Here is a 56,186-nt window from a genome sequence, read left to right on the forward strand (position 1 = left end):
AGGGGCTGCACGCCCACGTGGCGGGCCGGCCCAAGCATATCTACAGCATCGTCAAGAAGATGCGGGGCAAGTCGCTGGACTTCGACCGCGTGTTCGACGTGCGCGCCCTGCGCGTGATCGTGCGCGACACGCGCGAGTGCTACGCCGCGCTGTCCTGGGTGCACCAGCGCTTCGAGGCGATCCAGAGCGAGTTCGACGACTACATCGCCCGGCCCAAGCCGAACGGCTACCAGTCGCTGCACACCGTGGTGCGCGATGGCACGGGCAAGCCGATCGAGATCCAGATCCGCACCCAGGCCATGCACGACCACGCCGAGCACGGCGTGGCGGCGCACTGGGCCTACAAGGAGGCGGGGACCAAAGGCTACTCGGGCGTGTCGGCCAGCGGCGAGTACGACGCCAAGATCGCGGTGCTGCGCCAGCTGCTCGCGTGGGAGCGCGACCTGGCCGGAGCCGGCGCGGGCCTGTTCGAGGACCGCATCTACGTCCTGACGCCCCAGGCCAACGTGGTCGAATTGACCGCCGGCTCCACGCCGGTGGACTTCGCCTACACCGTCCACACCAGCCTGGGCCACCGCTGCCGCGGCGCGCGCATCGACGGCGTGATGGTGCCGCTGAACACGCCCCTGAAGAACGGCCAGACGGTGGAGATCGTCACGGTCAAGGACGGCGGGCCGTCGCGTGACTGGCTCAACCCCGAGCTGGGCTTCCTCGCCAGCAACCGGGCGCGGGCCAAGGCGCGTGCCTGGTTCAACGAGCAGCACAAGCACGAGACCATCGCGCGCGGGCGCGAGCTGGTGGAAAAGCTGCTGCAGCGCGAGGGCCGCACCGCGGTCAAGCTGGAGGACCTGGCCTCGCAGCTGGGGTTCAAGTCGGCGGACGACCTGTTTGCGGTGGTGGGCAAGGACGAATTCTCCCTGCGCACCATCGAGACCCTGCTGAACCCGCCGGAGGCGCCGGTGCCGCAGGACGAGTTCCTGCTGAAGAAGCAGCGCGTCGCCACGCCGTCCCCCAAGGGCGGGGTGCTGGTGGTGGGCATCGACTCGCTCATGACCCAGATGGCGCGCTGCTGCAAGCCCGCGCCGCCGGACGAGATCCGCGGCTTCGTCACGCGCGGCAAGGGCGTGAGCATCCACCGCGAGGACTGCAGCAACTTCCGCGAGATGGCCTCGCGCAGCCCCGAGCGGGTGATCGAGGTGGCGTGGGGCCGGCCGAAGGCGGACGGCGCCGCGGTCTACCCGGTGGATGTCTCGGTCGAGGCCGGCGACCGGCAGGGCCTGCTGCGCGACATCTCCGAAGTCTTCGCCAAGGAGAAGATGAACGTGATCGGCGTGCAGACGCAGTCGGTCAAGGGCTCGGCCTTCATGACCTTCACGGTGGAGGTTTCCGACTCGAACCGGCTCGGGAAAGTGCTGGGCCTGGTGCGCGAAGTCGGCGGTGTTCGCTCGGCCCGCAGAAGGTGAGGAAAACCCTGCTACAATAGATGCTTCGAACAAACGAAGGCGCGTAGCTCAGTTGGTTAGAGCACCACCTTGACATGGTGGGGGTCGTTGGTTCGAATCCAATCGCGCCTACCAGATACTCTGGAACATTCAAGGGCTTGGCAGATCTGCCAAGCCCTTTTTGTTTTGCGCGTCCCTCATCAGGCCAGGCCCGCTCCGCCGCGCGCCTGGCAGACCCAGACCGTGGCCGGCTCGCCGCCGGGCGCCCGGTACCCCGCGGCGATGGCCGCGCGCACCGCATCCACCCGCTCGTGGGGCAGCAGGGCCACCACGCAGCCGCCGAAGCCGCCCCCGGTCATGCGCGCGCCGCCCGGGTCGCCGATCGCCGCCTGTGCGAGGTCGACCAGGCGGTCGATCGCCGGCACGGTGATCTCGAAGTCGTCGCGCATCGAGGCATGGGACTCGGCCATCAGCCGGCCGAGCGCCGGCAGGTCGCCGGCGGCCAGGGCCGCCGCGGCCTCCTGCGTGCGGCGGTTCTCCGTGACCACGTGGCGGGCCCGGCGCAGGGCCACCGCGTCGAGGCCGGCGGCGCCGCGGGCGAGGGCGGCCTCGTCGAGGTCGCGCAGGGCGCGTACGCCGTAGTGGCGAGCCGCCGCCTCGCACTGGATGCGGCGCTCGTTGTAGGCGCTGTCGACCAGGCCGCGGGCCACCCGGGAGTGCACGATCATGACCGCCAGGCCGGCGGGCAGCGGCACGGCCTGCGCGTCCAGTGAGCGGCAGTCGATCAGCAGGGCGTGGCCGTTCTCGCCGCGGGCCGAGATCAGTTGGTCCATGATCCCGCAGTTGCAGCCCACGAACCCGTTCTCGGCGCGCTGCGCCAGCAGGGCCACCTCGGTGGGCGAGAGGCCCAGGCCGTGCAGGCGGTTGAGGGCCTCGATCACCGCCACTTCCAGCGAGGCCGAGGACGACAGGCCCGCGCCCTGCGGCACGTTGCCGGCGATGGCCAGGTCCGAGCCGGGCAGGGCGCAGCCGCGCGCCAGCAGCACGTCGACGCAGCCGCGCACGTACTCGGTCCACGGCAGCCCGGGCCGGTGCGGCACCGGCGCCTCGGCTCGGAAATCGTCCTGCGCACCGGCGTAGTCCGCGGCGACCACGCGCACGCGGCCGTCGTCGCGGGCCGTGGCGGCGACCACGGTCTGGTAGTCGATCGCGCAGGGCAGGACGAAGCCGTCGTTGTAGTCGGTGTGCTCGCCGATCAGGTTGACGCGGCCCGGCGCGCGCACCCGCAGCGTCGGTCCGTCGCCGAAGGCCTGGGTGAAGGCCTCGATGGCACGCTGCACGGTTTCGCTCATCGCGCGCCTCCGGCCCCGGCTCGGTAATGGACCTCCGGCAATTCACGCAGCCGCCGGGCCGCCTGCTCCGGCGTCAGGTCCCGCTGCGCCTCGGCCAGCATCTCGAAGCCGACCATGAACTTGCGCACCGTCGCCGACCGCAGCAGCGGCGGGTAGAAGTGCGCGTGCAACTGCCAGGGTGTGGGGTCGCGGGCATCGAAGGGCGCGCCGTGCCAGCCCATGGAGTAGGGGAAGGAGGTGTTGAACAGGTTGTCGTAGCGGGTGGTGAGGCGCTGGACCGCCAGGGCCAGGTCGGCGCGCTGCGCCGGCGTGAGCTGGGGCAGGCGCTGCACCGGGAACCGCGGCAGCAGCAGCACCTCGAAGGGCCAGGTCGCCCAGAAGGGCACGATCGCCAGCCAGTGCGCGGTCTGCAAGACCAGGCGCTCACCGGCCCCGGCCTCGCGGCGGGCCGCGTCCAGCAGCATCGGCGTGCCGTGGGCGGCGTGGTACGCGCGCTGCTCGCGGTCCTCGGCGGCGGCCTCGTTGGGCATGAAGTCGCAGGCCCAGACCTGGCCATGCGGGTGGGGCTGGGAGCAGCCCATGATCTCGCCCTTGTTCTCGAAGACCTGCACCCAGCGGTAGTCACGGCCCAGGTCGGCCGACTGCCCGCACCAGGTGTCCACCACCTGGCCGATCGCGGGCAGCGACAGTTCGGGCAGGGTGCGGCCGTGGTCCGGCGAGAAGCAGATGACGCGGCTGGTGCCGCGGGCGGGCTGCAGGGTGAACAGGGCGTCGCCGGCCGCGGCGGCGGGTGCGGGCACCTGCGGCATCAACGCCGCATGGTCGTTGGTGAACACGAAGGTGCCGGTGTAGCCGGGGTTGCGCTCGCCGTTCACCCGCACATTGCCGGCGCACAGGTGGCAGGCGGGGTCGTAGGCGGGCAGGCGCTCGTGCGCAGCCTCCTCCTGCCGGCCCTGCCACGGCCGCTTCGCGCGGTGCGGGGAGACCAGCACCCACTGGCCGGTCAGCGGGTTGCGGCGGCGGTGCGAATGCTCGGCGGCATCGAAGGCGGCGGTCATGCGTCGTATCCGTGGGGGCTCATCGAACGCCCTCATGCCACCACCTTTGCCAGGCGCGCGATGTAGGCCGTTTCCGCAGGGGCGTCGGCGGCGCCCCCGGGTTCCGCCATCACAGGGTCAGTAGGCCCAGGGCCGGCGTGCCTGGTCCTGCAGGCGGTAGGCCGCGATCTGAGCTCCCCGGTCCAGCGTCAGCTGGATCTCGTCCACGCCCGCCAGCAGCATGTTCCGCAGTTGCCCCGGTGACTTGAACGTGAAGGACGAGCCATCGGGCGCCACGACCTGCTGCGCCTCGAGGTCCACCGTCACCGGGGCATCGCCCTGCGCCGCTTCGACCAGCCGGGCGATGTGGCGCACCTGCTCGATCGGCAGTTCGACCGGCACGATGCCGTTGCGCCAGCAGTTGTTGAAGAAGATGCCGCCGAAGGAGGGCGCGACGATGGCGCGGAAGCCGAACTCGCGCAGCGCCTTGGGCGCGCGCTCGCGCGAGGAGCCGCAGCCGAAGTTGCGGTCCGCGAGCAGCACCTGCGCCTGGTCGTAGGGCCGGCGATTGAGGATGAAGCCGGGATCGGGCGATCCATCCGGCCGGTAGCGCAGGTGGTGGAACAGGTGCTCGCCGTAGCCTTTCGCATCGGTCCCGCCCAGGAACAGCGTGGGGATGATCTGGTCGGTGTCGATGTTGATGCGCATCAGCGGCGCGGCGATGCCCGTGACGCTTTGCAGGGCTTCCATCAGGCGATCTCCCCGGGGGCGGCGATGCAGCCGGCGATGGCGGAGGCGGCCACCGTCGCCGGGCTGGCGAGGTGGGTGCGCGTCTTCGGCCCCTGCCGGCCCTCGAAATTGCGGTTGGTGGTGCTGATCACCCGAAGCCCGGCGAAGCGGCCCTCGCCGATGTCACTGCAGAAGCCGCAGCCCGACTCGTGCCACTCGAACCCCGCGTCCTTGAAGATGCGGTCCAGGCCCTCGGCCTCGGCCGCGTGCTTCACCGGGGTGGAGCCCGGCACGCAGATGGCCTGCACGCCGGCCTTCACCTTGCGGCCCCGGAGCACCGCGGCGGCGGCGCGCAGGTCGGACAGGCGCGCGTTGGTGCACGAGCCGATGTAGGCGACCTCGATGGCGATGCCCTGCACCGGCATGCCCGGGGTGAGCTGCATGTAGTCCAGGGCCTTGCGTGCGAGCTGCTGCGCCTCCTCGTCGCCGGTGTCCTGCGGCCGGGGGATGAGGCCGTCGATGGCCACCACCTGCTGCGGGCTCGTGCCCCAGGTGACCTGCGGGCGCAGCTGGCTGCAGTCGACGTCGACCTCCCAGTCGAAGACGGCGCCGGGGTCGCTGGGCAGGGTGCGCCAGTAGGCCGCGGCGCGGTCCCAGTCGGCGCCCCGGGGCGCGTACTCACGCCCCTTGAGGTAGTCGAGCGTCGCCTCGTCCGGCGGCACGAATGCGTACTTGGCGGAGAACTCGATCGCCATGTTGCACAGGGTCATGCGGCCTTCGACCGGCAGGTTGCGCACGGCCTCGCCCGCGTATTCCACCGCGTAGCCGATGCCGGCCTGGGCGCCGACCTGGCCGATCAGCGCCAGGACCATGTCCTTGGCTGTCACGCCCTCGGGCAGCCGGCCGTTGAAGTTGACCCGCATCGCCTTCGGCTTGGCCTGGGCCAGCGCCTGCGTGGCGAGCACATGCTCGGCTTCGCTGGCGCCGATGCCCCAGGCCAGCGCCCCCACGCCGCCTACCGTGCTGGTGTGGCTGTCGCAGCACACCAGGGTGGCGCCCGGGAAGGCGATGGCGCGCTCGGGGGCGACCACGTGGGCGATGCCCTGGCGCGCGTCATCGAAGTCGATGAAGTGGAAGCCCCAGTCACGCGACGCCTTGCGCGTGGCCTCGATCATCACCGCGCCGCTCTTCGACGGCGAGTCGGTGGGCCCGCGGCCGGGGTAGGTGGAGATCAGGTGCTCGATGATCGTGTAGACCTGATGCCGGTTCGCCGGTTCGCGGCCCGACTTCGCCAGTGCCGTCACCACCTGGCTGCCGGACAGCTCGTGCAGCACGAGCCGGTCCACCTGCAGCAGCTCCATGCCATCGTCCAGGGCGCAGATCATGTGGTCGGCCCACACCTTGTCGAGGAAGGTGCGTGCGGTGCGCATCGCAGCGGCCCCCGTGGGGGCGTGCGCCGGCTCGGGACGGCCCGGCGCGGCGCTCATACCACGTACCGCTGTTCCAGCGCCTTGAACGTCGCCGCATCCAGCACCTTCTGCCGGTCGGCGAACATCATCAGCCGGTCCTCCACGCCCTCGATCGAGCCCTTGGCGTTGAGGCTGCCCAGCACGTCCTGCATCGCCAGCATCGAGGCCTGCAGCGCCGCGTTGGCGTAGCAGATCGCGGCGTAGCCGGCCTGGGCCAGCTCCTCGCGCGGCACGAGCGGTGTCTTGCCCCCGATCACCATGTTGCACAGGTGGATGCCGGGCACCGCCTGCGGGATGGCGAGCAGTTCCTCGCGATTGAGCGGTGCCTCGATGAACAGGAAGTCGGCGCCCGCCTCCTGGTAGGCGCGGGCGCGGTCGAGCGCTGCCTCGAAGCCCTCCACGCCACGCGCGTCGGTGCGCGCGAGGATCATCAGGTCGCCATCGACCCGCGCGTCGACCGCCGCCTTCAGCTTGGCGACCATCTCGGCCTTCGGGATCACGTCCTTGCCGTCGAAGTGGCCGCAGCGCTTGGGGTAGGTCTGGTCCTCGATCATGATAGCGTTGGCGCCCGCGCGCTCCAGCAGCTGGACGGTGCGGCGCGCGTTCAGCGCGTTGCCGAAGCCGGTGTCCGCGTCAGCGAGGATCGGGATGCTCGTCACCTCGCGGATCGCGGCCACATGCGCGGCCAGCTCGGTCACCGACACCAGGCCGATGTCGGGAATGCCCAGGAAAGTGTTCGCCACCGCGGCGCCGCTCACCATCATCGTGGGGAAGCCGGCCGCCTCGATGAAGCGGGCGGTGAGCGCGTTGCCTGCGCCCGCCATCATCAGGCCCGCGCCCGGCTGGAGGATCTCGCGCAGGCGCTTGTTCAGTGCATTGGCCATGGGTTCAACCTTCGATCTTGATGTTGGCCTTGGCCACCAGGGCCCGCCAACGCTCCAGGTCCGACTGGACGACCTGCATCATCTGCTCCGGCGTGCCGCCCACGCCGGTCGTGCCTTCGGCGGCGAACTTGTCGCTGACGGCCTTGAGCTTCAGGACTTCGTTCAGCTCGCGATTGAGCAGGGCGATGACATCGGGCGGCAGGCCCTTCGGTCCGGCCACGGCCTTCCAGTCCACGACCAGGTGCTGCCACCCCTGCTCGGAGAAGGTCGGGATGTCCGGCATCTGGGGCAGGCGCTGCGGGGAGGAGAAGCCGAGCGCGCGCACCTTGCCCGAGCGGATGAACGGGATGGCGAAGGTGGAACTGGTGAACATCAGGTCGCAGGTGCCTGCCAGCACGTCGCTGAACGCCTGCGATGAGCCCTTGTACGGCACGTGCTGGAACTTCACGCCCATCATGAAGGCCAGTTCCTCCATGCCCAGGTGGGCGATGGAGCCGATGCCGGCCGACCCATAGGTGAGCGCGCCGGGGTTCGCCCGGGCTGCGGCGAACAGGTCCGCGGCGCTGCGCAGCGGCGACTTTTCGCTGACCACCACCACGCCCGGATCGCGCGAGACCATCATGATCGGCTGCATGTCGGCGATCGGGTCGTAAGGCACCTTGGAGACCGCCGCCTGGATGGCGTAGGAGCTCGACATGTTCAGGAGGGTGTAGCCATCCGGCCTCGACTTGAGCACGTAGGCCGAGCCGACATTGCCCCCGGCGCCGACCCGGTTCTCCACCACCACCGGCCCCTTCAGCCGCGGCGCGAGCTCCCTGGCCAGCAGGCGGGCGACCACGTCACCGCCGCCCCCGGCCGCGAAGGGCACGACGAAGGTGATCGGCCGGCCGCCGGGATAGCCGGCCTGGGCCCGGGCCGGGAGGGCTGGCAGGCCGCCGCAGGCCGCGAGGCCGGCCTGCAGGAGGTGGCGTCTGAGCATGGTTGTCTCCTCTTTTTCAGCGGATTCTGTCGCCCGGTGATGGTCCTTACAATGGAACCACTGGTCTTATTGAAAAGACCAGAATCCCTTGTGCGTCCATGGCCCAGGTCAACCCCGTCGCCCGCTACCACGTGATCGAGATGGCGCTCGCCGCGCGTATCCGCGACGGTGTCTACGACGCCAGCGGCCTGCCAGGTGAGCGCGCCCTGGCCGAGGAGTTCGGCGCGGCCCGGGTCACGATCCGTTCGGCGCTGGCGCGGCTGCAGGCGCAGGGGCTGGTGGTGCGCAGCGAGCGGCGTGGAACGCTCGCCGCCTCGGGCCGGGGCGTGGCGCAGCGGCGCCTCCTGGGTGACCATGTCGCCGGCTTCCTCGACCGCGGCCGGCCCGACCGGCGCAAGGTCCTGGCCTTCGGCTGGACCGGCGCGAGCCCGGTGATCGCGCAGCAGCTGCGGGTCGCCGAAGGCGACCGGGTCTTGCGGGTGTTGCGCCTGCGTCTGGATGCGATCGGCCCGCTCACGCTCACCGAAGTTTTCGTGACCCGCGACGTGGCGCCCGCGGTGAGCCGCGCCAGCCTGGCACGCAAGGCGTTCGTGGAGCTGATGGAGGCGCACGGCGTTCGCATCCGGGCGGCGGACCAGTCGGTGTCGGCCGAGCCCGCCGACTACCACGTGGCGCAGGCGCTCGGTGTGGCGCACGGTGCGCCGGTCCTCAGGTTGTCTCGTGTGCTGTACGACGCCAAGGGCGTGCCGGTCCAGGTGCTTCAGGGCTGGTACCGGGCCGACCGCTTCGATATCCGCATGCGCATGTCGCACGCCGAGGATGCGACGCGGGTGTGGATCGAGGCGCGCGAGGGCCAGGCTTCCATCCGTGAGGCCTAGGCGCCGAGCGACTCCATCAGCGCCTCGACGCTGCCGAAGCGTCCGATCGCCTCCAGCATGTCCCGCGTCACCGTCATCAGCTTGCGGGTCTCGCCGGATGCCAGTGCCTCGGCCGGGCGCAGCCAGTCGTGTCCCACGATCTCGCGGCCATCGGTCTCGGCCTGCTGGCCCGGGGGCAGGGGAGCCACGTAGAAGTGGGTGTCGAAGCGCTTGGGGCGCGCCAGCGGGGTGATGCGGTGCGCGAAGTGCCGCAGCCGGTCCGGCGCGAGGCGCAGGCCGTGGCGTCCGCACAGGTCGGCCAGGGTGAGGCGGCCCTCGGCCAGCGCCAGGCGTTGCGCTGCGAGGGCGGCGAAGTCCGGGTGAGCGCCGTCGACCAGTTGCCCGAGCCGGTCGTACGCGAACAGGATGCCCGCCTCCTCGAAGCACTCGCGGATCGCCGCTACCGGGTGCGCCTGGCCCGGGTGCTGGGCCTCGTCGAGGGCTTCCACCCGCCCGCCGGGAAAGACCCAGGCGCCGCCGTACTGGTCGGGCGCAGCGGCTCGTTCGACCATCAGCACCTCCAGGCCCTGCGGCCCCTCGCGCACGACGATCACCGTCGCTGCCGGGCGTGCCGGTGGCGGCATGGGGGTCACGGCGGGCTCACTCATGCGTCCACTCCGGCGGTGCGGTACATCCCGTCGCGCGCCTCGCGAACGCGCAGGACACGGCTCGGTTCACCGCGTTGTGCCGCTCGGGGCGGTTGATGGTCACGGTGACCAGACCGTCATCGTGCGACACCAGGACTTCATCGTTCATCGGGTCTCCGGGGGATAACGCCGGCCTGAGCCGGACCAGCCGTACCACGGCATCGTGGGTCATCTTCCTGCATGCGCGCCATCAGATCGCGCACCGATGTCTCCTCGGTGACCGGGCTCGCTGCCTGACCTGCGAACTGGGGCAGGCAGCGGCGTTCCTCCGGTCCAACGAGGCGGGGGCGGTCACCGGGGTGAACCTCCCGGTGGATGGTGGGGGGATGGTGGCGACGCCGTGTGGGGACGTTTGAGGGGACGCGGACGGCTCTTACGTGACCACCACCTCAAGGGGTCTGGGTGCAAGCGGGGTCGCTGGTACTCGAATCGATGTTGACGCCCGAGATCGAGCTGCAGCCCACATTGGTTCGGGTGACGGTGCAGGTTTGCGTGGCCTGCGAGCCAGAAACCTTGCCAGTGATGATGGCCTTGATGGTCACATTGGTCGAGGCGCCTCCCGTGAGCGAGCAGGTGTAGTTGGCGGAATTGCCTTGACCCTGGCAAATCCCGGAGCCCCCTGTGCTCGTGGTGTACGAGATCGTCGTCGTTGCCTGGCTCGCGTTCTTGGGCGGGTTGAAAGAGCCGGAGATCTGGATCGAGCAGGCGCCGGCGCTGGCATTGGGCCAGATGTCGGGACACTCGTCGCTGCTTGTGGACCAGTTGTCCGGGCTGATGCAGAGGTTCTTTCCCGCGTTGTAGGTGAAGGTCCCCGCAATGAGGGTCATCCGCTGCGCACAGGTCTGTGAACCGGAGATCCGCGATATGAGGAAGTCCTGCTTGAAGTAGTCTTGCCCCGTGGGAATCGACGTGTAGAAATCGGTCAGCTTCGACGGCCAGGGATAGCCGCCACGCGTCGTTCCGGTGCCCCCATTTCCGTAGGCGTACTTCAGGGGGGACACCGACTCGGCCATGCCGGTGCTGATGAACACGGGCACGTCGTTGATGGTGTCCTTGCGGAATCCCCGATAGGTTCGGATCGTCGACTCCGTCCATGCCGGGTTGGTCGTCTTGCTGGCATCCGCCACTGATGGATCGCCGACGCAGACGGTGGGGGGAGATCCAGAGTCCGGCAACTGGACGCCGACATTGCCATACCAGCCGGGACCGACGAAACAGGTGTAGTCGAAGTACCGGTACTTTGCACTGCCGCTCGTGGGCAGGGAGTTGGTGGCGGGATCGATGTCGTTGATGTAAACGCACTGCCCCTCGCTCGAGAGGCGCAGATTGACATCCTTCGGTGCTGGCAGGTTGGTGGCCTGAGCGTCGAAGTACACCTTGCCATGGATGGTCGTGAAACTCAAAGCCTGGCCCGCTGCGTTTGGCCTCAGGTAAAGGATGGTCTCCTTGGCGCCGGAGGCGAGCCGAAGGCGCGTGATGTTTTCACTGTCCGTGAATACCTCATAGGCCATGCCCGGCTTGTAGTTCGCCGTGCCCCGGATCGCGTTGCCTGTGGGCCGGATCACGTTTCCTCCCGTCCCGGCTGCCGCCATCACGCCGCGCACGGGGTCATTCCAGGCGATGGCCGAATCCAGCCGAACCGTTTGCTCTTGCCCTGACCGGCCCGTCCACTTCACGTCGACTTCGACCTTGCTGACGAGCAACGGGCTGGACGCCGGCACCGGGTTGTAGGGGTTGAAGTTGACCCGCCACTCACGCTTGAACTGCATGCCATCCGCGTTCGTGGGGGAGTCGGAGCCCGACGCCAGCCGTCCCGTGAACTCCGCCTGGATGCCGTTGTTGCGAAGGTCATCAAGCTTCTCACGCGCCAATGCCAGGGCTTCCGATCGCGCCTTGGACTCCCCAGTTCCTCCGGTCACTTGACCCATCAGCGTCGTCATGCCAAGGACCCCCAGCGAGAGGACCAACAGGGCAACGAGGGTCTCGATGATGAGGAACCCGCGAACGCGTAAGGACGTCGAGATGGTCTGCATGGCGCTAGTCTGGCTCACCAGTCCCTGAAGCTTCCGGGAACGGTGCCCGCCCGCCCCAGCCGTTGGGTCAGGCCCAGGCCGGTGGGGTCGAACACCACCTTGAAGTTGCCGTTGATGGTCACCTGGTTGGCGATCAGCGCGCCATAGATGGTGGGCGATCCGTTGCCACTGACGTTGCCGGTGACCACCACCAGGCCGTTGATGACCGGTGATCCCGTCACATCCCAGTTCCCGTTGATGATGACGATCACCGGCGCGGTGGCGGTTCCCAGGTCCGGGATCTGCGAGCTAACGTTTCCTTCGATCCAGATGACCTGGTTGTAAAGCTTGTCAGTGGGAATGGACCCGACAGAGGTCGCGTTGGTGGCCGAGGCGGCCTTGCTGCCATCCACGGTGTATGTGACTTTGGATGCGCGATAGTCGGCGGGTGCCGATCCCATGAACGTGGCGAAGAACTGCGACGCAGTGAGCGTCGAAAGCGCGGTGTCGTTCGCGATCACGTCGGGACCCACGTTGGTGCCGCTGGAACTGCAAACGTAGTGGTTGGGCGGATTGTTGCAGGACGGGCTGGTGCCCGCGTTGCGGTAGTCGGCCGTTGCCAGCGGGACGGGATCCGAGACGATGTTGCGCACGAAGGTCTTGCCAGTGGCGCTCTGCGTGGGCACGGCGCCACCCGACCAGACCGTCAGGTCGTTGAAGTAGTTCAGAACCGAGCCGCCACCCGTGAGCATGTTGTTGGACCCGAACGTAACGATCGGCGTCGTGATCGAGCCTGAAAGCACAGGGGCGCCAGCCACCAGCTGCACCATGCGCACGACGGTCGTCGAGTCATTGCTCCAGCCGCATGCCACGACCATCGGTGACCGAAGTTCAGCCGAGGCAGGCGGAGTGCAGGCCAGCGCGGGGGTGACCGTCGCCGCACAGGTCGGGGGCGTGGCGGCCGGACTGCAGAACTGGACCCTGTAGTTCGCTCCCCTGAGCAACGACGTCTGGGGTGCGGTCGCACCGGTGCCCGGCGCGAACTCCTCGACCTTCTGGCCGGCGTCGAAATAGCCCATGGCATGGTCCAGGCCGGCCAGCGCCGCCTGGTAGGCCGCTTGAGAACGTACCTCGTTGGCGGAGATCCGCTGCTCGGTGATGCCGCCGCGGGCCGCGTAGAACACGCCCAGGCTGGCGAGCAGGACCAGGATCAGCGTCACATGAAGCACTGCCACGCCGAGCTGGGCAGGTCTGGGATTCAGGTGGGGCATGGCGACTCCCGTCATTGCATCCGGTCGTTGCGCAGTCGTACGGCTGTTTCGAGCGTTCGCGTCGAGCCGGAGTCCTTGGCATGGGCCGCCCTCAGGGTCACGATGACGACACGGACTTCAGCCCGCCCGGTCTGGCCTGCGGGAACCGTGGGGGAGCCGGGTACCAGGGCCGAGGCAGGCAGCTTGGGCGTGCCGGCCGGAGCACCGGCGTTCAAGTCGCACGCGGCGTGGTGGTTGGTGGGTGTCGTCGGCGGCTTGAGCGACAAGTCTTCGGGGGTGAGGTACCAGCGCGTGTAGGTGACACCTGGCGTGCCTGCAGGGTCGAAGGTGTCCGGTGCAAATGCGATGCATTGGGAGCCCCCGGTCTGGAAGGTCACGTCCTGCAAATTGACGGTGCCGGGATAGTTCATCGGCAGCCAGGAGTAGTCCTCGCACTTGGTGATGGCTGCAGTGTTGGAGACCTTGCTGGTGCCCGCCTGGTTCAGGACCATCAAGCGCCTGTTGGTGCTGTCGAACCAGAACCCGAAGAACTCCTGCTCGTCGACGACGCCATCGACATCGAGATCGAAGGTGTAGAGGACACAGCGGTAATCTGCGCTGATGTGGAGGTCCGTGTTGTTGACGCCAGCGGCACTGCTACGCACCATGAACGGGTTGTTCGTCATGCCAGCGGCGGCTCTCCCCCAAAACCCTGCGCGGTGAAGGTCGTTCTCGATCACGCTCATGATCGCCCGCAGGTCCTGGTTGACCCGCGACATCGCGTTGGACGTCGTGGTCGCCCTCAGCGAGTTGACGTAGACCAGGCTGGCGCCCGCGATCAACACGAGCGCGATGGCCACGCCCACCAGGAGCTCCACGAGGCTGAGACCGCGCTGCTGCGTACGCCTCAGCATACCGGGTACCCTCCGAACGCATCGCCAACGGCGCAAACGGTGACCTGACCCACGGCGTTGATGCCAACCCGCAGCTTGTACTTCCCGCCGGAGGATTCCAGCTGCATGCAGGAGTCGCCATCCTTGCAGCCTTGGGTGCTGACGAAGCCTGTGAAGATCCCGCGGAAGTTCGCCACCAGACTTGTCGCCGTCGTCGGGATCGTGGCACCGACGACCTTCGGGTTGGCCATCCTGACCTGGCTGGAGTTGACGGTCGAGCGCAGCTCCTTGGAGTTGTCCGGCTGCGTCCATTCGGTATCGACTTTCCAGGCGGAACCGGTGTCGGATGAATAGATCGTGGTCGTCACGGAGTTCCGCTTCAGCGCCTCGGAGCGCGTCAGCTCCAGCATGTTGACGACGTCGGACGCTTGGGACTTGAGCCGAGTGCGCGCGAGACTGTCGTTGAAGCTCGGCGCGACCAGTGCGACCACGATCCCGAGGATGGACAGTGTGACCATCAACTCGATCATCGTGAATCCGCCACTGCGATCGGCGAGGCGCATCTCACTTGCTCCAGCAGCCGGGAGGCGTGAGGGTCAACTGCGAGGCACTGAGTGCGACCTCGATCGGTTTGCAGCCTGAGTCGTTCTCCTGCGCACCGAGAGGAGTTGCTCTGAGGGTGTAGGCACTCGCGGACGCTCCGCTGGCTTCGAGCTTGTAGTAGCCGTTCGGGCTCATGCACGGCGCGGGCTTGTTGTCCTTGCACACGCCGGCGAAAGCCTCTTTGGCGTCATTGTCCTTGTCGAAGTCGGCCGTGTTGGCGTAGGAGTCCTTCCGGAGCCGGTACTTTTCCTGCGCCAGCTGCGCCGCCTGCAGCATCGTCACCGCCTCCGCACGCCGGCTCTTGCGCACATGCGACTGGTACGACGGGTACGCCACCGCGGCGATGATGCCGATCACGGCCACCACCACCATCAGCTCGATCAGCGTCATCCCTTGCGTCGTCTTCTTCATCGGTTTCCCCATGGACGGACCGCCTTTTCACCGGCGACCGGCCGCGCGGGTTAATAGCTCTTCAGTAATCCCATCATAAGTATTTTGAAAAGAGATGTCACCGTTGGATCAGTCTGTTGTATTACCCGGACCACGCGCGAGTGGCCGTGCCGAGGGAAAACAGGCTCCGGCGGGCCCGCGGGTTTGTTACAAATAGACGGATTCCTTGGATGAACCCGCCGCCATGCCCCTGATCCGCCCGACACCCGCCGCCGTCCTGGCCGCCCTTGCCCTGGTCACCGCCGGATGCGGCGGGGGCGCCGGGGGTGGGGCAGGCCCTTCCGGCGGCGTCGCCACCCCGGCCTCCCACGCACTCGGCGGCACCGTCGCCGGCCTCGCCGGGACCGGCCTGGTCCTGCAGAACAACGCCGGCGACGACCTGCCCGTCGCGGCCGACGGCACCTTCACCTTCGCCACGCTGCTGAACGAAGGCGGGGCCTACGCGGTCACCGTCAAGGCCCAGCCCCGCTTGCCCGTCCAGACCTGCAGCGTTACCGGCGGTTCCGGCACGGTGGCCCAGGCCGCCGTGACCTCCGTCCGCGTGGCCTGCGCGTCGCCCGCGGCCCGGGCGCTGTACGTGGCCAATGCCGGGTCCCAGTCGGTCGCCGCCTTCACCATCGACGCCGCCACCGGCGCGCTGACTCCGCTGGGCGCCGCCCCGGTGGCGGCCGGCCGCGATCCCGCCGGGGTCGCCCTCGACCCGGCGGGGCGCTTCGCCTATGTGGCCAACGCCGGCGACGGCACGGTGTCCGGCTACGCGGTCCAGGCCGGTTCCCTCGCGCTGTCGCCCCTGGCACCCGCGGCCGCCGCCACCACGCCCGCGCCGCAGGGCCTGGTCGTCACGCCCGACGGCCGCCGCGCCTATGTCGGCGACGCCTTCGCCGGCAGCCTCGCCGGCCATGCGCTCGACGCCAGCACGGGCGCGTTCACGCCCCTGGCCGGCTCCCCGTTCAACGCCGGCTCGCGCCCCGCGGCCCTGGCCGTCTCCCCCTCGGGCGCCTGGCTCCTGGCGGCCAACGCCGGCAGCGGCAACGTGAGCGTGTTCGCGGTCGACCCCGCCAGCGGGCGCCTGTCCGCCGCCGCCGGCTCGCCCTTCGCGGCCGGTGCCGCGCCGTCCGCGGTGGTGGTCGAGCCGGGCGAGCGCTTCGCCTACGTGGCCAATCGCCAGTCCGCCACCGTCTCGGCCTTCCGGTTCGATGGCGCCACGGGCGGGCTGGTGCCGGTGACCGGCGCCCCTTCGGTGCCGACGGGGCAGGGCCCGGCCGGCATCGCCGCCGAGCCCCGCGGGCGCTTCCTCTACGTGGCCAATGCCGGCACGCACAACGTTTCGGCTTACCGCCTCGATGCCGTCACCGGCGCGCTCACCGAAATCACCGGCTCGCCCTTCGGCGCCGGCCTGTCGCCGCACTCGGTGCGCATCGACCCGGCGGGACGTTTCGCCTTCGTCACCAACGCCGCCTCCAACACCGTCTCGGTGTTCGCGCTCGATGCCACCACCGGCGCGCTCAGCCCGGTGCCCGGCTCGCCCTTTGGCGCAGGCAATTCGCCCGCCGGGCTGGCCGTGCTGGCGCGCTGAGCCTCCGGGATGACCCGCAGGCTGGGCCGCGACGCCTTTCCTACAATGCCTTGCACCCATTCAACATGGCCGGCGCCCCGACCGGCCCCAGGAGTCGCCCGTGCCCGAGAAGAAAGCCAGCGCCGCCAGCAAGCCGGCGCAGCGCGTGATCAAGAAGTACCCGAACCGGCGCCTCTACGACACCAACACCTCCAGCTACATCACCCTCGCCGAGGTCAAGCAGCTCGTGCTGGACAACCAGCCCTTCGTGGTCCGTGACGCCAAGACCAACGAAGACCTGACCCGCAGCATCCTGCTGCAGATCATCCTGGAAGAAGAGGCGGGCGGCGCTCCGATGTTCAGCGAGGCCGCCCTGGCCAACATCATCCGCTTCTACGGCCACGCGATGCAGGGCTACATGGGCACCTACCTCGAGCGCAACGTCCAGGCCTTCACCGACCTGCAGGCCCGCCTCGCCGAGCAGTCCAAGACGGTCACGCCCGAGATGTGGGCGCAGTTCATGAACATGCAGAACCCCTTCATGCAGGGCCTCATGACGAACTACACCGACCAGTCCAAGGCCATGTTCGACAACATGTTCTCGGCCTTCGGCCTCAAGCGCTAGCCGCCAGGCGGGTCTTTTCCCCGTCTGGGACAATACGGGGATGAGCGACATCGCGGCTTCCCCGTCCCCCTCCACGCCGGCCCCCAAGGTCGGCTTCGTCAGCCTGGGCTGCCCCAAGGCACTCACTGATTCCGAACTGATCCTGACCCAGCTCTCCGCCGAGGGCTACCAGACCTCCAAGACCTTCGAGGGCGCCGACCTGGTGATCGTGAACACCTGCGGCTTCATCGACGACGCCGTCAAGGAAAGCCTCGACACCATCGGCGAGGCCCTGGCCGAGAACGGCAAGGTCATCGTCACCGGCTGTCTGGGCGCGCGCAGCGCCGAGGGCGGCGGCAACCTGGTGCAGCAGATGCATCCCTCGGTGCTGGCCGTCACCGGCCCGCATGCCACGCAGGAGGTGATGGACGCGGTCCATACCCACCTGCCCAAGCCGCACGACCCCTTCCTCGACCTGGTGCCCGGCGGCTTCGGCGAGGCCGGCCTCAAGCTCACCCCCCGGCATTACGCCTACCTCAAGATCAGCGAGGGCTGCAACCACCGCTGCACCTTCTGCATCATCCCCTCCATGCGCGGCGACCTGGTGAGCCGCCCCATCGGCGATGTGCTGAAGGAAGCCCGCGCGCTGTTCGAGGGCGGGGTCAAGGAACTGCTGGTGATCAGCCAGGACACCTCGGCCTACGGCGTCGACGTGAAGTACCGCACCGGCTTCCACGACGGCCGCCCCGTGCGCACCCGCCTGCTCGAGCTGGCCCAGGCCCTGGGCGAGATTGCCGAGCCCTACGGCGCCTGGGTGCGCCTGCACTACGTCTACCCGTATCCCTCGGTGGACGAGGTCATCCCCCTCATGGCCAGCGGCCGGGTCCTGCCGTACCTCGACGTGCCTTTCCAGCACAGCCACCCCGAGGTCCTGCGCCGGATGAAGCGCCCGGCCTGCGGCGAGAAGAACCTGGAGCGCATCCTGCGCTGGCGCGAGGCCTGCCCGGAGCTCGTGATCCGCAGCACCTTCATCGCCGGCTTCCCCGGCGAGACCGAGGAGGAGTTCCAGCACCTGCTCGATTTCATGCGTGAGGCGCGCATCGACCGCGCCGGCTGCTTCGCCTACAGCGACATCGACGGCGCCGCCGCCAACCAGTTGCCCGGCATGCTGCCCAAGGAACTGCGTGAGGAGCGGCGCGCCCGCTTCATGGCCGTGGCCGAGGAGGTCTCGGCCGCCAAGCTGCGCGAGCGCGTCGGCGCGACCATGCAGGTGCTGGTGGACTCGGCCCCGGCGCTGGGCCGCAAGGGTGGGGTGGGGCGCTCGTACGCGGATGCGCCCGAGATCGACGGCGTCGTGAAGCTGCTGCCGCCCGAGAAACTGAGCAAGCAGCTCAAGGTGGGCGAGTTCACGAAGGCGCGCATCGTCGGGACTGAGGGCCACGACCTGGTGGCCCTGCCGATCTGAGCCGCGCGCGCAATCGCCGCGCCAAGGAAAAGGCCGCTCCGGGGAGCGGCCTTTTTTCATGTTTAGCCAGGCACAAAAACAAAAGCCGGCTTGCGCCGGCTGTTGTCATTTGTGTCTTGGTGCCCAGGAGAGGACTCGAACCTCCACGATGTTACTCGCTAGTACCTGAAACTAGTGCGTCTACCAATTCCGCCACCTGGGCCAACAAAGAGTTTTTCCTAAGCCTTCAAAGCACGCCATGCGCGCTTATGATTGGTGCCCAGGAGAGGACTCGAACCTCCACGATGTTACTCGCTAGTACCTGAAACTAGTGCGTCTACCAATTCCGCCACCTGGGCATTTCAGGAAAAACAAGATTGTATATCAAAAACTCAGCCTCCTCGGAAAATCACATCCTCGATGAGATCGAGGGCGTCATCCAGGGGCATCGGGATGGCCATGGCTTCGTCGTTCGCGACGATGGCGAGGCCGACCTTTACCTTCCTCCCAACGAGATGCGCGCCGTCCTGCACAAGGACCGGGTCAAGGCCCGCGTGGTGCGCCACGACCGCCGCGGCCGGCCCGAGGGCCGGGTGCTCGAGATCGTCGAGCGCCCCGCGCATCCCATCATCGGCCGCCTTCTGCACGAGAGCGGCGTGTGGCTGGTGGCGCCCGAGGACAAGCGCTACGGCCAGGACATCCTCATTCCCAAAGGCCTGACCGGCACCGCCAAGACCGGCCAGGTCGTGGTGATCGAACTCACCGAGCCGCCCAGCCTCTACGGCCAGCCCGTGGGCCGCGTGAAGGAAGTGCTCGGCGAGATCGACGACCCCGGCATGGAGATCGATATCGCGGTGCGCAAGTACGGCGTGCCGCACGAGTTCTCCGAGGCCTGCATCGCCCTGGCCCGCACCCTGCCGGACAAGGTCCGCCCGCAGGACAAGAAGCACCGGGTCAACCTCACCGACGTGCCCCTGGTCACCATCGACGGCGAGGACGCCCGCGACTTCGACGACGCCGTCTACTGCGAGCCCGCCAAGGTCGGCCGAGGCAAGGGCTGGCGCCTGCTGGTGGCCATCGCCGACGTGAGCCACTACGTGGAGACCGGCAGCGCCATCGACATCGACGCCTACGAGCGCGCCACCAGCGTCTACTTCCCGCGCCGCGTGATCCCCATGCTGCCGGAGAAGCTGTCCAACGGCCTGTGCTCCCTCAACCCCGACGTCGACCGCCTGTGCATGGTCTGTGACATGCTGATCGCCGACAGCGGCGAGATCGCGGCCTACCAGTTCTACCCGGCGGTGATGCACTCGCACGCCCGCTTCACCTACACCGAGGTCGCGGCCATCCTGGCCAACACCCGCGGCCCCGAGGCCCAGCGCCGCAAGGACCGCGTGGGCGACCTGATCAACCTGCACGATGTCTACCGCGCGCTGCTCAAGGCGCGCGAGGCGCGCGGCGCGGTCGACTTCGACACCACCGAGACCCAGATCGTCTGCGACGAGAACGGCCGCATCGAGAAGATCGTGCCGCGCGTGCGCAACGACGCGCACAAGCTGATCGAGGAGGCCATGCTGGCCGCCAACGTCTGCAGCGCCGACTTCATCCAGCAAAGCAAGCACCCGGGCCTGTTCCGCGTGCACGAGGGGCCCACGCCCGAGAAGAAGGACATCCTGCGTGCCTACCTGAAGGCGCTGGGCGTGGGCATGTCGGTCTCCGAGGAGCCGCTGCCCGCCGAGTTCCAGAAGATCGCCCTGGCCACCAAGGACCGCCCCGACGCGCAGCAGATCCAGACCATGCTGCTGCGGTCCATGCAGCAGGCGATCTACACGCCGATCAACAGCGGGCACTTCGGCCTGGCGTACGACGCCTACACCCACTTCACCAGCCCGATCCGCCGTTACCCCGACCTGCTGGTGCACCGCGTGATCAAGGCCATCCTGGGCGAGCGCAAGTACGAGCTGCCGGCCCTGCCCACCCCGGGCGAGGCCCACGAGAAGCTGGCCCGGCGCCTGGCCAGCCGGGCCCCGGCCCACACCCAGAAGCCGAAGAAGCCCACCGGCAACTTCCGCGAGCTGCAGGCCTGGGAGGCTGCCGGCCTGCATTGCAGCGCCAATGAGCGACGGGCCGACGAGGCCAGCCGCGACGTCGAGGCATGGCTCAAGTGCAAGTACATGCGCGAGCACCTGGGCGAGGAGTATTCCGGCGTGGTCACGGCGGCGACCAGCTTCGGCATCTTCGTCACGCTGGACCAGCTGTATGTCGAGGGCCTGGTGCACATCACCGAGCTGGGCGGCGAGTACTTCAAGTTCGACGAGGCCCGCCAGGAGCTGCGCGGCGAGCGCACCGGCATCCGCTACGCCATCGGCACGCGGGTGCAGGTGCAGGTCTCTCGCGTGGACCTCGACGGCCGCAAGATAGACTTCCGCCTCGTGCGCGAAGGCGAGGAGCTCGCCCAGCGCTCCGGCAAGGACAAGCCCGCCTCCGGTGGCACGCCGGCCAAGGCCTCCGACAAGAAGCGCGCCGCCCGCAAGGCGGCGCAGGCGCCGACCCCCGGCGAGCGCGAACGCTCGCCGATCCAGGCGCTGAAGGCCGCTGTCAAGAAGGCCGCCTCGCGCGGCAAGGGCAAACCGAAGAAGAACCGGCGCTGAAGGCGCCCCATCCCGTCATCACCCCAGGAGACAAGAAGAAATGACAGCCAGTTCCCACGGCAGGATCGCGATCGTCACCGGCGGCGGCACCGGCATCGGCAAGGCCGCTGCCCTGGCCCTGCTCGGCGACGGCTGGCGCGTGGCCATCGCCGGCCGCCGCCCCGAGCCCCTGCACCAGGCCATCGAGGAGAGCGGCGCCGGCGACCGGGCCATCGCCGTACCGACCGACGTGACCGACCCGGCCTCCGTCGAGGCCCTGTTCGCCGCCACCGTCAAGCAGTGGGGCCGGGTGGACATGCTGTTCAACAACGCCGGCATCGGCTCCTCGGGCGTGCTGCTCGAAGACCTTTCCATCGACCACTGGAAGCGCGTGGTCGACACCAACCTGAACGGCATGTTCTATTGCCTGCAGCAGGCCTTCAAGGTGATGAAGGCGCAGAGCCCGCAGGGCGGTCGCATCATCAACAACGGCTCGATCTCCGCGCACGCGCCGCGGCCCAACTCCATCGCCTACACCGCCACCAAGCATGCGGTGATGGGCCTGACCAAGACCGCCGCGCTCGATGGCCGCAAGTACGACATCGCCGTCGGCCAGATCGACGTGGGCAACGCCGGCACCGAGCTGGCCCAGCGCATGACGCAGGGCGTGCCCCAGGCCAACGGAGAAATCGCGGTCGAGCCGCTGATGGACGTGCGGCTGGTCGGCGAGTCCGTCCTCTACATGGCGAACCTGCCGCCCAGCGCCAACGTCCTGTTCCACACGGTCATGGCCACGAAGATGCCCTTCGTGGGCCGGGGCTGATCAGGCCACCTCGATGCGGCGCGCGCTGGGCGCTGCCTGCTTGGGCAGCACCAGCTTGAGGATCCCGTTCTCGTAGCGGGCCTGCGCGCCGGCCTCGTCCACCGCCTGCGGCAGCGAGAAGCTGCGGGACACCGAGCCGAAGTAGCGCTCGCTGCGCAGCACCTTCTCGTCGCGCTTCTGCTCGTCGGCCTGGCGCACCTCGGCGCTGATGCTGACCACGTTGCCGTCCACGCTGACGTGGATGTCCTTCTTGTCGACGCCGGGCATGACGGCGTTCACCTCGTAGGCCCGCTCGGTTTCCTTCACGTCGATCGCGACCTGCGAGGGCGCGGGCAGCGGGTCGCCGTGCAGCGGACGCACGAAGAAGCCGGGTGCCATGTCCTTGAAGAAGTCGTCGAACAAGCTGCCGCGGGTGGTGAGCGAACTCATGGAAGCCTCCTGTGGGTTGGGATGGTCGAATTGACTACTTTCACCATAGGGACGGCATTTCGCGCTTTCAAGCGGCCGGCGCGGGCCCGTTGACCTGCCTCAAATCCGGCGCGCCAGCGCCCCGGCCGTGAGCGCCTCGCCCTCCGGCCAGTGATCCGCCGCCGCGCCGTGCGTCCAGGCCGCGTCGCTGGCCGCCTCGAAGGCCGGCTCTCCCGCTGCCAGCCGCGCCGCCAGCACGCCGGCGAGCACGTCCCCCGTGCCGGCGCTGGCCAGGCGGGCGTTGCCGGTGGGGTTCACCTGGGGCGTGCGGCCGGGGGCGGCGATCACCGTGCCCGAACCCTTGAGGAGGGCGACCGCATGGAAGCGGTCCGCCAGCGCGCGCGCCGCCGCCAGACGGTCCGCCTGCACCTGCGCGGCGGACAGCCCCAGCAGGCGCGCCGCCTCCAGCGGGTGCGGGGTCAGCACGGTGGGCCGGTCATGGCGCGCGCCACGGGCGCGCAGCAGCGCCTGCAGGTGCGGGTCGGCGGCGATCGCGTTGAGGGCGTCGGCATCCAGCACCAGCGAGCGGGCCGACGCCAGCGCGCGGGGCAGCAGCCCGCGCACGGTATCGCCGCCGCCGCAGCCGCAGGCCAGGTGCAGGTCGGCGAAGTCCAGCGTGTCGACCGGGCGCAGCATCAGCTCGGGCTGCGAGGTGTCCACCGCGACGCGGCCGCCATCGAGCAGGCCGACGAAGACGCGGCCCGCCCCGGCATGCAGCGCGGCGCTCGCGGCCAGCAGGGCGGCGCCCGTCATGCCGGGCGCGCCGCCGACCACGGCGACGTCGCCCCAGCTGCCCTTGTGCGAGGCGTGCGGGCGCGGGGCGGGCCTGGGGGCGGGGGAGAGGCGGGCGGTCGGTGGCAGCGACGGCGCGACGCCGAGGTCGTCGAACCACACCTGCCCGGCCAGGTCCCGCCCGTGGGCGGTGAACAGGCCCGGCTTGAGCGTGAGCAGCGAGAGCGTGTGGTGGGCGCGGACCGCCTCGCCCTGGCCGGTGTCGGCGTCCAGGCCCGAGGGCAGGTCGACCGCGAGGACCGGGGCGGCGCCGGCCGCCATCGCCGCGCGCCAGCGCGCGCCGGCGCCTTCGAGCGGGCGGCCGGCGCCCAGGCCGAAGAGGGCGTCGATGGCGAGGTCCCAGTGCGCGGGCGGCGCCTCGGCGAAGGTCACGCCGGCTTCGCGGGCGCGGGCCAGCGAGGCTGCGGCGTCGGCCGGCAGGCGGGCTTCCTCACCGAGCCAGGTGACCACGGGGGAACGGCCCCAGGCCTGCAGGTGCATCGCGGCCTCGAAGCCGTCGCCGCCGTTGTTGCCGGGGCCGCAGGCGACCCAGGTGGTGCGGGCATGCGGCGCCAGGGCCAGCGCCAGGCGCGCCACGGCCAGGCCGGCGCGCTGCATCAGCGTGTGCGGGGGAAGGGTGGCCGCCGCCTGCGCCTCGAGGCGGCGGCTGGCGTCGATGTCGAACAGGGGCCAGGCCCGGCCCGGGGTGATGCGGTCCATGGCGGGATCGTAGCGCCGCTGGCGCCACCACCGCCGCCGCCTCAGGCGCGAAGCCTGGAGACGTCCAGCCCCTCGGGGTCGATCGCGGGGGCGCGGCCGGCGATGCGGTCCGCCAGCAGGCGCGCGCTGCCGCAGGACAGGGCCCAGCCGCTCGAGCCATGCCCCAGGTTCAGCCAGACCCCGGGCAGTCCGCTGGCGCCGACCACAGGGGGGCCGTCGGGCAGCATCGGGCGGGCGCCCTTCCAGGCCTGCACCGCGAGGCCGGGGCCGGAGAGCTGGGCGCCGCGCGGAAACCAGTCCTGCAGCACCTGGTAGAGGGTGCGCAGGGCGCCGGGGTGGTGCGTATCGGCGCGGCCCCCGAGCTGGGCGCTGCCGGCCACGCGCAGGCGGTTGCCCAGGCGCGAGATCGCCACCTTGTAGCGTTCGTCCATCAGGCCGCTGCGCGGGGCGTCGAGGGACTCGGCGACGGCGGCGGTGATGGAGTAGCCGTACACGCGGGCCAGCGGCAGCTTCAGGCCGGCCCGTGCCAGCAGGCCGGCCGAGCCGGCGCCGCCGCACATCACGACCGCGTCGAAGGCCTGCGCCTGCGAGGGCTCGCCGCCGGTGGAGACCTGCAGGGTGGTCGGCTCGGCGCGCGCCAGCGGTGCGACATTGGACTGGAAGACGAAGCGCGCGCCCAGGGCCTCGGCCTCCTTCTTCAGCTGCATCGCGAACTGGCGGCAGTTGCCCACGCCGTCGTCGGGCAGGTGGATGGCCGCGGCCAGGGCCTGCCCGGGGTTGAGGGCGGGCTCGACCGCGCGCGCCGCGGCGCCATCGATCTCCTCGAAGCGCACGCCGGCTTCACGCAGCACCGCCAGCCCGGGCTGCACCATCGCCTGCTCGCGTTCGGACCGCAGCAGCACCAGGTAGCCGGCGCTGCGGTCGTACGGCAGGTGCAGGCACGCGGTGAGTTCGTCCATGCGCTGGCGGCTGTAGAAGGCCAGGCGCTGCAGGCGCGCGCGGTTGGCGCGGTAGGTGTCCGGGTCGCAGGCGCGCCACCAGCGCAGCATCCAGCCCATCTCCTGCCAGGACAGCGGCCACGACAGCCGAACCGCCGCATGCGCCCCGAACATCTGCCCGAGCACCTTGCGGGGCATACCCGGCGCGGCCCAGGGCGTGACATAGCCCGGGGCGACCACGCCGGCATTACCGAAGCTGGCCTCCTCGGCGACGGAGGCGTGGCGCTCGAAGACGGTGACCTCGTGGCCGTCCGCCGCGAGCTCGTAGGCCGTGGTGACGCCGACGATGCCGGCGCCGATGATCGCGACCCTCATGCCCGGGCGTCCTGCGCGCGCAGGGCGGCCTCGGCCTGCAGGGCCACGTTCAGCAGGGTGTCGTCGTGCAGGGCACCGTGCCACAGCATCAGGCCCGCCGGCAGCTCGCCGGGCGCCTGGCAGGGCAGGGAGATCGCGCAGCCATCCAGGAAGTTGACCGTGCTCGGGTTGCGAAGCAGCAAGCCGTTCACGCGGAAGAAGGCCTCGTCGCGCTCGGCGCCGGGCGCGACCTCGGCGATGGCGGGGGCGGTGATCGGCACGGTGGGCGAGAGCAGGGCGTCGAAGCCCTCGAGCGCGCGGCCCACGCAGGCCTGCCAGTCGGCGCGGGCGCGCACCAGGTCGATGTACTCGTGGGCCTTCATGCCGGCGCCGCGCTCGATGCGCGCGCGCACCCGCGGGTCGTAGGCGTCGGCATGGCGCGCCAGCAGCGGGCGGTGCCAGGCGTAGCTTTCGGCGGGGGAGAAACCGCCGGTGGCGTTGATGCCGGCCAGCTCGCCCAGTTCGGGCAGGGCGATGGCCTCGATGCGGGCGCCGGCATCGCGCAGCGTGGCCAGGGCGCGCTCGAAGGCGCGGGCCACGGCGGGCTCCAGGGCGTCGAGCATCAGGGTCTGCGGCACCGCCAGGCGGTAGGCCGACAGCGGGGCGCCGCTGCGCACGACCCGGCGGGCGGCCAGCACCTCGTGGGCCAGGACGGCGTCGCGCACCGAGCGGGTGATCGCGCAGGCCGTATCCAGCGTGGTGGACAGGGGCAGGGCGCCCTCCAGCGGCGTGAGGCGGGCCGTGTTCTTGAAGCCGACCAGGCCGCACAGGGCTGCCGGGATGCGGATGGAGCCGCCAGTGTCCGAGCCCAGGCCGATGAAGGCCGCGCCGGTGGCCACCGAAACCGCCGCGCCGCTGGACGAGCCGCCCGGGATGCGGGCGACCTCGCGGTCCGCCGGGTTGGCGGGGGTGCCGTGGTGCGGGTTGGTGCCGACGCCGGAGAAGGCGAACTCGCTCATGTTCGTGCGGCCCAGGACCACGCCGCCGGCGGCCGTGAGCCGGGTCACGGCGCGGGCGTCCCGGGGGGCGGGCGGCGCGTCGGCCAGCACCCGCGAGGCGGCCGGGGTGGGCTGGCCGGCCAGGTCGAACAGGTCCTTGACCGACACCGGCAGGCCGCCCAGGGGCGCGGCGGCGCGCCAGGACTCGGCCGCCTGCTGGCGGGCCGCCTCGGGGAACAGGGCCAGGAATGCGTGGGCGCAGGCCGGGGCGGCGGCGGCATCCAGCGCGCGCCCGGTTTCGGCGGCGGCGGTGGTGCGCCCGGCGCGCAGGGCCTCCAGCGTGGCGGTCAGGTCGGGGAGCCGGGGCGGCAGGGTCTGCATGGGCGCGGTGTGTTAAACTCTTTGGGCTTTGCTGGACGCCGGCCGCATGGTGCGACAGGCGCAGACCCGCAGAGCAAATCGCGAATCCCTCCCATCAAGGTGCTGGCTGTATCCGGACGTATCCGGGGCCGGTTTTCGGGGGCGGATTTTAGACCCAACCTTCAAGGAATCCCCATGTCCGTCACGATGCGTGAAATGCTGGAAGCCGGTGTCCACTTCGGTCACCAGACCCGCTTCTGGAACCCCAAGATGGCTCCGTTCATCTTCGGCCACCGCAACAAGATCCACATCATCAACCTGGAAAAGTCGCTGCCGATGTTCCAGGAGGCGATGAAGTTCGCCAAGCAGCTGTCCGCCAACCGCGGCACCATCCTGATGGTGGGCACCAAGCGCCAGGCCCGTGAGCTGGTGGCTGCCGAAGCCCGCCGCGCCGGCGTTCCCTTCGTCGACCAGCGCTGGCTGGGCGGCATGCTGACCAACTTCAAGACGGTCAAGACCTCGATCAAGCGCCTGAAGGACATGAAGGCCCAGCAGGAAGCCGGCCTGGAGTCCATGTCCAAGAAGGAACAGCTGATGTTCGCCCGCGAGATGGAAAAGCTCGAGAAGGACATCGGCGGCATCCAGGACATGAACACCCTGCCCGACGCCATCTTCGTGATCGACGTGGGCTTCCACAAGATCGCCGTGGCCGAGGCCAAGAAGCTGGGCATCCCCCTGATCGGCGTGGTGGACTCCAACCACTCCCCCGAGGGCATCGACTACGTCATCCCCGGCAACGACGACTCCTCCAAGGCCGTCACCCTGTACGCCCGTGGCATCGCCGACGCGATCCTGGAAGGCCGCGCCAACGCCGTCAATGACGTCGTCAAGGCCGTGGCCGAAGGCGGCGACGAGTTCGTGGAAGTGGCCGAAGGCGCCTGATCGCCCCACGAGCCGATTCGCACGGCAGACAAAGGGGCTCGCGAGCCCCTTTTTTACAACCGGATCCGATCTGATTTGAACGTTACGAGGTAAGAAATGGCTGCAATCACCGCAAGCATGGTCGCCGAACTGCGCGCCAAGACCGACGCCCCCATGATGGAGTGCAAGAAGGCCCTGACTGAGGCCGATGGCGACATGGCCAAGGCCGAAGAGATCCTGCGCGTCAAGCTGGGCAACAAGGCTGGCAAGGCCGCTGCCCGCGTGACCGCCGAAGGCGTGGTGTCCTCCTACATCGACGGCACCACCGGCGCGCTGCTGGAAACCAACTGCGAAACCGACTTCGTCACCAAGAACGACAGCTTCCTGGCCATGGCCAAGGCCGCTGCCGAACTGATCGCCAAGCACAACCCCGCCAACGTCGAAGCCCTGGGCGCCCTGGCCTACTCGCAGGACGGCTTCGGCCCCACCCTGGAAGACGTGCGCAAGGGCCTGATCGGCAAGATTGGCGAGAACATGTCCTTCCGCCGCTTCAAGCGCTTCGAAGGCGGCGCCAAGCTGGCCGCTTACCTGCACGGCACCCGCATCGGCGTGGTCGTCGAGTTCGATGGTGACGAAGTCGCCGCCAAGGACGTCGCCATGCACGTGGCCGCCATGAAGCCCGTGGCCCTGACCAGCGCCGACGTGCCCGCCGAGCTGATCGAGAAGGAGCGTTCGGTCGCCACCGCCAAGGCTGCCGAGTCCGGCAAGCCGGCCGACATCGCCGCCAAGATGATCGAAGGCTCGGTGCAGAAGTACCTGAAGGAAGTCTCGCTGTTCAATCAGCCCTTCGTGAAGAACGACAAGCAGACCGTCGAGCAGATGCTCAAGGCCGCCTCCACCAACGTGAAGGGCTTCACCCTGTACGTGGTGGGCGAAGGTATCGAGAAGAAGGTCGACGACTTCGCCGCAGAAGTCGCCGCCCAGGTCGCCGCCGCCAAGGCCGGCGCCTGATGACCGCCCGGGTGGCCGGCCGGCCACCCGCCACTTCCTCCACGCCCAATCGCTACACTCAACCCGTCTTTCCCAGGAGCCCCTTCCCATGTCCGCACAGCCCGCCCACAAGCGCATCCTGCTGAAGCTGTCCGGGGAGGCGCTGATGGGGGATGATGCCTTCGGCATCAACCGCGCCACCATCGTGCGCATGGTCGAAGAGGTCGCCGAGGTGGTGAACATGGGCGTGCAGGTGGCCGTCGTCATCGGCGGCGGCAACATCTTCCGCGGCGTGGCCGGCGGCTCCGTGGGCATGGACCGCGCCACCGCCGACTACATGGGCATGCTGGCCACGGTGATGAACTCCCTGGCCCTGGCCGACGCGATGGACAAGCAGGGCCTCACCGCCCGCGTCATGTCCGCCATCGCCATCGACCAGGTGGTCGAGCCCTATGTGCGTCCCAAGGCACTGCAGTACCTCGAGGAGGGCAAGGTGGTGGTCTTCGCGGCCGGCACCGGCAACCCCTTCTTCACCACCGACACCGCCGCCGCCCTGCGCGGCGCCGAGGTGGGCGCCGAGCTGGTGCTCAAGGCGACCAAGGTGGATGGCGTCTACTCCGCCGACCCCAAGAAGGACCCCTCGGCCACGCGCTACTCGACGATCAGCTTCGACGAGGCCATGAGCCGCAACCTGGGGATCATGGACGCCACCGCCTTCGCGCTGTGCCGCGACCAGAAGCTGCCGATCAAGGTGTTCTCCATCTTCAAGAACGGCGCGCTCAAGCGCGTCGTGATGGGCGAGGACGAGGGCACCCTGGTCCACGTCTGACGCCACGTATTGACGCCCTGTTTGATCGACCTGCGAGAACCGACATGAGCACGATTGCCGAGATCAAGAAGACCGCCGAGACCAAGATGCACCAGAGCATCGAGGCCTTCAAGAACAACCTGACCAAGATCCGCACGGGCCGCGCCAATCCCGCGCTGCTGGACACCGTGCAGGTCGATTACTACGGCTCGATGATGCCGATCAGCCAGGTGGCCAACGTCTCGCTGCTGGACGCCCGCACGATCAGCGTGCAGCCCTGGGAAAAGGGCATGGGCCCCAAGATCGAGAAGGCCATCCGCGAGAGCGACCTGGGCTTGAACCCCGCCTCCATGGGCGACCTGATCCGCGTGCCCATGCCCCCCATGAGCGAGGAGCGCCGCAAGGAGATGACCAAGCTGGTGCGCACCGAGGGCGAGGGCGCGAAGGTCGCCATCCGCAACCTGCGCCGCGATGCCAATGAGCACGTGAAGAAGCTGGTCAAGGACAAGCTGGCGTCCGAAGACGACCAGAAGCGTTCCGAGGCCGACATCCAGAAGGTCACCGACAAGCACATCGCCGAGATCGACGTGCTGGTGGCGGCCAAAGAGCAGGACATCCTGGCCGTCTGAGGCCCCAGGTCTAAGGTCTTCGTGACCCAGGTCCCGCACCACATCGCCATCGTTATGGATGGCAACGGCCGATGGGCCACCCGGCGCTTCCTGCCGCGCGTGGCCGGCCACAAGGTGGGCGTGGACGCCCTGCGCGCCTGCGTGCGCCACTGCGGTGACCGCGGCGTCAAGGTCCTCACCGTCTTCGCCTTCTCCTCCGAGAACTGGAACCGTCCGGCCGACGAGGTCTCGGGCCTGATGGAACTGCTGGCCCTGGCGCTCTCGCGCGAGGTGCCGGCCCTGAAGACGGAGGGGGTCCGCATCCACTTCATCGGCGACCGCGCCGGCCTCTCGCCCAAGGTGCAGGCCGGCCTGGCCCAGGCCGAGGCCGCCACCGCAGGCAACGACCGCCTGGTGTTCAACATCTGCTTCAACTACGGCGGCCGCTGGGACATCGTGCAGGCCGCCCGCAAGCTGGCGCAGGCGGGCCAGGAGGTCACCGAGGAGAGCATGTCGGCGGCCATGGCGCTGTCGCACGTGCCCGACCCGGACCTGGTGATCCGCACCGGCGGCGAGTACCGCATCAGCAACTTCCTGCTCTGGCAGTCGGCCTACGCCGAGTTCCATTTCTCCGACAAGCTCTGGCCCGAGTTCGGCGCCGCCGAACTCGACGCCGCCATCGCCGACTTCGCCGGCCGTGAGCGCCGCTTCGGCAAGACCTCGGACCAGGTGCGCCCCCCGCGCACGCCCGCCGGCCGCAAGGCGGCCTAGGCGCCTTCCTCCCACCACCCGACACGGCCAGCGATCCATGCTGAAACAGCGCGTCATCACGGCCGTCATCCTGCTGGCCATCCTCCTGCCGGCCCTGTTCTGGCCCACGCCGCTGCCGTTCGCGGCGGTGGTGCTCGTCCTGCTCGCCGCCGGCGCCTGGGAGTGGGGCCGCCTGAACCAGCTCTCGCAACCCGCCTCGCTGGCCTGCGCCGCGGCCTGCCTGGCCCTGTGCGCCGCCTCCTGGTCCGCCGGCCTGGTGGCGCGCCCGCTGCCGGGCCTGTGGGCCACCGCCGGCGCAGCCTGGGTGCTGGGGGGCGCGCTGATGCTGCGACGGGGTGTGGCCGGCTGGCCGCACATCCCGCTGGCGCTGCGCGTGCCGGGCGGCATCCTGGCGCTGTGGCTGGCGTGGCTGGCCGTGGCCCAGGCCCGGGCCATCGGCATCAACTTCCTGCTGTCGGTCTTCGTGCTGGTCTGGGTGGCCGACATCGCCGCGTACTTCGCCGGCCGCGCCTTCGGCCTGAGGTTCACGAGGAACAAGCTGGCCCCCGCCATCAGCCCCGGCAAGAGCTGGGAAGGCGTGTGGGGCGGCATGGCCGGCGTGCTGCTGCTCGCCGCCGCCTGGACCTGGGCCGACGCCGCGTGGCAGGCCCCGGTGGCCAGCCTCTACACCCGCCTGGCCGAGCGCGGCGCCTGGGTCCTGGTGATCGCCGCCGTCTTCATGGCCGCCATGAGCGTGGTGGGCGACCTGGTCGAATCCCTCGTCAAGCGCGCCGTGGGCGCCAAGGACTCCAGCTTCCTGCTGCCGGGCCACGGCGGCGTGCTGGACCGGGTGGATGCCCTCTTGCCGACGCTGCCGCTGGCGATGATGCTGGCGACACTCTGATCCTTCGATGAACAAGCAACGCATCACCGTCCTGGGCTCGACCGGCTCCATCGGCACGAACACCCTGGACGTCATCGCCCGCCACCTTGACCGCTTCGAGGTCTTCGCCCTCAGCGCCGCGCGCCAGGTCGACCTGATGCTGCGCCAGTGCGCGCAGTTCCGCCCGCGCTTCGCGGTGATGGCCGACGCCGCCGCCGGCCGCGAGCTGGCTGCCCGCCTGGAGGCCGAGGGCCTGCCCACGCGCGTGCTGGCCGGCGCCGACGCGCTCGAGCGCATCGCGGGCCACGAGGAGGTCGACGCGGTGATGGCCGCCATCGTCGGCGCCGCCGGCCTCGCGCCCTGCCTGGCGGCGGCCCGCGCCGGCAAGCGCCTGCTGCTGGCCAACAAGGAGGCCCTGGTGGTCGGTGGCGAGGTTTTCCTCGCGGCCGTGAAGCAGGGCGGGGCCACGCTGCTGCCGATCGACAGCGAGCACTCGGCGATCTTCCAGTCGCTGCCCGAGGACCCGGCCAGCTGGGACGCGCGGGTCGAGAAGATCATCCTCACCGCCTCGGGCGGGCCGTTCCGCACCTGGGAGCCGGCGCGCCTGCGCGAGGTCACCCCCGAGCAGGCCTGCGCCCACCCCAACTGGGTGATGGGCCGCAAGATCTCGGTGGACTCCGCCACCATGATGAACAAGGCGCTGGAGGTGATCGAGGCGCGCTGGCTGTTCGGCCTGCCGCCCGCGCGCCTGGAGGTGGTGATCCACCCGCAGAGCGTGATCCACTCGATGGTGCAGTACCGCGACGCCTCGGTCGTCGCGCAGCTGGGCACGCCGGACATGCGCGTGCCCATCGCCTACGGCCTGTCCTTCCCCCAGCGCATCGAGTCCGGCGCCGCGCGCCTGGACTTTTCCAGGCTGGCCGACATGCAGTTCGAGTCCCTGGACAGCCGCGGCCACCGCGAGCGCTTCCCCGGCCTGCAACTGGCCTGGGACAGCCTGGAGGCTGCTCCCGGCACGACCGCGGTGCTCAATGCCGCCAACGAGGTGGCGGTCGACGCCTTCCTCGCGCGCCGCATCCGCTTCGACCAGATCCACGCCCTGAACCTCGCCACGCTCGAGGCGGTGCCGCCGTCGCCGCCGCAGGGCCTGGACGACCTCCTCGCGCTCGATGCCCGGACGCGCCAGGCGGCGCAGGCCGCCATCGGCCGGCTGTCCCATTGACCCGGCACCGGGCCCGCGCTGAACCTACGCCGCTGCCATGCTCACCGTCATCGCCTTCATCGTCGCCCTGGGCCTGCTGATCGCTGTCCATGAGTACGGGCACTACCGCATGGCCGTCGCCTGCGGCGTCCGGGTGCTGCGCTACTCCGTCGGCTTCGGCCATGTGCTGGTGCGCTGGAAGCCGCGCCGCCAGCACCCGGGGCAGGACACCGAATTCGTCATCAGCGCCTTCCCCCTGGGCGGCTACGTCAAGATGCTCGACGAGCGCGAGGGCCCTGTCGCGCCCGAGGAGCGCCATCGCTCGTTCAACGCCGCCTCGCTGAAGGCGCGGGCCGCCATCGTCGCCGCCGGCCCGCTGGCCAACCTCGGCCTGGCCGTCCTGATCTACGCCTTCGTCGCCTGGTGGGGCGTGCAGGAGCCGAGCCCGGTCCTGGCCAGCCCGGTCGCCGGCTCGGTCGCCGAGCGCGCCGGCCTGCGCGGCGGCGAACGCGTCCAGGCCGCGGCCTTCGAGGACGAGGAGATGGAGCCGGTCGAGTCCTTCGACCAGCTGCGCTGGCTGCTCACGCAGGGTGCGCTGGACGGGCGCGACCTGCGCCTGCAGGTGGCCGAGGGCAGCGGCTCGCGCGAGCTGCGCCTGCGCCTGTCCATCGTCGACGCCAAGGAGGCCGACGCGCGCCTGGCGCGCACCATCGGCCTGCTGGGCCCGCTCACCCGGCCGGTGATGGGGGACGTGGTGTCCGGCAGCGCCGCCGAGCGCTCCGGGCTGCGCAAGGGTGACCTGGTGCTCGCCGTCGGCGCCCATCCCATCGTCGACGGCCAGCAGCTGCGCGAGTGGATCCGCAGCCAGGTGCGCGAGGGCGAAGGCCAGACCGTCGACTGGCGCGTGCAGCGCGACGGCCGAGAGGTCACGCTCGCCGTCACGCCTGACATCGTCCGCGACAAGGGCGTCGCCATCGGCCGGATCGGCGCCTATGTCGGCTCGCCGCCCGAGATGGTGGAGGTTCGCGAGGGCCCGCTCGACGCGCTGGCCAGCGGTGTCGTGCGCACCTGGGAAGTTTCCGGGCTCACGCTGCGCATGATGGGCCGCATGCTGGTGGGCGAGGCCTCGCTGAAGAACCTGAGCGGGCCGCTGACGATCGCCGACTACGCGGGCAAGTCGGCCAGCCTGGGGCTCACGCAGTACCTGGTGTTCATCGCGCTCATCAGCGTGAGCCTGGGGGTGCTGAACCTGCTGCCGCTGCCGGTCCTCGATGGGGGGCACCTGATGTATTATCTTTGGGAGGCGGTGACGGGCAGGGGCGTCTCGGACGCCTGGATGGAACGCCTGCAGCGCGGAGGCATGGTGGTCCTCCTGGTCATGATGTCCATCGCGCTGTTCAACGACGTGACCCGCCTCTTTGGTTGAAATTAGCCGTCTCGTCCGCACGCGGCGCGGGCCCTTCCTGAATCCATGAAGAAACAATTCCAGCGCGCTCGCGCGCGTACCGTGGCGAGCGTGATCGCGATGGCCTTCGCGGCCCAGGCCTGGGCGGTCGAACCGTTCAACGTGCGCGACATCCGCGTCGAGGGCCTGCAGCGTGTCGAGCCCGGCACCGTCTTCGCCTCCATCCCCGTGCGCGTGGGCGAGCGCTACGACGACGACAAGGGCACCGCCGCTATCCGCGCGCTGTTCGCCCTCGGCCTGTTCAAGGACGTGCGCCTCGAGGTGCAGGGCGACGTGCTCGTGGTGATCGTCGAGGAGCGTCCCACCATTGCCGCGGTCGACTTCATCGGCACCCGCGAGTTCGACAAGGACACCCTGCGCAAGGCGCTGCGCGACATCGGCCTGGCCGACGGCCGCCCCTTCGACCAGGCCCTGGCCGACCGCGCCGAGCAGGAGCTCAAGCGCCAGTACATCAACCGCAGCCTGTACGGTGCGGAGGTGGTGACCACCGTCACACCGGTCGAGCGCAACCGGGTGAACGTGAGCTTCACCGTCAACGAGGGCGAGACCGCCAAGATCAAGGACATCCGCATCGTGGGCGCGAAGGCGTTCCGCGAGAGCACCCTCAAGGACCTGTTCGACCTGGACACCGGCGGCTACCTGTCCTGGTACACCAAGTCCGACCGTTACTCCCGCGTCAAGCTCAACGCCGACCTGGAGACCCTGCGCTCGTACTACCTGCAGCGCGGCTTCATGGAGTTCCGCATCGACGGCACCCAGGTCGCGATCTCGCCGAACAAGCAGGAGATCACGATCACCGTGAACGTCACCGAGGGTGACCGCTTCGTCGTCAGCGGCGTGCGCCTGGAGGGCAACTTCCTGGGCCGTGACGAGGAGTTCAAGTCCCTGATCACGATCCCGGTGGGCGAGCCGTACAACGCCGACCGCGTGACCGAGACCACCAAGGCCTTCACCGAGTTCTTCGGCAACTTCGGCTACGCCTTCGCCCAGGTCGAGGCCCGCCCCGAGGTGGACCGCGCCACCAACCGCGTGACCCTGGTGCTGGCGGCCGACCCGTCGCGCCGGGCCTACGTGCGCCGCGTCAACATCGGCGGCAACACGCGCACCCGCGACGAGGTGATCCGCCGCGAGTTCCGCCAGCTGGAGTCCAGCTGGTACGACGGCGACCGCATCAAGCGCTCGCGTGACCGCGTCGACCGCCTGGGCTTCTTCAAGGAGGTCAACGTCGAGACCGCCGAGGTGCCGGGCGCGCCCGACCAGGTGGACCTGGTCGTCAACGTCATCGAGAAGCCCACCGGCAGCGTGCAGCTGTCCGCCGGCTTCTCCAGCGCCGAGCGCCTGGCCCTGGGCTTCGGCGTGCGCCAGGAGAACGCCTTCGGCTCGGGCAAGTACCTCAGCGCCGAGCTGAACACCAGCAAGTACAACCGCGTGCTGGCGGTCAGCACCTTCGACCCGTACTTCACCCCTGACGGCATCTCGCGCACGCTGGATGCCTACCACCGCAACAGCCGGCCCTACAACAACCAGGGCGGCAACTACTCCCTGGCCACCACCGGCGCGAGCGCGCGCTTTGGCGTGCCGTTCAGCGAACTGGACACGGTGTTCTTCGGCGCTGGCGTCGAGCAGACCCAGATCCGTCCCGGCACCGCCATCCCGGCTGCCTACCTGGCCTACGCCGAGGAGTTCGGCTACACCAGCCGCACCCTGCCGCTGACCCTGGGCTGGTCGCGCGACAACCGGGACAGCGCCCTGGCGCCCACCACCGGCCGGCTGCAGCGCGTCAGCGGCGAGGCCGGCGTCGCCGGCGATGCCCGCTACCTGCGCGGCAACTACCAGCTGCAGCAGTACTTCCCGATCAACAAGCAGTACACGCTGGCCTTCAACGGCGAGCTGGGCTGGGGGCAGGGCCTGAGCGGCCGTCCCTTCCCGGTCTTCAAGCACTTCTACTCCGGCGGCCTGGGCTCGGTGCGCGGCTTCCAGCAAGGCACGCTCGGCCCGCGCGACGTCACCGGCGCCTCCATCGGCGGCCCCAAGCGCCTGACGCTGAACACCGAGGTCATCACGCCGTTCCCGGGCGCCGGCAACGACCGAACCCTGCGCCTGTATGGCTTCGTCGACGTCGGCAACGCGTTCGGCGAGGAGCAGAAGTTCACCCTGAACGACCTGCGCGCCTCGGTGGGCCTGGGCGTGTCCTGGATCTCGCCGGTCGGCCCGCTGCGTTTCGCCGTCGCGAACGCGGTGCGCAAGTTCCCGGGCGATAAAATCCAGAAAGTCCAATTCCAGATCGGAACCGCCTTCTAATGAAGAAACTGATTCGCCAAGCAGCCGCCGGCATCCTGGGTACCGTGATCCTGGCCGCCCCGGCCCTCGCGCAGGAGTTCCGTGTCGGCTTCGTCAACACCGACCGCATCTTCCGCGAGGCCAACACCGCCAAGGCGGCCCAGACCAAGCTGGAGCAGGAGTTCTCCCGCCGCGAGAAGGAAATCAACGACCTGGGCACCACCCTCAAGACCGCTTCCGACAAGTTCGAGCGCGAGGGTCCCACGCTGTCCGAGAGCCAGCGCGTGGCCCGCCAGCGCCAGCTCGTCGAGCAGGACCGCGAGTTCCAGCGCAAGCGCCGCGAATTCCAGGAAGACCTCAACGCCCGCAAGAACGAGGAGTTGCAGCAGGTCCTCGAGCGCGCCAACCGCGTGGTCAAGCAGGTCGCCGAGGCCGAGAAGTACGACCTGATCCTGCAGGAGGCGGTCTACATCAACCCCAAGCACGACATCACCGAGAAGGTGATCAAGGCCCTCAACGCGAGCAAGTGACGTGGCCCTCACCCTGGGCGACATCCACCAGGCACTCGGCGGCGAGCTTCACGGCGACGCCGCCGTTTGCATTGAGGCGCTCGCTCCCCTCGAAAGCGCCACCCCTTCGCAGCTCAGTTTCCTGAGCAACCCCAAGTACCAGTCGCAGCTGGCCGCCTCCCAGGCGGCCTGCGTCATCGTCTCGCCCGCGATGCGCGAGGCGGCCCTGGCGCGCGGCGCGGCCCTGGTGGCCGACGACCCGTACCTGTACTTCGCCCGCCTCACCCAGCTGTGGAAGCAGCGCCATGCCCGCCCCGAGGGCCCGCGCATCCACCCCAGCGCGGTCATCGACCCCGAGGCGGTGATCGATCCCACGGCCCGCATCGGCGCGCTGTGCGTCGTCGAGCGCGGCGCGCGCATCGGCGCCTACACCGTGCTCAAGTCGCGCGTGACCGTGAGCGAGGACTGCGTGATCGGCGAGCGCTGCCTGCTGCACCCCGGCGTCGTCATCGGCGCCGACGGCTTCGGCATCGCGCCGACGAAGCAGGGCGCCTGGGAGAAGATCGAGCAGCTCGGCGCCGTGCGCATCGGCAATGACGTCGAGATCGGCGCCAACACCTGCATCGACCGCGGCGCCCTGGCCGACACCGTCATCGAGGACGGCGTCAAGCTCGACAACCTGATCCAGGTGGGCCACAACGTCGTCATCGGCAAGCACACCGCCATGGCCGGCTGCGTCGCCGTGGCCGGCAGTGCCCGCATCGGCGCACACTGCACCATCGGCGGCAAGAGCGGCATCGTGGGCCACCTCACCATCGCCGACCACGTGCACGTGGGCGCCATGTCGCTCGTGAGCCGCTCCATCAGCCAACCCGGCCAGTACGCCGGCGTGTTCCCCCTGGACGACAAGTCCTCCTGGGAGCGCAACGCCGCCACCCTCCGCCAGCTGTCCACGCTGCGCGATCGCATCAAGGCGCTGGAAAAAGCCCTCGCCGCCACCCCGAAGAACACACCATGATGGACATCCACCAGATCCTCAAGCAACTGCCGCACCGCTACCCCATCCTGCTGGTGGACCGCGTCCTCAGCATCGAGAAGGGCCAGCGCATCGTCGCCCTCAAGAACGTCACCATCAACGAGCCGTTCTTCACTGGCCACTTCCCGCACCGCCCGGTGATGCCGGGCGTGCTGATGCTCGAGGCCCTGGCCCAGGCCGCGGCGCTGCTGTCGTTCGACACCCAGGGCGTCACGCCCGACGACAAGACCGTCTACTACTTCGCCGGCATCGACGGCGCCCGCTTCAAGCGCCCGGTGGAGCCGGGCGACCAGCTCACGCTCGACGTGACCCTGGAGCGCGCCAAGGCCGGCATCTTCAAGTTCAAGGGCACGGCCCGCGTGGGAGATGAGGTGGCCTGCGAGGCCGAACTCATGTGCACCATGCGCCGCATCGCCTGACCGGAGGGCCGCGCGTGCAGGGCCAGATCCATCCCACCGCCATCGTTGCCGAAGGCGCCCAGGTCGACCCGTCGGTGTCGATCGGGCCGTACAGCGTCATCGGCCCCCATGTGAAGATCGGCGCGGGCACCACCGTGGGCCCGCACTGCGTCATCGAGGGCCACACCACCATCGGCCGCGACAACCGCATCTTCCAGTTCGCCTCGCTGGGCGCGATCCCGCAGGACAAGAAGTACGCGGGCGAGCCCTGCGAGCTGGTCATCGGCGACCGCAACACCATCCGCGAGTTCGCCACCTTCAACATCGGCTCGCCCGGCGGCGGCGGCGTCACCCGCATCGGTGACGACAACTGGCTCATGGCCTACGTGCACATCGCGCACGACTGCATCGTCGGCAACAAGGTGATCTTCGCCAACAACTCGCAGCTCGCCGGCCACGTCGAGGTGGGCGACTGGGTGATCCTGGGCGGCTTCACCGTGGTCCACCAGTTCGTGCGCATCGGCGCGCACGGCATGACGGCCATGTGCTCGCTGCTGTTCGCGGACCAGCCCCCCTTCGTCATGAGCCAGGGCCAGCCGGCCGGCGCCCGCTCGATGAACTTCGAGGGCCTGCGCCGCCGCGGCTTCTCGGCCGAGCGCATCGCGGCGGTCAAGGGCATGCACAAGGCGCTGTACCGCGACGGCCTGACCCTGGCCCAGGCCCAGGAGCGCATCGCCGGCCTGGTGGCCAAGACGCCCGAGTCACAGCCCGACGTCGACATGATGCTGGGCTTCCTGCAGGGCGTGGACCCGCAGCGAGGCATCGTCCGATGAACCTGAAGGTCGGGATGGTTGCCGGCGAGGTCTCCGGTGACCTCCTGGCCGGACTCCTGCTCCAGGGCCTGAACGCCCGCTGGCCGGGCCTGCAGGCCTACGGCATCGGCGGCCCGCACATGGCGAAGCAGGGCTTCCAGGCCCTGTGGCCGCACGAGAAGCTGGCGGTACGCGGGTACATCGAGGTGCTGCGGCACTACCGCGAGATCGTCGGCATCCGCGAGCAGCTCGCGCAGCGCCTGCTGGCCGACCGGCCGCCCCTGTTCATCGGCGTCGACGCGCCCGACTTCAACCTCGACCTGGAAGCGCGCCTGCGGGCCGCCGGCATCCGCACCGTGCACTTCGTCTGCCCCTCGATCTGGGCCTGGCGGGCCGGCCGCGTCGAGAAGATCCGCCGCAGCGCCGACCACGTGCTGTGCATCTTCCCCTTCGAGCCCGCCCTGCTGGCGAAGCACGGCATCCCCGCCACCTACGTGGGCCACCCCCTGGCCAACGTGATCCCGCAGGTGCCCGACCGCGCCGCCGCCCGCCGCGCGCTGGGCCTGGGGGAGGGCGACGAGGTGCTGGCCGTGCTTCCCGGCAGCCGCGGCTCCGAGGTCAAGTACCTGGCCGAGGTGTTCTTCCAGGCGGCGCGCCGCGTCCAGCAGGCCCGCCCCGGCCTGAAGCTGGTCGTGCCCGCGATCCCGCGGCTGCGGCCTGCCATCGAGGCGGCGGCCCGCCGCGCCGGCTTGTCGCAGGGCCTGACGATCCTCGACGGCCAGTCGCACGCCGCGCTGGCCGCCTGCGACCTCACCCTCATCGCCAGCGGCACCGCCACCCTGGAGGCCGCCCTGTTCAAGCGGCCCATGGTCATCGGCTACCGCATGAACGCCCTCAGCTGGCAGATCATGAAGCGCCAGGCGCTGCAGCCCTGGGTGGGCCTGCCCAACATCCTGCTGGAGGACATGGCGGTGCCCGAGCTGCTGCAGCACGCCGCCACCCCCGAGGCCCTGGCGCGCGCGGTGCTCGCCTGGCTGGAGGATCCCGCCCGCCGCGCCGCCGTCGAAGCCCGCTTCGACGACCTGCACCACACCCTGCGGCGCGACACCGCGCAGCTCGCCACCGATGCCATCGCCCAGGTCCTCCAAGGCTAGCCGGCCCGCCGTCGTCCAGGCCTCGCTCGACTGGGACCCGGTCGGCCTGGTCGCCGGCGTCGACGAGGCCGGCCGCGGCCCGCTGGCCGGCCCGGTGGTGGCCGCTGCCGTGATCCTGGACGACACGAAGCCCATCGCCGGCCTGGCGGACTCCAAGGCGCTCACCGCCCTCAGGCGCGAGCGCCTGTACGACGAGATCCGCGCCAAGGCCCTGTGCTGCAGCATCGCCGAGGCCTCGGTGGAGGAGATCGCCCGCCTGAACATCCTGCATGCCACGATGCTGGCCATGCAGCGCGCGGTGGAGGGCCTGCGCCTGAAGCCGGTCAAGGTGCTGGTGGACGGCAACCGCCTGCCCCGGCTGGACATGCTGTCCGAGGCCATCGTCGGCGGCGACGCCAAGGTGGCCGCCATCAGCGCGGCCTCCATCCTGGCCAAGGTGCACCGGGACCGCTGGTGCCTGGCCCTGCACGAGCAATACCCCCAGTACGGTTTCGCCGCCCACAAGGGCTACGGCACCGCCGAACACCTGCAGGCCCTGCGCGCGCACGGCGCCTGCCCCCAGCACCGGCGCGGCTTCGCCCCGGTGGATGCCGCCATCGCGGCGTCGACCGCCGCGGCCGCGAAGGCCGTCCCCCATGCCGCCGCCACCCGCGAGGCCCCCACGCCATGACCGAACCTGCCGGCCCGACCCGCATCACCTCGCGTGACAACCCCTGGCTCAAGTCGCTGCGCCGCCTCGCGCAGGACGGCGCCGGCTACCGGCGCGCCGGCCAGGTCTGGCTGGAGGGTGACCACCTGTGCCGGGCGCTGCTGGCGCGCGGCCAGCGCCCCGAGGTGGCGGTGTTCGCCGAGAGCCTGTGGCCCAGCGCCCCGCCCGAGTGGACCGGCGCCGCGCCGAAGAACGTGGTCCTGCCCGACGCCGTCTTCAGCAGCCTCAGCGGCCTGGAGTCGCCGGCGCGCATGGGCTTCGTGATGGCCCTGCCCGCCGACCCCGCGCTCGACCCGCAGGCACCCACCGTCGTCCTGGACCGGGTGCAGGATGCCGGCAACGTCGGCGCCATCCTGCGCTGCGCCTCGGCCTTCGGCTTCCGCCAGGTCGTCGCCCTCAAGGGCACGGCGGCCCTGTGGGCGCCCAAGGTGCTGCGCGCCGGCATGGGCGCGCACTTCGGCCTGCACCTGATCGAGTCCGCCGGGCCGCAGCTGCTGGAGGACCTGCGGGTGCCCCTGATCACCACCAGCTCGCACCAGGGCGAGCTGCTGCATCGCGCGCAGCTGCCCTGGCCCTGCGCCTGGGCGCTGGGCCACGAAGGGCAGGGCGTGGGCCCCGAGGTGCAGGCGCGGGCGGCGATGTCGGTGCGCATCATCCAGCCCGGGGGCGAGGAGTCGCTGAACGTGGCCACCGCCGCCGCGATCTGCCTGCATGCCAGTGCCGCGGCGGCCGCGATTTAAGCCCTTTCCCTCTACGGGTAAGCCCCGAGCAAGGCTATAATCAGGGGCTTTCCTGCAAACCCCGTACGCCTAGCGCAGTCGCAGCTCCTCCCCTGAACAAAAGCAACACCGAGAGTGCGCTCTCGACCGCGTTTGGGCGTACCCGTCACCACCCGGAGAACCCAGTGCTTTTGTCTCAACAGGCGTCCAAGCCTTCCGCCATCCTGGCGCTCGCAGACGGCACGGTCTTTATCGGCACTTCGATCGGAGCCACCGGCTCCACCACCGGCGAAGTCGTGTTCAACACGTCCCTCACCGGTTACCAGGAAATCCTCACCGACCCCAGCTACTGCCGGCAGATCGTCACGCTGACGTATCCGCACATCGGCAACTACGGCGTCAACGGCGAGGACATCGAAGCCGACAAGGTCCATGCCGCAGGCCTCATCATCCGTGACCTGCCCTTGGTCGCCTCGAACTTCCGCAGCACCGAGACCCTCTCCGAGTACCTGCGTCGCGAGAACACCGTCGCCATCGCCGACATCGACACCCGCAAGCTGACCCGCCTGCTGCGCACCTCCGGCGCCCAGAACGGCTGCATCCTGGGCCTGGCCGCCGGCGAGGCCGTCACCCAGGCGAAGATCGACGAAGCCGTCGCAGCCGCCCAGGCTGCGCCCTCCATGTCCGGCCTCGACCTTGCCAAGGTGGTCTCCACCGCCAAGGGCTACGAGTGGACCGAGACCGAGTGGCAGCTCGGCGCCGGCTACGGCAAGCTGGAGAACCCGCGCTACCACGTGGTGGCCTATGACTTCGGCGTCAAGAGGAACATCCTGCGCATGCTGGCCGAGCGTGGCTGCAAGATCACCGTGGTGCCCGCGCAGACCCCGGCCGCCGAGGTGAAGAAGCTCGATCCGGACGGCGTGTTCCTGTCCAACGGTCCCGGCGACCCGCAGCCCTGCGACTACGCGATCGAGGCCACGCGCGAGCTGGTCGAGGCGGGCTACCCCACCTTCGGCATCTGCCTGGGCCATCAGATCCTGGCCCTGGCCTCCGGCGCCAAGACCTTCAAGATGAAGTTCGGCCACCACGGCGCCAACCACCCCGTCAAGGACCTGGACAACGGCCGCGTGAGCATCACCAGCCAGAACCACGGCTTCGCGGTCGACGAAAAGACCCTGCCGGCCCACCTGCGCGCCACCCATGTGAGCCTGTTCGACGGCACGCTGCAGGGCCTGGCCCGCACCGACAAGCCGGCGTTCTGCTTCCAGGGCCACCCCGAAGCATCCCCCGGTCCGCACGACATCGGCTACCTGTTCGACAGGTTCACCGCCCTCATGGACCAAGCGAAGAAGTAAGCCATGGCCAAGCGCACAGACATCAAGAGCATCCTCATCATCGGCGCCGGCCCGATCATCATCGGCCAGGCGTGCGAATTCGACTACTCCGGCGTGCAGGCCTGCAAGGCCCTGCGCGAGGAGGGTTACAAGGTCATCCTGATCAACAGCAACCCCGCGACGATCATGACCGACCCGGCCACGGCCGACGTCACCTACATCGAGCCCATCACGTGGCAGACGGTCGAGAAGATCATCGCCAAGGAGCGCCCGGACGCCATCCTGCCCACCATGGGCGGCCAGACCGCGCTGAACTGCGCGCTGGACCTGTGGCGCCACGGCGTGCTGGCCAAGTACAAGGTGGAACTGATCGGCGCCACGCCCGAGGCCATCGACAAGGCCGAAGACCGCCAGAAGTTCAAGCAGGCCATGACCAAGATCGGCCTGGGCTCGGCGCGCTCGGGCATCGCCCACAGCATGGAAGAGGCCTGGGCGGTGCAGAAGCATGTGGGCTTCCCCACCGTCATCCGCCCCAGCTTCACCCTGGGCGGCACGGGCGGCGGCATTGCCTACAACCCTGAAGAGTTCGAGACCATCTGCAAGCGCGGCCTGGAGGCCTCGCCCACCAACGAGCTGCTGATCGAAGAGTCGCTGCTGGGTTGGAAGGAGTACGAGATGGAAGTGGTCCGCGACAAGGCGGACAACTGCATCATCGTGTGCTCGATCGAGAACCTGGACCCCATGGGCGTGCACACCGGTGACTCCATCACCGTGGCCCCGGCGCAGACGCTGACCGACAAGGAATACCAGATCATGCGCAACGCCTCGCTGGCGGTGCTGCGCGAGATCGGCGTGGACACCGGCGGCTCCAACGTGCAGTTCTCCATCAACCCGAAGGACGGTCGCATGATCGTCATCGAGATGAACCCGCGCGTGTCGCGTTCGTCCGCGCTGGCCTCCAAGGCCACGGGCTTCCCCATCGCCAAGGTCGCGGCCAAGCTGGCCGTGGGCTACACGCTCGACGAGCTGCGCAACGAGATCACCGGCGGCGCGACCCCGGCGAGCTTCGAGCCCTCGATCGACTACGTGGTCACCAAGATCCCGCGCTTCGCCTTCGAGAAGTTCCCCACCGCCGACAGCCGCCTGACCACGCAGATGAAGTCCGTGGGCGAGGTGATGGCCATGGGCCGCACCTTCCAGGAAAGCTTCCAGAAGGCCCTGCGCGGCCTGGAAGTGGGCGTGGACGGCATGAACGAGAAGACCCAGGACCGCGAGACGCTGGAAAAGGAACTGGGCGAGCCCGGTCCCGAGCGCATCTGGTACGTGGGCGACGCCTTCGCCATGGGCCTGTCGGTGGACGAGGTGTACGACCTCACCAAGATCGACAAGTGGTTCCTGGTGCAGATCGAGGAGATCGTCAAGCTCGAGCTGGAGATGGACAAGCTCGCCGCCGAGAAGGGCGAGGGCGCGCTGGCTTCCCTGGACGCCACCACGCTGCGCATGTTGAAGCGCAAGGGCTTCTCCGACCGCCGCCTGGCCAAGCTGCTCAAGACCACCGACAAGGCCGTGCGCGAGCAGCGCAAGGCGCTGAACGTGCGCCCCGTGTACAAGCGCGTGGACACCTGCGCCGCCGAGTTCGCCACCAACACCGCCTACATGTACTCCACGTACGAGGACGAGTGCGAGGCCGAGCCGACGAACAAGAAGAAGATCATGGTCCTCGGCGGCGGCCCCAACCGCATCGGCCAGGGCATCGAGTTCGACTACTGCTGCGTCCATGCGGCCCTCGCCATGCGCGAGGACGGCTACGAGACCATCATGGTCAACTGCAATCCCGAGACCGTGTCGACCGACTACGACACCTCCGACCGCCTGTACTTCGAGCCGCTGACGCTGGAAGACGTGCTGGAGATCGTGGACAAGGAAAAGCCGGCCGGCGTGATCGTGCAGTACGGCGGCCAGACCCCGCTGAAGCTGGCCCTGGGCCTGGAGCGCGAGGGCGTGCCCATCATCGGCACCAGCCCGGACATGATCGACGCCGCGGAAGACCGCGAGCGCTTCCAGAAGCTGCTGCATGAGCTCAAGCTCAAGCAGCCGCCCAACGCCACGGCCCGTACCGAGGCCGAGGCGCTGGAGAAGGCCGCTGCCCTGGGCTACCCCCTGGTGGTGCGCCCCAGCTACGTGCTGGGCGGCCGCGCGATGGAGATCGTGCACGAGCAGCGTGACCTGGAGCGCTACATGCGCGAGGCCGTGAAGGTGTCCAACGACTCCCCCGTGCTGCTGGACCGCTTCCTGAACGACGCCATCGAATGCGACGTGGACTGCCTGTCCGACGGCACGCAGACCTTCATCGGCGGCGTGATGGAGCACATCGAGCAGGCCGGCGTGCACTCGGGCGACTCCGCCTGCTCGCTGCCCCCGTACTCGCTGGCCCAGGCCACCGTGGACGAGATCAAGCGCCAGACCGCCGCCATGGCCAAGGCCCTGAACGTGGTCGGCCTGATGAACGTGCAGTTCGCCATCCAGCATGTGGACGGCCAGGACGTGATCTACGTGCTGGAAGTCAACCCGCGCGCCTCGCGTACCGTGCCCTTCGTCTCCAAGGCCACCGGCATCCAGCTGGCCAAGGTGGCGGCACGCTGCATGGCCGGCCAGTCGCTGGCCGCGCAGGGCATCAGCGGTGAAGTGACCCCGCCGTACTTCAGCGTCAAGGAAGCCGTGTTCCCGTTCGTGAAGTTCCCGGGCGTGGACACCATCCTGGGCCCGGAGATGAAGTCCACCGGCGAGGTGATGGGCGTGGGCAAGACCTTCGGCGAAGCCTTCGTCAAGAGCCAGCTGGGCGCCGGCACCCGCCTGCCGCGTCCGCGCAACGCCGACGGCACGTCCACCGGCAAGGTCTTCCTCACGGTGAAGAACGGCGACAAGCCGCGCGCCGTGGAAGTGGCCCGCGAGCTGGCCAAGATGGGCTTCGAGCTGGTCGCCACCAAGGGCACCGCCGCCGCCATCACCGCCGCCGGCATCGCCTGCGGCACGGTGAACAAGGTGACCGAAGGCCGCCCGCACGTGGTCGACATGCTGAAGAACAACGAGATCGTGATGGTGGTGAACACCGTGGAGGAGCGCCGCAACGCGATCGCCGACTCCCGCGCCATCCGCACCTCGGCGCTGCTGGCCCGCGTGACCACCTTCACCACCATCGCCGGCGCCGAAGCCGCGGTGGAAGGCATGAAGTACATGGACAACCTGGACGTGTACTCGGTGCAGGAGCTGCACGCGCAGCTGGCCTGATCCCCACGCCCCGAGGCGGCCGAGGCCGCGGTCAGGTTCCCCTCTGGAGGGGACCGGCCGCGGCCTCTTTCTCTTTCAGGCGGGCGATGCGCGCATCGAGGGCTGCCTGTTCCTCGAGGTTGAGCCCCTTGCGGTCACCGCGGTCGGCCCAGGCGTGCGCGCGGGCCTGCTCGATGGCCTGGGCGAGGCCTGGAGCCATGAGCCCGGGCTGCTCGGGCTCCCCAGGCTCCGGGACAGCGGGCGCCAGGGGCTGTGAGGGCGCGGGGCGGGGCGGGGCCGGCGGGACGATCTGCGCCAAATCCTTCGCGATCTGGGCCTCGCTGCCTCCAGTGGCTCGCAGCACCAGCACCCAGGCTTCGGTGAGGGCTTCGCGCAGGGCATCGTTGATGCGGGGCTGGAGCAGCTGCCCGAGCCGGCGCAGGTAGGCCCGCGCGGCCTGCCGGTCGGCGGCGGGCAGGTCCATGCGCGCGCGCAGGGCGATCAGGCGGCCGAGGTACTGCACCGCGCTCGGCTCGAGCCGCTGCGGGTGCGTCGACACCAGCCCCAGCAGGGTGGTCACGAGGCGCTTCCAGTCGGCCTTCGCGAGGCCGTCGGCCTCCACCGGCGCGCCGTGCAGCATGGCCAGGGTCGCCGCGATGTGGTGCGCCGTGTAGCGACTCAGCAGGTTGAAGCAGCTCGGGAGCCGAGCCTGCGGGCGCTCGGCCAGGACGGGTGCCAGGAAGTGCCCGAAGGTGGCGTCGAACAGGGGCAGCTGCAGGACATCCAGCAGGCACTGCCAGCCGCGGTCCCGGTCCAGCGCGGACCAGGCTGGCACCGGCGCCCGCAGCTCTGTCCGGAAGGGCGCGATCAGCCGACCCACCACCTTCAGCAGCACCCGCTCGGAAGGGGGACGACCCTGGGCCGTGTTCTCCTTCAGCTGCGCGGCCACCGAGGCGGCCAGCAGCACGAGGGCGTGGGCACACTGGGGCACGTCGATGCGGCCCTCCTGCAGGAGCGTCATCAGCGCCTCCTGCAGCAGCTTGATCCGGCCCGGGACCATGCGCTCCCAGGGCATCGCGGCGCTGCGTCCGAGCCGGGCGATGGCCTGGGCCACCTCGACCCCGGTGATGTGGCGGTCGTGGCCCGGCTCGTCTTCCGACTGCAGCGAGGCGGCCGTGCGCAGGCTGTCGATCGTGGCGCGGGTGGCGTCGTCGCTCAGCGCATGCCGGTTGCTCCGCTGCACGACGCGCTCGAGTTGCTCCTTGCGGGAGAGCCCGGCGGCCGCCACGCGCCGGGGCTCGTCCTCGGCCAGGGCCCACAGCCGCAGCTCCTTGCGGACCACGAGCGTGAGGGTGATGAGCCCGAGGGCCACGAGCGCCGGGGTCTCGCCCGCGCTGGGCAGGTAGCCTTGGTCCTGGAGCGCCATGACGCTGCCGGCGAGGGTGGCCAGGCACAGCAGCGATGCCCCGAGCTCCATGGACGCCATCGCCCCCTCGGGCGTGCTGTACGGGTCGGGCACGCCGATCACGGGGCCCGAGGGCAGCGACTTGACGTCGTGGCCGGCCCAGGTGCGGGGGGCGGGGCCGGCCGCAGGCTGGGGCGGTGCGTGCTTGTGGTCGCGGGCGGGCAGGGCGCCCTGGAAAGGGTTGGATGATGTCTTGGCAGGGGTCATGGGCCCCTCAGTAACCGCCTCACCCCCGGGCTCCCCTCTCGATTTCGGCATAATTCGCCCATTCGACCGCCGGCTGGCAACACCGGCGGTTTCGCTTTTGGACCTCCCCCGACACCCTCAGACCATGGCCACCATCCCCATCACCAAGCGCGGCGCCGAGAAGCTCAAGGCCGAACTCCACAAGCTCAAGACCGTGGACCGCCCCTGGGTGATCAACGCGATCGCCGAGGCCCGCGCCCAGGGCGACCTCTCCGAGAACGCCGAGTACGAAGCGGCCAAGGACCGCCAGGGCTTCATCGAAGGCCGCATCCAGGAAGTCGAGGGCAAGCTCTCGGCCGCGCAGGTCATCGACCCCGCGGCGCTGGATGCCGGCGGCAAGGTCGTCTTCGGCGCGACCGTGCTGCTGGTGGACGAGAAGACCGGTGACGAGGTCACCTACCAGATCGTTGGCGAGGACGAGGCCGACCTGAAGCTGGGCCTGATCAACATCTCCAGCCCCATCGCCCGCGCCCTGATCGGCAAGGAGGAGGGCGACATCGCCGAGGTGCAGGCGCCCGGCGGCATCAAGCACTACGAAGTGGTGGCGGTCAAGTACATCTGATCGCGGACCGGCCCATGGACTGGCGCGCACGCCTCGGCCTCTTCGCCGCCGCCCTCTGGTGGGGCAGCCTCACCGCCATCGGCGCGTGGGCCGTGCCCTTGCTGTTCGTGCACCTGCCCACGCCGGCCCTGGCCGGCCAGACCGCGGCGCGCCTGTTCACCGCCCAGACCTGGGTGGCCCTGGGCTGCGGCGCGGTGCTGATGGCGGTCGCCCGGCAGTCCGCCGCGCGCGAGGAGCGCGAGGCCTCTCCCATGGCCTGGGCGAACGGCGCCCTGGCCTGGGTGGTGGCCGGGGTGCTGCTGGCGTTGCTGTCGGAGTTCGCGGTGGCCCCGCGCATCGTGGCGCGCGAGAACCTCAGGTTGTGGCACTCGCTGGGCAGCGCGATGTTCGCGCTCCAGTGGGTGTGCGCCGGGGCGGCGCTGTGGAAGCTGGCGGGGGCGGGCCGTGCCGATGAGGCCGCCCCGCGTGCCGGGGCCTAGGGTCCCTGGGGCTCAGCCCAGGCGGCCCTTCTTCACGGATTTCTGCTTGGGCTTGGCCCGCTTGACCTGGCCGCCCGGGGTCAGGCGCTGGTTGCCCAGCACGCGCACGGTGCGCACCTCGGGCCGCTGGCCGCCGCGCTTGCTGTACTTCAGGACCTTGAAGTCCCGCGGGCCGGCCTTGCGGTCCTCGTCCTCGCCGCGGGTCTTCTCGGGCATGGGGCGCCACAGCACGAGGAGCTTGCCAATGTGCTGGATGGGGGCGGCGTTGAGTTCGTCGGCCAGTTGCTGGTAGATGGCCTCACGGGCGGCGCGGTCGTCGCCGAGCACGCGGACCTTGATCAGGCCGTGGGCGTTGAGGGCGGCGTCGGTCTCTTTCTTGACCGCGGGCGTGAGGCCGTCGTTGCCGATCATGACCACGGGGTCGAGGTGGTGGGCGTCGGCGCGATGCGCCTTGCGCTCGGCGATGGAAAGTTCAATTGCGGGCATGGACCGTATTATCGGTGCCCAGGAAGTAATCAATGAAGGTCAAGACCAACAGCAAGAAGGTGAACAAGGCGTGGCTGAACGACCACGTCAACGACCCGTGGGTCAAGCTCGCCCAGAAGGAGGGCTACCGCGCCCGCGCCGCCTACAAGCTGCGGGAGATCGACGAGACCCTGGGGCTGATCAAGCCCGGCCACCTGGTGGTGGACCTGGGCTCCACGCCCGGCGCCTGGAGCCAGTACGTGCGCCGCAGGCTCTCGCCCTCGGGCGCCGCGGTGGGCGAGTTGAACGGCACCATCATCGCGCTGGACATCCTGCCGATGGAGCCGATCGAGGGGGTGACCTTCCTGCAGGGGGACTTCCGCGAGCCCGAGGTGCTGCAGCGCCTGGAGGAGGCGGTGGGCGGCCGCAAGGCCGACGTGGTGGTCTCGGACATGGCCCCCAACCTCTCCGGCATCGAGACCTCCGACGCGGCCCGCATCTCGCACCTGGTGGAACTGGCGGTCGAATTCGCCCAGGCCCACCTCAAGCCCGAAGGCGCCCTTGTGACGAAAGTATTCCATGGCAGCGGCTACAGCCAGCTCGTGAAGTTGTTCAAGGAAACTTTCCGGGTGGTCAAGCCTCTGAAACCCAAGGCCTCGCGGGACAAGTCCTCCGAGACCTTCCTTGTGGGCATCGGCCTGAAGGCGCCACGCTGACCCCGCGGGGGGAAGCCACATCCCTATGGCGGTCGTAGCCAATCTGTATCGGCCGCCGACTTGAAACCCCTAGAATGGGGCTCAACTGCCCCTGGCGCCACCCTGGCGCGCGTTCCCGGAGACTGAGTTGAACAATCAGTGGTTTTCGAAAGTAGCCGTGTGGCTGGTGATCGCCCTCGTGCTTTTCACCGTATTCAAGCAATTCGACACGCGCGGCGCGGCCGGCGCCAGTGTCATGGGTTACTCCGACTTCCTCGAGGAGGTCAAGGGCAAACGCATCAAGAACGCCGTCATCCAGGAGGGCCAGGGCGGCACCGAGATCGTGGCCGTCACCACCGACGACCGCAAGATCCGCACCAACGCCACCTACCTGGACCGCGGCCTGGTCGGTGACCTGATCAGCAACGGCGTCAAGTTCGATGTCAAGCCGCGCGAGGAGGGCTCCCTCCTCATGACCCTGCTGGTCTCCTGGGGCCCCATGCTGCTGCTGATCGGCGTGTGGGTGTACTTCATGCGCCAGATGCAGGGCGGCGGCAAGGGCGGCGCCTTCAGCTTCGGCAAGAGCAAGGCGCGCATGCTCGACGAGAACAACAACCAGGTCACCTTCGCCGACGTCGCCGGCTGCGACGAGGCCAAGGAGGAAGTCAAGGAAGTCGTGGACTTCCTGAAGGACCCGCAGAAGTTCCAGAAGCTGGGCGGCCGCATCCCCCGCGGCCTGCTGCTGGTCGGCCCCCCCGGCACCGGCAAGACGCTGCTGGCCAAGGGCATCGCCGGCGAGGCCAAGGTGCCGTTCTTCAGCATCTCGGGCTCCGACTTCGTCGAGATGTTCGTCGGCGTGGGCGCGGCCCGCGTGCGCGACATGTTCGAGAACGCCAAGAAGAACGCGCCCTGCATCATCTTCATCGACGAGATCGACGCCGTCGGCCGCCAGCGTGGCGCCGGCCTGGGCGGTGGCAACGACGAGCGCGAGCAGACCCTCAACCAGATGCTGGTGGAGATGGACGGCTTCGAGACCAACCTGGGCGTGATCGTGGTGGCCGCCACCAACCGCCCCGACATCCTGGACGCCGCCCTGCTGCGCCCGGGCCGCTTCGACCGCCAGGTCTACGTGCAGCTGCCCGACATCCGCGGGCGCGAGCAGATCCTGAACGTCCACATGCGCAAGGTGCCGATCGGCACCGACGTCAATGCCAGCGTGATCGCCCGCGGCACGCCCGGCATGTCCGGCGCCGACCTGGCCAACCTGTGCAACGAGGCCGCCCTGATGGCCGCCCGCCGCAATGCCCGCGTCGTCGAGATGCAGGACTTCGAGAAGGCCAAGGACAAGATCTTCATGGGCCCCGAGCGCAAGAGCATGGTCATGCCCGAGGAGGAGCGCCGCAACACGGCCTACCACGAGGCCGGCCACGCCCTGATCGGCAAGCTGCTGCCCAAGTGCGACCCGGTGCACAAGGTCACCATCATCCCGCGCGGCCGCGCGCTGGGCGTGACCATGAGCCTGCCCGAGAAGGACCGCTTCAGCTACGACCGCGACTACATGCTGAACCAGATCAGCATGCTGTTCGGCGGCCGCATCGCCGAGGAGGTCTTCATGAACCAGATGACCACCGGCGCTTCCAACGACTTCGAGCGGGCCACCAACCTGGCGCGCGACATGGTCATGAAGTACGGCATGTCCGAGGCGCTGGGCCCCATGGTCTACGCCGAGAACGAAGGCGAGGTGTTCCTGGGCCGATCGGTGACCAAGACCACCAACATGAGCGAGAGCACCATGCAGAAGGTGGACTCCGAGGTGCGCCGCATCATCGACGAGCAGTACGCCCTGGCCCGCCGCCTCATCGAGGAGCACCAGGACAAGATGCACGCCATGGCCAAGGCCCTGCTGGAGTGGGAGACCATCGACGCCGAGCAGCTGGACGACATCATGGCCGGCAAGCCCCCGCGCCCGCCCAAGGACTTCACGCCGCGCACGCCCACCTCGGGCGGCGACTCCGGCGGCGGCTCCGCGGTCAGCACCGACCCGAGCCCGGCGGCGCCCACCACCGCCTGACCCGCGCAAGCCCTGTTTCCAAACGGCCCCGGCAGACACACCTGCCGGGGCTTTTTGCTTCCAGACTGGGCGCATGCAGGTCCTCAGACTCGCGGCGGGCATCCTGCGCGCCGAGGTGGCGCCCCTGGCCGGCGGCTCGATCGCCGGCTTCTGGAGCGTCGCCGGCCACCAGGGGCGCATCGACTGGCTGCGCCCGGCCTCGCACGAGGCGCTGGTGCGGCGCGACCCGCTGGGCCTGTCCAGCTTTCCCCTGGTGCCGTTCTGCAACCGCATCCGCCAGGGGCGCGCGCATTTCGAGGGGCGCGACATCCGCCTGCCGCCCAACCACCCGGCGCAGCCCTCGCCGCACCCGCTGCACGGCATCGGCTGGCGCCAGCCCTGGACGGTGCAGGCCCAGTCGGACGACGCGGTCGAGCTCGCGCTGGAGGTGCCCGCCAGCCCGGCCTGGCCCTGGCACTTCGCCGCCACCCAGCGCATCGCGCTGGAAGGCGATGGCCTCTCGGTCTGGCTGGAGGCCCGCAGCCTGGACGAGGCCGCCATGCCCCTGGGGCTGGGCCACCACCCGTACTTCCCGCACCGTCCCGGCACGCGGCTGCAGGCGGCCTGCGCGGCGATGTGGGCCACCGACGCCGAGGTCATGCCGACCCGGCTCGAGACTGCGGGCGCGGTGGACCGGCTGCGCGAGGGCGTGCGGCTGTCCGAGCTGGTCCTGGACAACAACTTCACCGGCTGGGACCGCGCGGCCCGCATCGACTGGCCGGCCGACGCCCAGGGGCCGGCGCGGCACCTGCTGCTGCAGGCCGACGCGGGCCTGGACTACTTCGTCGTCTACAGCCCGGCCGGCACCGGGCACTTCTGCGCCGAGCCGGTCAGCCAGTGCACCGACTGGCTCAACCTCCTGGAGCGCTACGGGCCCGGCCCGCTCGGCGGCACGCGGCTGGCGCCGGGGGCGCGGCAGGCGGTGGGCATGCGGCTGCTGCCGCGGGTGGACGCCTGAAGGCCTGCGCCCGGAGGTGCCGGGGGCCGGGGACCGCCCAAGAGGCTGGTGGACAATCGCGGCCATGCAAGCCTCCGCAGGACCCTACTGGCAGACCTCCCGCTACCGCATCGACCTGTCCCGCCCGCGGGTCATGGGCATCGTCAACCTCACCCCCGACTCCTTCTCCGACGGCGGCCGCAACGCTTCGGCCGCGGCCGGCATCCGCCACTGCGTGCAGCTGGTGGAGGAGGGCGCCGACCTCCTGGACCTGGGCGCCGAGTCCACCCGCCCCGGCTCGCCGCCGGTGCCGCTGGACGAGGAGCTGGCCCGCCTGCTGCCGGTGCTGCGCGAGGCGGTGGCCCTGGGCGTGCCGGTCTCGGTGGACACCTACAAGCCCGAGGTGATGCGCGAGGCGCTCCAGCTCGGCGCCGACATCGTCAACGACATCTGGGCGCTGCGCCGGCCCGGCGCGCTCGATGCCGTGGCGGACCACCCGGCCTGCGGCGTCTGCCTGATGCACATGCACGGCGAGCCCACCACCATGCAGCTGGCGCCCATGGCCGGCGACCCGCTGCCCCCGGTGCGCGCGATGCTGCTCGAGGCCACCCGGGCCCTGGCCGCGCGCGGCGTGGCGGCCGGCCGCATCGCCTGGGACCCGGGCATCGGCTTCGGCAAGACCCCGGCCCAGAACTTCGCGCTGCTGGCCCGCCAGGGCGAGCTGCTCGCCGAGGGCCACCCGCTCCTGGTGGGCTGGTCGCGCAAGTCCTCCCTGGGCGCTGCCACCGGCCTGCCGGTGGACCAGCGCCTGGCGCCCAGCGTGGCCGCCGCCCTGCTGGCGGTGGAGCGCGGCGCACGCATCGTGCGCGTGCACGACGTGCGCGAGACGGTGGCGGCGCTGCAGGTGCGCCAGGCCGTCCTCCAACAGGAAGCACAATTCCAGCCATGACCCGCAAATACTTTGGCACCGACGGCATCCGCGGCACCGTGGGCCGCGCGCCCATCACGCCCGACTTCGTCCTGCGCCTGGCCCACGCGGTGGGCCGCGTCCTCAAGCAGTCCGAGTCGCGCCCCACCGTCCTGATCGGCAAGGACACCCGCATCTCCGGCTACATGCTGGAGAGTGCGCTGGAGTCCGGCTTCAACTCCGCGGGCGTCGACGTCGTCCTGCTCGGCCCGCTGCCCACGCCCGGCGTGGCCTACCTCACGCGGGCCCTGCGCGCCAGCCTGGGCGTGGTGATCTCCGCCAGCCACAACCCGTTCGAGGACAACGGCATCAAGTTCTTCAATGCGCTGGGCGCCAAGCTGCCGGACGACTGGGAGCTGGCCGTCGAGGCGGCGCTGGAGGAGGCACCGCAATGGGCCGACTCGGCGAACCTGGGCAAGGCGCGCCGCCTCGACGACGCGGCCGGCCGCTACATCGAGTTCTGCAAGAGCACCTTCGACAGCAACCTCACCCTGCGCCGCACCCGGGTCGTGGTCGATGCCGCCCACGGCGCGGCCTACCACATCGCCCCGCTGGTGTTCCACGAGCTGGGCGCCGAGGTCCACACCATCGGCTGCGCCCCGGACGGCCTGAACATCAACCGCGGCGTGGGCGCCACCCACCCCGAGGCGCTGGTGCAGGCGGTGCGGGAGAAGGGCGCCGACTTCGGCATCGCGCTGGACGGTGACGCCGACCGGCTGCAGCTGGTCGACGGCGAGGGCCGCCTCTACAACGGCGACGAGCTCCTGTACCTGATGGCGGCCGACCGCCTCGCGCGCGGCGAGCCGGTGCCCGGCGTGGTCGGCACCCTCATGACCAACATGGCGGTGGAACTGGCCCTGCGCGATCGCGGCGTGGCGTTCGTGCGCGCCAAGGTCGGCGACCGCTACGTGCTCGAGGAGCTCGAGCGGCGCGGCTGGCTGCTGGGAGGCGAGGGCTCCGGCCACCTGCTGGCGCTGGACAAGCACACCACGGGCGACGGCCTGGTCAGCGCCCTGCAGGTGCTGCAGGCCTGCCGCCGCAGCGGCCGCACGCCGGCGCAGATGCTCGAGGGCGTCACGCTGTTCCCGCAGACCCTGCTGAACGTGCGCCTGCAGCCGGGCCAGGACTGGCAGGCCAGCGCGCCGCTGGCCGAGGCCACACGCGCGGTCGAGGCCCGCCTCGCGGGGCGCGGGCGCATCCTGATCCGCGCCAGCGGGACCGAGCCGGTGCTGCGGGTGATGGTGGAAGCGCCCGATGCGGCCCAGTCGCGCGAGTGCGCGCAGCAACTGGCCGAGGCCGTGCAGGCGGGCTGACGCCTGGAAGACGCGGGGCGCCGGGCCTGCTGCGGCGGATGGCGGCGTCCGAGGCGCCCGCGAACCCCGCCCTCACTTCTCCCAGAACGGCCGTACCTGCGCGAGGTCACGCAGCGCCGCCTGGCTGCGCGCCAGCTGCCGGCGCCGCCGGCGTTCCAGCCACGCCAGGGCGAAGGCGGCGGTCTCGTCGCCGGGCGCCAGGTCGGCGCAGGCCGCGACCGCCACCAGCGTGTCGTTGTAGCGGCCCAGCGCCTCCTGCGCCGGCGCGAGCGCCTCCAGGAACCGCGCCAGCCGGCGGCCGGGGAACAGCGGCGCCGCGCTCTCGGCCAGGTACCGCAGCCGCTTCAGGCGCTTGCGAACCCGGTGCTGCAGCGCGATGTCGAGCTTGCGCAGGCGGTGGCCGTCGTCCAGCACCTGGCGCCACAGCGCCTGCAGGCGCGGGCGCAGCGCGCGGCGCGGCGGGGTGTCGTACTCGTCGCCCGAGCCCAGGGCGTCGGCGCGGGCCAGCAGGGCGAGCAGGGCATCCTGGAACGCCGGGTCGCGGGCCGCCGCCTCGGCGGACGCGGCCTGCGGGGCCTCGGCGCCGCCGGCGGGCGCCTCGGGCACTTCGGGCTCGGGGAAGGAGAACGGCCTGCCGGCGGCAGCCTCGATCCGGTCCTGCAGGCCCCGCAGCACATGCTCGCGATCGCGCTGCGCGCCGAGGATGCGGAAGGACCTCGCCAGCACCTCCTCGTAGCGGCCGCCCTCGGCGGCCAGCGGCGGCCACTCGCGCAG

At 70.0% G+C, this 56,186-nt stretch carries 52 protein-coding genes and 3 tRNA genes (2 of these 55 cut by a window edge); 33 read left to right on the top strand and 22 right to left on the bottom strand.

What is annotated here, in order from left to right; translation table 11 throughout:
* Positions 1-1,463, top strand: the 3' portion of a protein-coding gene (locus tag ACFQZY_RS12435; protein ID WP_377416174.1) for a RelA/SpoT family protein. Its footprint begins 718 nt before the window's first position; 1,463 of the gene's 2,181 nt are visible here — the last part of the coding sequence; its start codon lies beyond the left edge, outside the window; the stop codon is at positions 1,461-1,463.
* 37 nt (positions 1,464-1,500) lie between these two features.
* Positions 1,501-1,577 (top strand) — tRNA-Val (locus ACFQZY_RS12440).
* Positions 1,578-1,642: 65 nt separating this feature from the next.
* Here ACFQZY_RS12440 and galK read toward each other — a convergent pair.
* The 6 genes from galK to ACFQZY_RS12470 form a co-directional block, all read right to left on the bottom strand.
* Complete coding sequence (gene galK / locus ACFQZY_RS12445; protein ID WP_377416176.1) at positions 1,643-2,794, bottom strand: galactokinase; 1,152 nt, start codon at positions 2,792-2,794, stop codon at positions 1,643-1,645.
* The gene (locus tag ACFQZY_RS12450; RefSeq protein WP_377416178.1) at positions 2,791-3,852 is read right to left on the bottom strand and encodes a UDP-glucose--hexose-1-phosphate uridylyltransferase; all 1,062 of its coding nucleotides are present in this window, start codon (positions 3,850-3,852) and stop codon (positions 2,791-2,793) included. Before ACFQZY_RS12450 ends, galK begins: the two co-directional genes overlap by 4 nt.
* A gap of 117 nt (positions 3,853-3,969) precedes the next feature.
* The gene (gene leuD / locus ACFQZY_RS12455; protein ID WP_377416180.1) at positions 3,970-4,581 is read right to left on the bottom strand and encodes a 3-isopropylmalate dehydratase small subunit; all 612 of its coding nucleotides are present in this window, start codon (positions 4,579-4,581) and stop codon (positions 3,970-3,972) included.
* The gene (locus ACFQZY_RS12460; RefSeq protein WP_377416182.1) at positions 4,581-5,990 is read right to left on the bottom strand and encodes a 3-isopropylmalate dehydratase large subunit; all 1,410 of its coding nucleotides are present in this window, start codon (positions 5,988-5,990) and stop codon (positions 4,581-4,583) included. Before ACFQZY_RS12460 ends, leuD begins: the two co-directional genes overlap by 1 nt.
* A 53-nt stretch (positions 5,991-6,043) precedes the next feature.
* On the bottom strand, positions 6,044-6,913 hold the full coding sequence (locus ACFQZY_RS12465) for an oxaloacetate decarboxylase (protein WP_377416184.1): 870 nt from the start codon (positions 6,911-6,913) through the stop codon (positions 6,044-6,046).
* 4 nt (positions 6,914-6,917) lie between these two features.
* Positions 6,918-7,892 carry a Bug family tripartite tricarboxylate transporter substrate binding protein gene (locus ACFQZY_RS12470; protein ID WP_377416186.1) on the bottom strand — a complete coding sequence of 325 codons (975 nt, stop codon included), beginning with the start codon at positions 7,890-7,892 and terminating at the stop codon, positions 6,918-6,920.
* Between the two features lie 98 nt (positions 7,893-7,990).
* Between ACFQZY_RS12470 and ACFQZY_RS12475 the strand changes: the two genes are divergently transcribed.
* Positions 7,991-8,770 carry a GntR family transcriptional regulator gene (locus tag ACFQZY_RS12475; RefSeq protein WP_377416188.1) on the top strand — a complete coding sequence of 260 codons (780 nt, stop codon included), beginning with the start codon at positions 7,991-7,993 and terminating at the stop codon, positions 8,768-8,770.
* Here the strand turns inward: ACFQZY_RS12475 and ACFQZY_RS12480 are convergent.
* The 7 genes from ACFQZY_RS12480 to ACFQZY_RS12510 all read right to left on the bottom strand — a co-directional run bounded on the left by ACFQZY_RS12480 (position 8,767) and on the right by ACFQZY_RS12510 (position 14,625).
* Positions 8,767-9,417, bottom strand: a complete 651-nt coding sequence (locus tag ACFQZY_RS12480; RefSeq protein WP_377416190.1) for an NUDIX domain-containing protein — start codon at positions 9,415-9,417, stop codon at positions 8,767-8,769. The two genes, ACFQZY_RS12475 and ACFQZY_RS12480, sit on opposite strands and share 4 nt — an antisense overlap.
* Entirely contained in the window at positions 9,410-9,565 is a 156-nt protein-coding gene (locus ACFQZY_RS12485; RefSeq protein ID WP_377416192.1) for a hypothetical protein, read from the bottom strand. Before ACFQZY_RS12485 ends, ACFQZY_RS12480 begins: the two co-directional genes overlap by 8 nt.
* 280 nt (positions 9,566-9,845) lie before the next feature.
* Positions 9,846-11,489, bottom strand: coding sequence for a hypothetical protein (locus tag ACFQZY_RS12490; protein WP_377416194.1), 1,644 nt, complete (start codon positions 11,487-11,489; stop codon positions 9,846-9,848).
* A gap of 14 nt (positions 11,490-11,503) precedes the next feature.
* Positions 11,504-12,739 (bottom strand): PilX N-terminal domain-containing pilus assembly protein, encoded by a 1,236-nt coding sequence (locus ACFQZY_RS12495; RefSeq protein WP_377416196.1) that lies wholly within the window; start codon positions 12,737-12,739, stop codon positions 11,504-11,506.
* Positions 12,740-12,750: 11 nt separating this feature from the next.
* A complete protein-coding gene (locus ACFQZY_RS12500) occupies positions 12,751-13,632 on the bottom strand; it encodes a PilW family protein (RefSeq protein ID WP_377416198.1) in 882 nt (293 codons plus the stop codon).
* A complete protein-coding gene (locus ACFQZY_RS12505) occupies positions 13,626-14,174 on the bottom strand; it encodes a GspH/FimT family pseudopilin (protein ID WP_377416200.1) in 549 nt (182 codons plus the stop codon). The genes ACFQZY_RS12500 and ACFQZY_RS12505 overlap by 7 nt, the downstream gene beginning before the upstream one ends.
* Before the next feature lies 1 nt (position 14,175).
* Positions 14,176-14,625 (bottom strand): type IV pilin protein, encoded by a 450-nt coding sequence (locus tag ACFQZY_RS12510; RefSeq protein WP_377416202.1) that lies wholly within the window; start codon positions 14,623-14,625, stop codon positions 14,176-14,178.
* 223 nt (positions 14,626-14,848) lie between these two features.
* On the opposite strand from ACFQZY_RS12510, the gene ACFQZY_RS12515 reads away from it, so the two are divergent.
* From ACFQZY_RS12515 to rimO, 3 genes are all read left to right on the top strand, one after another.
* Positions 14,849-16,240: a lactonase family protein gene (locus tag ACFQZY_RS12515; RefSeq protein ID WP_377416204.1), complete on the top strand. Its 1,392-nt coding sequence runs from the start codon at positions 14,849-14,851 to the stop codon at positions 16,238-16,240.
* A 100-nt stretch (positions 16,241-16,340) separates the two neighbouring features.
* The gene (phaR, locus tag ACFQZY_RS12520) at positions 16,341-16,844 is read left to right on the top strand and encodes a polyhydroxyalkanoate synthesis repressor PhaR (protein WP_377416206.1); all 504 of its coding nucleotides are present in this window, start codon (positions 16,341-16,343) and stop codon (positions 16,842-16,844) included.
* Positions 16,845-16,884: 40 nt separating this feature from the next.
* On the top strand, positions 16,885-18,288 hold the full coding sequence (gene rimO / locus ACFQZY_RS12525; protein WP_377416208.1) for a 30S ribosomal protein S12 methylthiotransferase RimO: 1,404 nt from the start codon (positions 16,885-16,887) through the stop codon (positions 18,286-18,288).
* Between the two features lie 117 nt (positions 18,289-18,405).
* Here rimO and ACFQZY_RS12530 read toward each other — a convergent pair.
* Positions 18,406-18,490, bottom strand: a tRNA-Leu gene (locus ACFQZY_RS12530).
* Between the two features lie 51 nt (positions 18,491-18,541).
* A tRNA-Leu gene (locus ACFQZY_RS12535) sits at positions 18,542-18,626 on the bottom strand.
* A gap of 18 nt (positions 18,627-18,644) precedes the next feature.
* Between ACFQZY_RS12535 and rnr the strand changes: the two genes are divergently transcribed.
* Entirely contained in the window at positions 18,645-20,918 is a 2,274-nt protein-coding gene (gene rnr, locus ACFQZY_RS12540) for a ribonuclease R (RefSeq protein ID WP_377416210.1), read from the top strand.
* 40 nt (positions 20,919-20,958) lie between these two features.
* Positions 20,959-21,720, top strand: coding sequence for an SDR family oxidoreductase (locus tag ACFQZY_RS12545; protein WP_377416212.1), 762 nt, complete (start codon positions 20,959-20,961; stop codon positions 21,718-21,720).
* Here ACFQZY_RS12545 and ACFQZY_RS12550 read toward each other — a convergent pair whose 3' ends face one another.
* The 4 genes from ACFQZY_RS12550 to ACFQZY_RS12565 form a co-directional block, all read right to left on the bottom strand.
* Positions 21,721-22,149: an Hsp20/alpha crystallin family protein gene (locus ACFQZY_RS12550; RefSeq protein ID WP_377416214.1), complete on the bottom strand. Its 429-nt coding sequence runs from the start codon at positions 22,147-22,149 to the stop codon at positions 21,721-21,723. It lies immediately after the preceding gene.
* A 99-nt stretch (positions 22,150-22,248) separates the two neighbouring features.
* Complete coding sequence (locus ACFQZY_RS12555) at positions 22,249-23,679, bottom strand: NAD(P)H-hydrate dehydratase (RefSeq protein ID WP_377416216.1); 1,431 nt, start codon at positions 23,677-23,679, stop codon at positions 22,249-22,251.
* A 41-nt stretch (positions 23,680-23,720) separates the two neighbouring features.
* A complete protein-coding gene (locus tag ACFQZY_RS12560) occupies positions 23,721-24,992 on the bottom strand; it encodes a D-amino acid dehydrogenase (RefSeq protein ID WP_377416218.1) in 1,272 nt (423 codons plus the stop codon).
* Positions 24,989-26,350 (bottom strand): amidase, encoded by a 1,362-nt coding sequence (locus tag ACFQZY_RS12565; protein WP_377416220.1) that lies wholly within the window; start codon positions 26,348-26,350, stop codon positions 24,989-24,991. The genes ACFQZY_RS12560 and ACFQZY_RS12565 overlap by 4 nt, the downstream gene beginning before the upstream one ends.
* A 174-nt stretch (positions 26,351-26,524) precedes the next feature.
* On the opposite strand from ACFQZY_RS12565, the gene rpsB reads away from it, so the two are divergent.
* The 18 genes from rpsB (at position 26,525) to carB (ending at position 46,194) form a co-directional block, all read left to right on the top strand.
* Positions 26,525-27,271 carry a 30S ribosomal protein S2 gene (gene rpsB / locus ACFQZY_RS12570; protein WP_377416222.1) on the top strand — a complete coding sequence of 249 codons (747 nt, stop codon included), beginning with the start codon at positions 26,525-26,527 and terminating at the stop codon, positions 27,269-27,271.
* 96 nt (positions 27,272-27,367) lie between these two features.
* Positions 27,368-28,261, top strand: a complete 894-nt coding sequence (gene tsf, locus ACFQZY_RS12575; protein WP_377416224.1) for a translation elongation factor Ts — start codon at positions 27,368-27,370, stop codon at positions 28,259-28,261.
* An 88-nt stretch (positions 28,262-28,349) separates the two neighbouring features.
* Positions 28,350-29,069, top strand: a complete 720-nt coding sequence (gene pyrH / locus ACFQZY_RS12580) for a UMP kinase (protein ID WP_377416226.1) — start codon at positions 28,350-28,352, stop codon at positions 29,067-29,069.
* A 44-nt stretch (positions 29,070-29,113) separates the two neighbouring features.
* Positions 29,114-29,677: a ribosome recycling factor gene (gene frr / locus ACFQZY_RS12585; protein WP_377416228.1), complete on the top strand. Its 564-nt coding sequence runs from the start codon at positions 29,114-29,116 to the stop codon at positions 29,675-29,677.
* 21 nt (positions 29,678-29,698) lie between these two features.
* Positions 29,699-30,427, top strand: a complete 729-nt coding sequence (gene uppS / locus ACFQZY_RS12590; protein ID WP_377416230.1) for a polyprenyl diphosphate synthase — start codon at positions 29,699-29,701, stop codon at positions 30,425-30,427.
* A 37-nt stretch (positions 30,428-30,464) separates the two neighbouring features.
* A complete protein-coding gene (locus tag ACFQZY_RS12595) occupies positions 30,465-31,310 on the top strand; it encodes a phosphatidate cytidylyltransferase (RefSeq protein WP_377416232.1) in 846 nt (281 codons plus the stop codon).
* A 7-nt stretch (positions 31,311-31,317) separates the two neighbouring features.
* The gene (ispC, locus tag ACFQZY_RS12600) at positions 31,318-32,511 is read left to right on the top strand and encodes a 1-deoxy-D-xylulose-5-phosphate reductoisomerase (RefSeq protein WP_377416234.1); all 1,194 of its coding nucleotides are present in this window, start codon (positions 31,318-31,320) and stop codon (positions 32,509-32,511) included.
* Between the two features lie 37 nt (positions 32,512-32,548).
* The gene (rseP, locus tag ACFQZY_RS12605) at positions 32,549-33,916 is read left to right on the top strand and encodes an RIP metalloprotease RseP (protein WP_377416236.1); all 1,368 of its coding nucleotides are present in this window, start codon (positions 32,549-32,551) and stop codon (positions 33,914-33,916) included.
* A 45-nt stretch (positions 33,917-33,961) separates the two neighbouring features.
* Entirely contained in the window at positions 33,962-36,256 is a 2,295-nt protein-coding gene (gene bamA / locus ACFQZY_RS12610; RefSeq protein ID WP_377416238.1) for an outer membrane protein assembly factor BamA, read from the top strand.
* Entirely contained in the window at positions 36,256-36,765 is a 510-nt protein-coding gene (locus tag ACFQZY_RS12615; RefSeq protein ID WP_377416240.1) for an OmpH family outer membrane protein, read from the top strand. The genes bamA and ACFQZY_RS12615 overlap by 1 nt, the downstream gene beginning before the upstream one ends.
* Position 36,766: 1 nt before the next feature.
* Positions 36,767-37,762, top strand: a complete 996-nt coding sequence (lpxD, locus tag ACFQZY_RS12620; RefSeq protein WP_377416242.1) for a UDP-3-O-(3-hydroxymyristoyl)glucosamine N-acyltransferase — start codon at positions 36,767-36,769, stop codon at positions 37,760-37,762.
* Positions 37,759-38,199, top strand: a complete 441-nt coding sequence (gene fabZ / locus ACFQZY_RS12625) for a 3-hydroxyacyl-ACP dehydratase FabZ (RefSeq protein ID WP_377416244.1) — start codon at positions 37,759-37,761, stop codon at positions 38,197-38,199. Before lpxD ends, fabZ begins: the two co-directional genes overlap by 4 nt.
* 14 nt (positions 38,200-38,213) lie before the next feature.
* On the top strand, positions 38,214-39,011 hold the full coding sequence (lpxA, locus tag ACFQZY_RS12630; protein ID WP_377416246.1) for an acyl-ACP--UDP-N-acetylglucosamine O-acyltransferase: 798 nt from the start codon (positions 38,214-38,216) through the stop codon (positions 39,009-39,011).
* A complete protein-coding gene (gene lpxB, locus ACFQZY_RS12635; protein WP_377416248.1) occupies positions 39,008-40,144 on the top strand; it encodes a lipid-A-disaccharide synthase in 1,137 nt (378 codons plus the stop codon). The genes lpxA and lpxB overlap by 4 nt, the downstream gene beginning before the upstream one ends.
* Complete coding sequence (gene rnhB / locus ACFQZY_RS12640; RefSeq protein ID WP_377416250.1) at positions 40,116-40,814, top strand: ribonuclease HII; 699 nt, start codon at positions 40,116-40,118, stop codon at positions 40,812-40,814. The genes lpxB and rnhB overlap by 29 nt, the downstream gene beginning before the upstream one ends.
* Complete coding sequence (locus ACFQZY_RS12645; RefSeq protein WP_377416252.1) at positions 40,811-41,593, top strand: TrmH family RNA methyltransferase; 783 nt, start codon at positions 40,811-40,813, stop codon at positions 41,591-41,593. Before rnhB ends, ACFQZY_RS12645 begins: the two co-directional genes overlap by 4 nt.
* A gap of 164 nt (positions 41,594-41,757) precedes the next feature.
* Positions 41,758-42,927: a glutamine-hydrolyzing carbamoyl-phosphate synthase small subunit gene (gene carA, locus ACFQZY_RS12650; protein WP_377416254.1), complete on the top strand. Its 1,170-nt coding sequence runs from the start codon at positions 41,758-41,760 to the stop codon at positions 42,925-42,927.
* A gap of 3 nt (positions 42,928-42,930) precedes the next feature.
* A complete protein-coding gene (carB, locus tag ACFQZY_RS12655; RefSeq protein WP_377416256.1) occupies positions 42,931-46,194 on the top strand; it encodes a carbamoyl-phosphate synthase large subunit in 3,264 nt (1,087 codons plus the stop codon).
* Between the two features lie 31 nt (positions 46,195-46,225).
* On the opposite strand, the gene ACFQZY_RS12660 is transcribed toward carB, so the two are convergent.
* Positions 46,226-47,845, bottom strand: coding sequence for a hypothetical protein (locus ACFQZY_RS12660; RefSeq protein ID WP_377416258.1), 1,620 nt, complete (start codon positions 47,843-47,845; stop codon positions 46,226-46,228).
* Between the two features lie 124 nt (positions 47,846-47,969).
* Here ACFQZY_RS12660 and greA point away from each other — a divergent pair, with 124 nt between their 5' ends.
* A complete protein-coding gene (greA, locus tag ACFQZY_RS12665) occupies positions 47,970-48,446 on the top strand; it encodes a transcription elongation factor GreA (protein ID WP_377416260.1) in 477 nt (158 codons plus the stop codon).
* 14 nt (positions 48,447-48,460) lie between these two features.
* Positions 48,461-48,925, top strand: a complete 465-nt coding sequence (locus tag ACFQZY_RS12670) for a DUF4149 domain-containing protein (protein WP_377416262.1) — start codon at positions 48,461-48,463, stop codon at positions 48,923-48,925.
* 12 nt (positions 48,926-48,937) lie between these two features.
* On the opposite strand, the gene ACFQZY_RS12675 is transcribed toward ACFQZY_RS12670, so the two are convergent.
* Positions 48,938-49,411 (bottom strand): YhbY family RNA-binding protein, encoded by a 474-nt coding sequence (locus tag ACFQZY_RS12675; RefSeq protein ID WP_377416264.1) that lies wholly within the window; start codon positions 49,409-49,411, stop codon positions 48,938-48,940.
* 32 nt (positions 49,412-49,443) lie between these two features.
* On the opposite strand from ACFQZY_RS12675, the gene ACFQZY_RS12680 reads away from it, so the two are divergent.
* From ACFQZY_RS12680 to glmM, 5 genes are all read left to right on the top strand, one after another.
* Entirely contained in the window at positions 49,444-50,106 is a 663-nt protein-coding gene (locus ACFQZY_RS12680) for an RlmE family RNA methyltransferase (RefSeq protein WP_377416266.1), read from the top strand.
* A gap of 127 nt (positions 50,107-50,233) precedes the next feature.
* Positions 50,234-52,156 carry an ATP-dependent zinc metalloprotease FtsH gene (gene ftsH / locus ACFQZY_RS12685; protein WP_377416268.1) on the top strand — a complete coding sequence of 641 codons (1,923 nt, stop codon included), beginning with the start codon at positions 50,234-50,236 and terminating at the stop codon, positions 52,154-52,156.
* A gap of 73 nt (positions 52,157-52,229) precedes the next feature.
* Positions 52,230-53,153, top strand: coding sequence for an aldose 1-epimerase (locus ACFQZY_RS12690; protein ID WP_377416270.1), 924 nt, complete (start codon positions 52,230-52,232; stop codon positions 53,151-53,153).
* 64 nt (positions 53,154-53,217) lie between these two features.
* Complete coding sequence (folP, locus tag ACFQZY_RS12695; protein WP_377416272.1) at positions 53,218-54,081, top strand: dihydropteroate synthase; 864 nt, start codon at positions 53,218-53,220, stop codon at positions 54,079-54,081.
* On the top strand, positions 54,078-55,412 hold the full coding sequence (gene glmM, locus ACFQZY_RS12700; protein WP_377416274.1) for a phosphoglucosamine mutase: 1,335 nt from the start codon (positions 54,078-54,080) through the stop codon (positions 55,410-55,412). The genes folP and glmM overlap by 4 nt, the downstream gene beginning before the upstream one ends.
* 72 nt (positions 55,413-55,484) lie before the next feature.
* Here glmM and ACFQZY_RS12705 read toward each other — a convergent pair whose 3' ends face one another.
* Positions 55,485-56,186: the 3' portion of a CYTH and CHAD domain-containing protein gene (locus ACFQZY_RS12705; protein WP_377416276.1), read on the bottom strand. 855 nt of this gene lie beyond the right edge of the window; only the last 702 of its 1,557 coding nucleotides appear in the window; its start codon lies beyond the right edge, outside the window; it ends in the stop codon at positions 55,485-55,487.

It is taken from the genome of Ramlibacter sp. GCM10027632 (assembly GCF_042675325.1).
Classification (GTDB): domain Bacteria; phylum Pseudomonadota; class Gammaproteobacteria; order Burkholderiales; family Burkholderiaceae_C; genus Ramlibacter.

Excerpts from the sequence above, each read along its gene's own strand:
- ispC (WP_377416234.1), top strand. The coding sequence starts at position 31,318 with ATGAACAAGCAACGCATCACCGTCCTGGGCTCGACCGGCTCCATCGGC.
- ACFQZY_RS12465 (WP_377416184.1), bottom strand. The coding sequence starts at position 6,913 with ATGGCCAATGCACTGAACAAGCGCCTGCGCGAGATCCTCCAGCCGGGC.
- pyrH (WP_377416226.1), top strand. The coding sequence starts at position 28,350 with ATGTCCGCACAGCCCGCCCACAAGCGCATCCTGCTGAAGCTGTCCGGG.
- rpsB (WP_377416222.1), top strand. The coding sequence starts at position 26,525 with ATGTCCGTCACGATGCGTGAAATGCTGGAAGCCGGTGTCCACTTCGGT.
- bamA (WP_377416238.1), top strand. The coding sequence starts at position 33,962 with ATGAAGAAACAATTCCAGCGCGCTCGCGCGCGTACCGTGGCGAGCGTG.
- ACFQZY_RS12490 (WP_377416194.1), bottom strand. The coding sequence starts at position 11,489 with ATGCAGACCATCTCGACGTCCTTACGCGTTCGCGGGTTCCTCATCATC.
- rseP (WP_377416236.1), top strand. The coding sequence starts at position 32,549 with ATGCTCACCGTCATCGCCTTCATCGTCGCCCTGGGCCTGCTGATCGCT.
- ACFQZY_RS12560 (WP_377416218.1), bottom strand. The coding sequence starts at position 24,992 with ATGAGGGTCGCGATCATCGGCGCCGGCATCGTCGGCGTCACCACGGCC.
- ACFQZY_RS12545 (WP_377416212.1), top strand. The coding sequence starts at position 20,959 with ATGACAGCCAGTTCCCACGGCAGGATCGCGATCGTCACCGGCGGCGGC.
- ACFQZY_RS12475 (WP_377416188.1), top strand. The coding sequence starts at position 7,991 with ATGGCCCAGGTCAACCCCGTCGCCCGCTACCACGTGATCGAGATGGCG.
- ACFQZY_RS12615 (WP_377416240.1), top strand. The coding sequence starts at position 36,256 with ATGAAGAAACTGATTCGCCAAGCAGCCGCCGGCATCCTGGGTACCGTG.
- leuD (WP_377416180.1), bottom strand. The coding sequence starts at position 4,581 with ATGGAAGCCCTGCAAAGCGTCACGGGCATCGCCGCGCCGCTGATGCGC.
- carB (WP_377416256.1), top strand. The coding sequence starts at position 42,931 with ATGGCCAAGCGCACAGACATCAAGAGCATCCTCATCATCGGCGCCGGC.
- ACFQZY_RS12450 (WP_377416178.1), bottom strand. The coding sequence starts at position 3,852 with ATGACCGCCGCCTTCGATGCCGCCGAGCATTCGCACCGCCGCCGCAAC.
- rimO (WP_377416208.1), top strand. The coding sequence starts at position 16,885 with ATGAGCGACATCGCGGCTTCCCCGTCCCCCTCCACGCCGGCCCCCAAG.
- ACFQZY_RS12660 (WP_377416258.1), bottom strand. The coding sequence starts at position 47,845 with ATGACCCCTGCCAAGACATCATCCAACCCTTTCCAGGGCGCCCTGCCC.
- ACFQZY_RS12670 (WP_377416262.1), top strand. The coding sequence starts at position 48,461 with ATGGACTGGCGCGCACGCCTCGGCCTCTTCGCCGCCGCCCTCTGGTGG.
- frr (WP_377416228.1), top strand. The coding sequence starts at position 29,114 with ATGAGCACGATTGCCGAGATCAAGAAGACCGCCGAGACCAAGATGCAC.
- ACFQZY_RS12505 (WP_377416200.1), bottom strand. The coding sequence starts at position 14,174 with ATGCGCCTCGCCGATCGCAGTGGCGGATTCACGATGATCGAGTTGATG.
- ACFQZY_RS12565 (WP_377416220.1), bottom strand. The coding sequence starts at position 26,350 with ATGCAGACCCTGCCGCCCCGGCTCCCCGACCTGACCGCCACGCTGGAG.
- greA (WP_377416260.1), top strand. The coding sequence starts at position 47,970 with ATGGCCACCATCCCCATCACCAAGCGCGGCGCCGAGAAGCTCAAGGCC.
- ACFQZY_RS12470 (WP_377416186.1), bottom strand. The coding sequence starts at position 7,892 with ATGCTCAGACGCCACCTCCTGCAGGCCGGCCTCGCGGCCTGCGGCGGC.
- ACFQZY_RS12485 (WP_377416192.1), bottom strand. The coding sequence starts at position 9,565 with ATGAACGATGAAGTCCTGGTGTCGCACGATGACGGTCTGGTCACCGTG.
- ACFQZY_RS12555 (WP_377416216.1), bottom strand. The coding sequence starts at position 23,679 with ATGGACCGCATCACCCCGGGCCGGGCCTGGCCCCTGTTCGACATCGAC.
- ACFQZY_RS12480 (WP_377416190.1), bottom strand. The coding sequence starts at position 9,417 with ATGAGTGAGCCCGCCGTGACCCCCATGCCGCCACCGGCACGCCCGGCA.
- ACFQZY_RS12500 (WP_377416198.1), bottom strand. The coding sequence starts at position 13,632 with ATGCTGAGGCGTACGCAGCAGCGCGGTCTCAGCCTCGTGGAGCTCCTG.
- ACFQZY_RS12675 (WP_377416264.1), bottom strand. The coding sequence starts at position 49,411 with ATGCCCGCAATTGAACTTTCCATCGCCGAGCGCAAGGCGCATCGCGCC.
- glmM (WP_377416274.1), top strand. The coding sequence starts at position 54,078 with ATGACCCGCAAATACTTTGGCACCGACGGCATCCGCGGCACCGTGGGC.
- ACFQZY_RS12595 (WP_377416232.1), top strand. The coding sequence starts at position 30,465 with ATGCTGAAACAGCGCGTCATCACGGCCGTCATCCTGCTGGCCATCCTC.
- ACFQZY_RS12690 (WP_377416270.1), top strand. The coding sequence starts at position 52,230 with ATGCAGGTCCTCAGACTCGCGGCGGGCATCCTGCGCGCCGAGGTGGCG.
- ACFQZY_RS12510 (WP_377416202.1), bottom strand. The coding sequence starts at position 14,625 with ATGAAGAAGACGACGCAAGGGATGACGCTGATCGAGCTGATGGTGGTG.
- ACFQZY_RS12550 (WP_377416214.1), bottom strand. The coding sequence starts at position 22,149 with ATGAGTTCGCTCACCACCCGCGGCAGCTTGTTCGACGACTTCTTCAAG.
- ACFQZY_RS12515 (WP_377416204.1), top strand. The coding sequence starts at position 14,849 with ATGCCCCTGATCCGCCCGACACCCGCCGCCGTCCTGGCCGCCCTTGCC.
- tsf (WP_377416224.1), top strand. The coding sequence starts at position 27,368 with ATGGCTGCAATCACCGCAAGCATGGTCGCCGAACTGCGCGCCAAGACC.
- ACFQZY_RS12645 (WP_377416252.1), top strand. The coding sequence starts at position 40,811 with ATGACCGAACCTGCCGGCCCGACCCGCATCACCTCGCGTGACAACCCC.
- ACFQZY_RS12460 (WP_377416182.1), bottom strand. The coding sequence starts at position 5,990 with ATGCGCACCGCACGCACCTTCCTCGACAAGGTGTGGGCCGACCACATG.
- ACFQZY_RS12495 (WP_377416196.1), bottom strand. The coding sequence starts at position 12,739 with ATGCCCCACCTGAATCCCAGACCTGCCCAGCTCGGCGTGGCAGTGCTT.
- galK (WP_377416176.1), bottom strand. The coding sequence starts at position 2,794 with ATGAGCGAAACCGTGCAGCGTGCCATCGAGGCCTTCACCCAGGCCTTC.
- folP (WP_377416272.1), top strand. The coding sequence starts at position 53,218 with ATGCAAGCCTCCGCAGGACCCTACTGGCAGACCTCCCGCTACCGCATC.
- fabZ (WP_377416244.1), top strand. The coding sequence starts at position 37,759 with ATGATGGACATCCACCAGATCCTCAAGCAACTGCCGCACCGCTACCCC.
- ACFQZY_RS12680 (WP_377416266.1), top strand. The coding sequence starts at position 49,444 with ATGAAGGTCAAGACCAACAGCAAGAAGGTGAACAAGGCGTGGCTGAAC.
- rnhB (WP_377416250.1), top strand. The coding sequence starts at position 40,116 with ATGCCATCGCCCAGGTCCTCCAAGGCTAGCCGGCCCGCCGTCGTCCAG.
- lpxB (WP_377416248.1), top strand. The coding sequence starts at position 39,008 with ATGAACCTGAAGGTCGGGATGGTTGCCGGCGAGGTCTCCGGTGACCTC.